Source organism: Desulfitispora alkaliphila, from assembly GCF_050433185.1.
GTDB classification, from domain to species: Bacteria; Bacillota; Desulfitisporia; order Desulfitisporales; family Desulfitisporaceae; genus Desulfitispora; species Desulfitispora alkaliphila.
This window is the reverse complement of sequence record NZ_JBNPXS010000007.1, coordinates 1-57671: the sequence shown is the minus strand read 5'-3', so window position 1 is coordinate 57671 and position 57671 is coordinate 1. Positions and strand designations below refer to the sequence as shown.

63 protein-coding genes and 1 pseudogene (1 of these 64 running past the window's edge) are annotated in these 57671 nt (G+C 37.5%); all 64 read left to right on the top strand.

The features are described from left to right. Positions 1–1080 carry the end of an S-layer homology domain-containing protein gene (locus tag GGQ84_RS04285; RefSeq protein WP_429159627.1) on the top strand. It extends 1572 nt beyond the left edge of the window, so the window shows 1080 of its 2652 coding nt (coding positions 1573–2652); its start codon lies off the left edge, out of view; it ends in the stop codon at positions 1078–1080. A gap of 69 nt (positions 1081–1149) precedes the next feature. Continuing rightward, entirely contained in the window at positions 1150–2829 is a 1680-nt protein-coding gene (locus GGQ84_RS04280; protein ID WP_429159624.1) for an S-layer homology domain-containing protein, read from the top strand. Positions 2830–2950: 121 nt separating this feature from the next. Further along, complete coding sequence (locus tag GGQ84_RS04275) at positions 2951–3577, top strand: hypothetical protein (protein ID WP_429159622.1); 627 nt, start codon at positions 2951–2953, stop codon at positions 3575–3577. Between the two features lie 135 nt (positions 3578–3712). Then, positions 3713–5092, top strand: coding sequence for a GumC family protein (locus GGQ84_RS04270; protein WP_429159620.1), 1380 nt, complete (start codon positions 3713–3715; stop codon positions 5090–5092). Between the two features lie 24 nt (positions 5093–5116). Then, positions 5117–5806 (top strand): CpsD/CapB family tyrosine-protein kinase, encoded by a 690-nt coding sequence (locus tag GGQ84_RS04265; protein ID WP_429159618.1) that lies wholly within the window; start codon positions 5117–5119, stop codon positions 5804–5806. Between the two features lie 8 nt (positions 5807–5814). Further along, positions 5815–6633, top strand: a complete 819-nt coding sequence (locus GGQ84_RS04260) for a tyrosine-protein phosphatase (protein WP_429159615.1) — start codon at positions 5815–5817, stop codon at positions 6631–6633. 146 nt (positions 6634–6779) lie between these two features. Beyond that, positions 6780–8630: a polysaccharide biosynthesis protein gene (locus tag GGQ84_RS04255; protein ID WP_429159612.1), complete on the top strand. Its 1851-nt coding sequence runs from the start codon at positions 6780–6782 to the stop codon at positions 8628–8630. A gap of 34 nt (positions 8631–8664) precedes the next feature. After that, positions 8665–9768 carry a nucleotidyltransferase family protein gene (locus GGQ84_RS04250; protein ID WP_429159609.1) on the top strand — a complete coding sequence of 368 codons (1104 nt, stop codon included), beginning with the start codon at positions 8665–8667 and terminating at the stop codon, positions 9766–9768. 634 nt (positions 9769–10402) lie between these two features. Continuing rightward, complete coding sequence (locus tag GGQ84_RS04245) at positions 10403–11248, top strand: KilA-N domain-containing protein (RefSeq protein WP_429159606.1); 846 nt, start codon at positions 10403–10405, stop codon at positions 11246–11248. A gap of 345 nt (positions 11249–11593) precedes the next feature. Next, positions 11594–11719: a hypothetical protein gene (locus GGQ84_RS04240; protein ID WP_429159604.1), complete on the top strand. Its 126-nt coding sequence runs from the start codon at positions 11594–11596 to the stop codon at positions 11717–11719. Between the two features lie 190 nt (positions 11720–11909). Further along, entirely contained in the window at positions 11910–12245 is a 336-nt protein-coding gene (locus tag GGQ84_RS04235) for a type II secretion system protein (RefSeq protein WP_429159601.1), read from the top strand. 260 nt (positions 12246–12505) lie between these two features. After that, positions 12506–13645, top strand: coding sequence for a DegT/DnrJ/EryC1/StrS family aminotransferase (locus GGQ84_RS04230; RefSeq protein WP_429159598.1), 1140 nt, complete (start codon positions 12506–12508; stop codon positions 13643–13645). A 20-nt stretch (positions 13646–13665) separates the two neighbouring features. After that, on the top strand, positions 13666–14307 hold the full coding sequence (locus tag GGQ84_RS04225) for a sugar transferase (protein WP_429159595.1): 642 nt from the start codon (positions 13666–13668) through the stop codon (positions 14305–14307). Between the two features lie 16 nt (positions 14308–14323). After that, positions 14324–15253 carry a 1-aminocyclopropane-1-carboxylate deaminase/D-cysteine desulfhydrase gene (locus GGQ84_RS04220; RefSeq protein ID WP_429159593.1) on the top strand — a complete coding sequence of 310 codons (930 nt, stop codon included), beginning with the start codon at positions 14324–14326 and terminating at the stop codon, positions 15251–15253. Then, positions 15246–16220 carry an ATP-grasp domain-containing protein gene (locus tag GGQ84_RS04215; RefSeq protein WP_429159590.1) on the top strand — a complete coding sequence of 325 codons (975 nt, stop codon included), beginning with the start codon at positions 15246–15248 and terminating at the stop codon, positions 16218–16220. Before GGQ84_RS04220 ends, GGQ84_RS04215 begins: the two co-directional genes overlap by 8 nt. Positions 16221–16244: 24 nt before the next feature. Beyond that, entirely contained in the window at positions 16245–17540 is a 1296-nt protein-coding gene (locus GGQ84_RS04210) for a phenylacetate--CoA ligase family protein (protein WP_429159587.1), read from the top strand. Between the two features lie 41 nt (positions 17541–17581). Then, positions 17582–18685: a glycosyltransferase family 4 protein gene (locus GGQ84_RS04205; RefSeq protein WP_429159585.1), complete on the top strand. Its 1104-nt coding sequence runs from the start codon at positions 17582–17584 to the stop codon at positions 18683–18685. 15 nt (positions 18686–18700) lie between these two features. Next, entirely contained in the window at positions 18701–19807 is a 1107-nt protein-coding gene (locus GGQ84_RS04200; protein ID WP_429159582.1) for a glycosyltransferase, read from the top strand. 21 nt (positions 19808–19828) lie between these two features. Continuing rightward, a complete protein-coding gene (locus tag GGQ84_RS04195; protein ID WP_429159580.1) occupies positions 19829–21067 on the top strand; it encodes an O-antigen ligase family protein in 1239 nt (412 codons plus the stop codon). Beyond that, positions 21064–22053: a glycosyltransferase family 2 protein gene (locus tag GGQ84_RS04190; RefSeq protein WP_429159577.1), complete on the top strand. Its 990-nt coding sequence runs from the start codon at positions 21064–21066 to the stop codon at positions 22051–22053. Before GGQ84_RS04195 ends, GGQ84_RS04190 begins: the two co-directional genes overlap by 4 nt. Positions 22054–22210: 157 nt before the next feature. Next, positions 22211–23041 carry a LicD family protein gene (locus GGQ84_RS04185; RefSeq protein ID WP_429159574.1) on the top strand — a complete coding sequence of 277 codons (831 nt, stop codon included), beginning with the start codon at positions 22211–22213 and terminating at the stop codon, positions 23039–23041. A gap of 11 nt (positions 23042–23052) precedes the next feature. After that, a complete protein-coding gene (locus GGQ84_RS04180) occupies positions 23053–24600 on the top strand; it encodes a lipopolysaccharide biosynthesis protein (protein WP_429159571.1) in 1548 nt (515 codons plus the stop codon). 14 nt (positions 24601–24614) lie between these two features. Next, positions 24615–25817 carry a Coenzyme F420 hydrogenase/dehydrogenase, beta subunit C-terminal domain gene (locus GGQ84_RS04175; RefSeq protein ID WP_429159569.1) on the top strand — a complete coding sequence of 401 codons (1203 nt, stop codon included), beginning with the start codon at positions 24615–24617 and terminating at the stop codon, positions 25815–25817. Between the two features lies 1 nt (position 25818). Next, positions 25819–26250, top strand: coding sequence for an HIT family protein (locus tag GGQ84_RS04170; RefSeq protein ID WP_429159567.1), 432 nt, complete (start codon positions 25819–25821; stop codon positions 26248–26250). 19 nt (positions 26251–26269) lie between these two features. Continuing rightward, the gene (locus GGQ84_RS04165; RefSeq protein ID WP_429159564.1) at positions 26270–26719 is read left to right on the top strand and encodes an FAD synthase family protein; all 450 of its coding nucleotides are present in this window, start codon (positions 26270–26272) and stop codon (positions 26717–26719) included. 54 nt (positions 26720–26773) lie between these two features. Next, a complete protein-coding gene (gene galE / locus GGQ84_RS04160; protein WP_429159562.1) occupies positions 26774–27766 on the top strand; it encodes a UDP-glucose 4-epimerase GalE in 993 nt (330 codons plus the stop codon). Further along, positions 27735–29228: a DUF4301 family protein gene (locus GGQ84_RS04155; RefSeq protein WP_429159559.1), complete on the top strand. Its 1494-nt coding sequence runs from the start codon at positions 27735–27737 to the stop codon at positions 29226–29228. Before galE ends, GGQ84_RS04155 begins: the two co-directional genes overlap by 32 nt. 95 nt (positions 29229–29323) lie before the next feature. Beyond that, positions 29324–30058 (top strand): YecA family protein, encoded by a 735-nt coding sequence (locus tag GGQ84_RS04150; protein WP_429159556.1) that lies wholly within the window; start codon positions 29324–29326, stop codon positions 30056–30058. A gap of 131 nt (positions 30059–30189) precedes the next feature. Beyond that, positions 30190–30987 carry an ImmA/IrrE family metallo-endopeptidase gene (locus tag GGQ84_RS04145; RefSeq protein ID WP_429159553.1) on the top strand — a complete coding sequence of 266 codons (798 nt, stop codon included), beginning with the start codon at positions 30190–30192 and terminating at the stop codon, positions 30985–30987. 66 nt (positions 30988–31053) lie between these two features. Continuing rightward, positions 31054–31437, top strand: coding sequence for a helix-turn-helix domain-containing protein (locus GGQ84_RS04140; RefSeq protein ID WP_429159551.1), 384 nt, complete (start codon positions 31054–31056; stop codon positions 31435–31437). Between the two features lie 14 nt (positions 31438–31451). Then, positions 31452–31820: a hypothetical protein gene (locus GGQ84_RS04135; protein WP_429159548.1), complete on the top strand. Its 369-nt coding sequence runs from the start codon at positions 31452–31454 to the stop codon at positions 31818–31820. A gap of 14 nt (positions 31821–31834) precedes the next feature. Then, entirely contained in the window at positions 31835–32554 is a 720-nt protein-coding gene (locus tag GGQ84_RS04130) for an ImmA/IrrE family metallo-endopeptidase (RefSeq protein ID WP_429159546.1), read from the top strand. A 138-nt stretch (positions 32555–32692) separates the two neighbouring features. Then, positions 32693–32854: a hypothetical protein gene (locus tag GGQ84_RS04125; RefSeq protein ID WP_429159544.1), complete on the top strand. Its 162-nt coding sequence runs from the start codon at positions 32693–32695 to the stop codon at positions 32852–32854. 188 nt (positions 32855–33042) lie between these two features. Further along, positions 33043–33474: an RNA polymerase sigma factor gene (locus tag GGQ84_RS04120; protein ID WP_429159541.1), complete on the top strand. Its 432-nt coding sequence runs from the start codon at positions 33043–33045 to the stop codon at positions 33472–33474. A gap of 82 nt (positions 33475–33556) precedes the next feature. Then, the gene (locus tag GGQ84_RS04115) at positions 33557–34264 is read left to right on the top strand and encodes an antA/AntB antirepressor family protein (protein ID WP_429159538.1); all 708 of its coding nucleotides are present in this window, start codon (positions 33557–33559) and stop codon (positions 34262–34264) included. An 87-nt stretch (positions 34265–34351) separates the two neighbouring features. Further along, positions 34352–34534, top strand: coding sequence for a hypothetical protein (locus GGQ84_RS04110; protein WP_429159535.1), 183 nt, complete (start codon positions 34352–34354; stop codon positions 34532–34534). Then, the gene (gene metK, locus GGQ84_RS04105) at positions 34531–35745 is read left to right on the top strand and encodes a methionine adenosyltransferase (protein ID WP_429159532.1); all 1215 of its coding nucleotides are present in this window, start codon (positions 34531–34533) and stop codon (positions 35743–35745) included. Before GGQ84_RS04110 ends, metK begins: the two co-directional genes overlap by 4 nt. Next, positions 35738–36121: an rRNA biogenesis protein rrp5 gene (locus tag GGQ84_RS04100; RefSeq protein WP_429159529.1), complete on the top strand. Its 384-nt coding sequence runs from the start codon at positions 35738–35740 to the stop codon at positions 36119–36121. Before metK ends, GGQ84_RS04100 begins: the two co-directional genes overlap by 8 nt. Next, positions 36118–37254, top strand: a complete 1137-nt coding sequence (locus GGQ84_RS04095) for a DUF2800 domain-containing protein (protein WP_429159526.1) — start codon at positions 36118–36120, stop codon at positions 37252–37254. Before GGQ84_RS04100 ends, GGQ84_RS04095 begins: the two co-directional genes overlap by 4 nt. Positions 37255–37328: 74 nt before the next feature. Continuing rightward, positions 37329–37862, top strand: a complete 534-nt coding sequence (locus tag GGQ84_RS04090) for a DUF2815 family protein (RefSeq protein ID WP_429159524.1) — start codon at positions 37329–37331, stop codon at positions 37860–37862. 30 nt (positions 37863–37892) lie between these two features. Further along, positions 37893–39848, top strand: a complete 1956-nt coding sequence (locus tag GGQ84_RS04085; protein WP_429159521.1) for a DNA polymerase — start codon at positions 37893–37895, stop codon at positions 39846–39848. 45 nt (positions 39849–39893) lie between these two features. Then, the gene (locus GGQ84_RS04080) at positions 39894–40073 is read left to right on the top strand and encodes a hypothetical protein (RefSeq protein ID WP_429159519.1); all 180 of its coding nucleotides are present in this window, start codon (positions 39894–39896) and stop codon (positions 40071–40073) included. Then, entirely contained in the window at positions 40063–40236 is a 174-nt protein-coding gene (locus GGQ84_RS04075; RefSeq protein WP_429159516.1) for a hypothetical protein, read from the top strand. Before GGQ84_RS04080 ends, GGQ84_RS04075 begins: the two co-directional genes overlap by 11 nt. 9 nt (positions 40237–40245) lie before the next feature. After that, complete coding sequence (locus tag GGQ84_RS04070) at positions 40246–40581, top strand: helix-turn-helix domain-containing protein (protein ID WP_429159513.1); 336 nt, start codon at positions 40246–40248, stop codon at positions 40579–40581. Continuing rightward, entirely contained in the window at positions 40578–43124 is a 2547-nt protein-coding gene (locus GGQ84_RS04065) for a virulence-associated E family protein (RefSeq protein WP_429159511.1), read from the top strand. Before GGQ84_RS04070 ends, GGQ84_RS04065 begins: the two co-directional genes overlap by 4 nt. 443 nt (positions 43125–43567) lie before the next feature. Then, a complete protein-coding gene (locus GGQ84_RS04060; protein WP_429159509.1) occupies positions 43568–43882 on the top strand; it encodes a VRR-NUC domain-containing protein in 315 nt (104 codons plus the stop codon). Further along, positions 43854–45254, top strand: a complete 1401-nt coding sequence (locus GGQ84_RS04055; RefSeq protein WP_429159506.1) for an SNF2-related protein — start codon at positions 43854–43856, stop codon at positions 45252–45254. The genes GGQ84_RS04060 and GGQ84_RS04055 overlap by 29 nt, the downstream gene beginning before the upstream one ends. A 4-nt stretch (positions 45255–45258) precedes the next feature. Next, on the top strand, positions 45259–45687 hold the full coding sequence (locus GGQ84_RS04050; RefSeq protein WP_429159503.1) for a DUF7768 domain-containing protein: 429 nt from the start codon (positions 45259–45261) through the stop codon (positions 45685–45687). Beyond that, complete coding sequence (locus GGQ84_RS04045; protein WP_429159500.1) at positions 45687–45914, top strand: hypothetical protein; 228 nt, start codon at positions 45687–45689, stop codon at positions 45912–45914. The genes GGQ84_RS04050 and GGQ84_RS04045 overlap by 1 nt, the downstream gene beginning before the upstream one ends. Positions 45915–45916: 2 nt before the next feature. Then, positions 45917–46336 carry a DUF1492 domain-containing protein gene (locus tag GGQ84_RS04040; RefSeq protein ID WP_429159497.1) on the top strand — a complete coding sequence of 140 codons (420 nt, stop codon included), beginning with the start codon at positions 45917–45919 and terminating at the stop codon, positions 46334–46336. Positions 46337–46541: 205 nt separating this feature from the next. After that, on the top strand, positions 46542–46910 hold the full coding sequence (locus GGQ84_RS04035) for an HNH endonuclease (RefSeq protein ID WP_429159494.1): 369 nt from the start codon (positions 46542–46544) through the stop codon (positions 46908–46910). 309 nt (positions 46911–47219) lie between these two features. Next, positions 47220–48470 carry a site-specific DNA-methyltransferase gene (locus GGQ84_RS04030; RefSeq protein ID WP_429159698.1) on the top strand — a complete coding sequence of 417 codons (1251 nt, stop codon included), beginning with the start codon at positions 47220–47222 and terminating at the stop codon, positions 48468–48470. Positions 48471–48576: 106 nt separating this feature from the next. Further along, a complete protein-coding gene (locus GGQ84_RS04025; protein WP_429159491.1) occupies positions 48577–49503 on the top strand; it encodes an amidoligase family protein in 927 nt (308 codons plus the stop codon). A gap of 142 nt (positions 49504–49645) precedes the next feature. Then, complete coding sequence (locus tag GGQ84_RS04020) at positions 49646–50134, top strand: gamma-glutamylcyclotransferase family protein (protein ID WP_429159488.1); 489 nt, start codon at positions 49646–49648, stop codon at positions 50132–50134. Positions 50135–50240: 106 nt separating this feature from the next. After that, a complete protein-coding gene (locus GGQ84_RS04015) occupies positions 50241–50432 on the top strand; it encodes a hypothetical protein (RefSeq protein WP_429159485.1) in 192 nt (63 codons plus the stop codon). Then, the gene (locus tag GGQ84_RS04010; protein ID WP_429159482.1) at positions 50432–50746 is read left to right on the top strand and encodes a hypothetical protein; all 315 of its coding nucleotides are present in this window, start codon (positions 50432–50434) and stop codon (positions 50744–50746) included. Before GGQ84_RS04015 ends, GGQ84_RS04010 begins: the two co-directional genes overlap by 1 nt. Positions 50747–50890: 144 nt before the next feature. Continuing rightward, positions 50891–51712 carry a hypothetical protein gene (locus GGQ84_RS04005; protein ID WP_429159480.1) on the top strand — a complete coding sequence of 274 codons (822 nt, stop codon included), beginning with the start codon at positions 50891–50893 and terminating at the stop codon, positions 51710–51712. Next, positions 51696–51884 (top strand): hypothetical protein, encoded by a 189-nt coding sequence (locus GGQ84_RS04000; RefSeq protein WP_429159478.1) that lies wholly within the window; start codon positions 51696–51698, stop codon positions 51882–51884. The genes GGQ84_RS04005 and GGQ84_RS04000 overlap by 17 nt, the downstream gene beginning before the upstream one ends. 10 nt (positions 51885–51894) lie before the next feature. Further along, the gene (locus GGQ84_RS03995) at positions 51895–52104 is read left to right on the top strand and encodes a gamma-glutamylcyclotransferase (RefSeq protein ID WP_429159475.1); all 210 of its coding nucleotides are present in this window, start codon (positions 51895–51897) and stop codon (positions 52102–52104) included. Between the two features lie 75 nt (positions 52105–52179). Further along, positions 52180–52692 (top strand): phage terminase small subunit P27 family, encoded by a 513-nt coding sequence (locus tag GGQ84_RS03990; protein ID WP_429159473.1) that lies wholly within the window; start codon positions 52180–52182, stop codon positions 52690–52692. 22 nt (positions 52693–52714) lie between these two features. Next, positions 52715–54664 carry a terminase TerL endonuclease subunit gene (locus GGQ84_RS03985; protein ID WP_429159470.1) on the top strand — a complete coding sequence of 650 codons (1950 nt, stop codon included), beginning with the start codon at positions 52715–52717 and terminating at the stop codon, positions 54662–54664. Between the two features lie 31 nt (positions 54665–54695). Next, a complete protein-coding gene (locus tag GGQ84_RS03980; RefSeq protein WP_429159697.1) occupies positions 54696–55925 on the top strand; it encodes a phage portal protein in 1230 nt (409 codons plus the stop codon). After that, positions 55926–56642 (top strand): head maturation protease, ClpP-related, encoded by a 717-nt coding sequence (locus GGQ84_RS03975; protein WP_429159467.1) that lies wholly within the window; start codon positions 55926–55928, stop codon positions 56640–56642. A gap of 12 nt (positions 56643–56654) precedes the next feature. Further along, a pseudogene (locus GGQ84_RS03970) lies at positions 56655–57575 on the top strand (phage major capsid protein); the annotation flags it as partial. Between the last annotated feature and the right edge of the window lie 96 nt (positions 57576–57671).

Sequence of the window (57671 nt, the reverse complement as noted above, 5' to 3'; positions counted from 1 at the left end):
AAACCAGCACCAACAGAGCCTAAAGATGATAGTGGTTCTGGTGGCGGTGGCGGCGGAGCTGCTCCTGGACCAAGTGATCCAGATCCAAGTGATCCTGTAGACCCTGTAGACCCTGGTGACGAGGTAAGCCCGGCAAGAGAAGCTATGGTTGAGTTTCTTGCAGGCATCGCAGGAATTTACTATACTACTGATACTGATGAATTAGTTGGTGTTCTGGAAGATTTTAGAGATGACAATAGGTACACCGTTAGAAAATTATTTGGCGAGGACTTTACTGCTGATGATGTAATTGAATTCTTGATTGCTACTAGAGATAAGTTACCATCTGTGGTCAACAGTGATATAAATGGCTTGGTTACAGTGTTTGCTGGAAATGATGACGAGATTAAAGAACAAATGTATATATGGCTTAAAGAAGCTATGCTAGAAGTAGTAAAAGAGGATGGTGGTGATTTTGAACACTTCAAAACAAAGCTAGCTAATATTGGTTGGAGCACAGACTTACTAGTGGAACAGCAAGAAGAGTTAGCGGACGTTGTGGACCAAGGTGGTAAGGCGGAGCTTGCTTTAGGGAAAGCCTTTGTTCGTTCCCAAACAGAACTGATAGGTAAAGAAACAGATGGAAGTAACACTACATTTAGCATTTCAATTTTAGGCAGGAACCCACTCGGTGAAGCAGCATTATTATTTGATTGGCACAGTTCGAATGAAGATGTGGCTGAAATGGAAGGCGGGGGCCCCACTCTTACTGCTAAAAACAATGGAAAGACAACTATCACAGCTGAGTTGGAGTGGGCTGGTGAAGAGGTATGGATACTTAAGTTTGATGTTCGTGTTGTGGACGATAGTATAGAGATAGTGAATGGTGATGAGAACGGTGAAGTTCCTAGTGACCGCATAGAGCGTCTAGCATATGAATTAAGCAAGATGCATAGCTACTTAGATGAAGATGATAAACAACATATTCGAGCTGCCAGGGAGAAACTGCAAGGATTAACTGAGGATCCTGCAGATTATAGATGGGACGATGTTATTGAGCCATTGCTGACTAACCAAGTAGAGGCATTGTATTCAAAGTAGATAACTAATCAAAGCAGGTGAGTTTTCACACTCACCTGCTTTTTTAAAAAAAACTATGTGGAGGAAATTATGAAGAAAAGAGCGGTTAAAAGTATAATCTATTTTATGGTAGCTATATTCTTACTAGCTATCCCTACCAATGTTGGGGCAGCAGTTACTAATCTAGAGACTCACTTTGATGATACTAATTACAAAAATACATTTATTAAATTTAAAACAGGATCAGACAATTATTCAGATGTAATCGAAATAGAATTTAAAGCAAAAGGTGACATGACAGGAAGTATTCCAACTCAAACTAATGTAATTCGTCCCCAACACTTGAAACTATACGATGAAAATAGCGGTAAAGACATTAAAATTAAAGGGGTTGAAAGTAGCTTTGATTCAGGAAGCAATCCACCGGCAAGAATACTGTTACAAATAGATGCAGGAGAAATAAATCAAAATACTACATATGCAATAAAAAACGAATCGGCTTTAGTGAATTTAGGACTAAGTGTGGTAATGACATCTATTGAAAACGAAGAACTATCAGTGACATTTAATAAAAGAGCATCAGAGGGTGGAGGTAGTGGCAATGCTGGCGGGGCAGAGGATAGAGATAAAGAGGATGATGCAACAGTTGATGAGAGTGTAAATACTGATCTTGAAGTAATAAAATTTACAGGTTTAAATTCTGAAAAGGTAACTGCCCAAATTGACCAAGTGAAGAGAGTAATTACTTTTGTAACAGAAGATAAAGATACACCAGGAGTGAGTATGTCTATACCAGACAGTATATTTAGAAACATTAACAATGTGGATGAACTTGTAGTGAGTGTTCCTGTAGGAGAAATACATATACCTATAAATGCAATTGAAGAAAAGGAAAGAAATATTAGAATTGAAATACAGAAAGCACCGAGTACTGTAATAGAAGAAGTGCAGAAAACTAATAATAATTTGCAAGTAGTTTCTGAACCAGTGAAGATAAAAGTCAAGGGCCTTAAGTCTGATAGTTATCTTACATATAAAATTCCAGTTCAAGGCCAAGAGACCAAGTACTCAACTGGAGTTTTGTATGAGGACACCGGAAACATAAGACACATCCCTACTCGTTTTGTAAAAGATAACGGAAGAACCTACGCATTGCTGAAGCGAAAAGGCAACAGTACATATTTTATAGTTAATGATGAAAAAGAATTTAATGATACTGCCAATCATTGGGCAGAAGAGGAGATAAAACTATTAGCCTCCAAAAGAATAATTAACGGTATGACTGAGGCTACTTTTGCGCCACAAGAGCAAGTGACAAGAGCCCAATTTGCAACAATGCTTGTAAATGCGCTAGCATTAGAATGGGGTGGAACAAAAACTAACTTTGTGGATGTAGAGGAATCTGCATGGTATGCTAATGCAGTAGCTACAGCTGTGGAAGCAGGATTAGTAAGGGGTTATGAAGACAATACATTTCGTCCTAATGCACCAATTGTCAGACAAGAAATGGCTGTTATGATAACAAATGCATTAATGGTAGCAGATAAGAGCATTTCTTTAAAAGATGATGAGTTTAGCCATAAAATCAAACACTTTAATGACCAGGAACAAATTAGCAACTGGGCAAGAAAATCTGTAGCAATAGCTGTGGATGAGGGGATAATCTCAGGTATGCCTAATGGTGAGTTTGCTCCAAGTGCTAAAGCAGACCGCGCTCAAAGCGTAGTAATGATAAGAAGAAGCCTACAAGCCCTAAACTTCATAGACTAGCAAGCAAACCCCTGTAGACGTTTTGAAAAATCTATAGGGGTTCTTAATTTAATCGTTTTTAATTAATCAAGAGCGTGGTATAATTGAAAAAAACCGATACAGGAAATATTAGGAGGATAAAATGAGCAGAAAGGTAACTATAATTTTAGCAGGCCTGTTAGTAATCCTACTTGGAAATGGTATTTGGATTTATACATATCTAAATGACCCAAGCACCAAAGAGATTCCACTAGAAGCTCGATTAGGTGATGACATACTTGATTTTTCAGAAATAGAACGAGAGCTTAGTGAGATGAAAGAAAAAGCAGAGGGATCACCAGGATCAGGAGGCCAAAAGAGTTCGAGTTCAGTAGTAGATAGCGTAAACGAAATGTTTAGTGATGCAGAGGATTATCAGGTGGAAGTTACTGAAGAGGCCATTGTGAGTAAGTATAAGCCTCAATTCAAGAAACTAGAAGATATTGCACTGGAAAGAATAGAAAAATTGATAGCTCATGCCTATCGAGATTATCAAAAACAGCGGGACAGGGGGACTCTGAACCCTGCAAGGCTTGCCCGAGACTACTATGAGGTTGCCGATAAGATGCAAAATCAGGTAGATGGCATCTTCAATAACCTATTAGACCAATTAGAAGAAGAACTTATAGAACACCAACAGCCAACTCATATTGTGTCAGAAATAAAAAAAGAGTATGAACAGAAGATCCAAGAGAAGGAAAGGGAACTTATAAATAAATTTACTCAATAAGAAAATATAGTATTTAAATGAAACTATTGTAAAAAAGAAGGAAATCATTGAAAATTGTAGAATGTATTATAGTCGAATAAGCGCGGCCATTTTTTTTTGCAATAATATTTGAGGGCAAGGAATAGGAGGATTTAGATGACACAAGAGGATAGAGACAGGGAAGAGCTTCAAGAGATAGACCTTAAAGAACTATTAGGAATAATCTTTAAGTGGAAGTGGATGATAGCGGCACTTACATTTGTAGCTGTAATGATTAGCGGGGTAATAAGTTATTTTGTGCTACCTCCAGTTTATGAAACCAAAACAGTACTAATGGTAACCCATGCATCGGACAACCAGAGACATCAGTCAATTAATACCAATGGAATTGAGAATGTAGCGAATACACTGTCCAGACTGCCAGAAATGACCATGAATACCTATGTGGATCAAATAAAAAATGAAAAATTACTAAAAGAAGTAGTGGAGAGTCTTAATTTAGATCGATACGGCTATTCCCATAGAACGTTAAATGGCATGGTTTCTGCTAATGCCATTCAAGATACCAATTTAATTGAAGTAAAAGTAACCAATACTGATCCAGCCTTAGCAGCTCTAATTGCCAACAAATTGAGTGAAGAATTTGTCAGGTTAATCTCTGAGCAGAGCCGGGACAGAATGGGCCAATCTGTGGTAGTCCTAAATGAACAAATTAACTCTATTGAAGCCGACCTACAAGAGGCCAATGATGCAATAAGAGAGTTTAATAGTCAACCTAGAGGAATTACATATATTGAAGAACAACTCAAGGCCAACTTGGCCGATTTAACTAAATATCAATCTATGTTAATCGAAGCAAGAATTGAATTAGATCAGCATATGGCTGGTAAAAATCAAATAGAGCAGACTCTGGCTAATACGCCAGCAGTGTTAATTAAAGAAAGTAGAGAAGAGCGGGAAAGTGCACCTGTACCCGAAGAAACTGAGAATGAGGAAGGGTTAAGTGCAATAGAGCCATTAGTAGTGACCCAGATAACTGAAGAGCCAAACCCTCATTACCATGAATTGCAGCATCAGCTCCAGATTAAAAATAGTGAAGTGGCACAAAAACAGGCTCGGGTAAACAGTATCACTAGTGTTATAAGCTCCCTAGAGCGAAATGTTAAAGGACTACAATCAGAGTTAACTGAGCAACAAAGCGAATACACTAAACTGACTAGAACAGCTGAACGCTTAGAGCAAAATCACGAGATATTCTCTGAGAGACTAGCCCAAACACAGATTTTCCAATCTATTGATATAGGCGAGTCCAGTATCCAAGTTGTAGCTCCTGCTATGGAGCCTACAAGTCCGTTTAAACCTAATAAAAGCTTAAACGTAGCTATTGCCTTTGTGTTAGCTGTTATGGTGGGAGTTTTCCTGGCTTTTGTCCTCGAGTTTTTTGACAACAATATTAAAAATGCCGAAGATGTTAAGCGACACCTAGACCTACCGGTTGTAGGTAGCATCCCCAAAATGGATAAAAAAGGCCAATAGCACAAAGAAAGGGAGGATAAAGGCATGCCTAAGAAAGAACTAGTGCGAGAAGACTTAATTGCCCACTCTGATCCCAAGTCACCTGTGGCAGAAGCTTTTCGAATATTACGTACTAACTTGTACTATTCTAATTTAGATAAAGAATTAAAAAAAGTTATGGTAACCAGTGCTGGCCCTGCAGAAGGGAAGTCCACTATACTGTCTAATTTAGCAGTAACAGTAGCCCAGACAGAGCAAAAAGTACTGTTGATAGATGCGGATTTACGAAAACCTGTTCAACATAAGGTGTTTGGAGTGAGTAACCAGAGGGGGTTGACTAACCTACTGGTAGAAGACCTAGACCTAAGTGAGGTTATCCAGGAAACTCAGGTTAAAAACCTAAGCATTTTAGCAAGTGGTCCAATTCCCCCAAACCCTTCGGAGTTGTTGGGATCAAAGAGGATGGATAAATTCTTAGACAGCATTAGCGGGTTCGATATAGTTTTTATTGACGCCCCACCAGCTGTGGCAGTAACTGACCCAGCAGTGATTGCCCCAAAAGTAGATGGAGTACTGATGGTTATCAATAGCAAGAAAGTAAAGATAGAAATGGCACAACACGCTAAAGCGCAGCTAGAAAATGCGAAAGGTAGGATATTAGGCGTGATCTTAAACAATGTGGAATATAAAGGTGCTGACTATCAGTACTATTATTACTACGGTGAAGATAAATGATAATAGATATGCACAGTCACATATTGCCTGAAATAGATGATGGGGCCCAGAGCTGGGACGAGTTTATGTCCATGGTGAAAATGGCCTCCAGTGAAGGTATAACTCACATGGTTTGTTCTCCCCATTATATTCCCTGGGAATCGGAATTCGACCTAGAAGATTATCACCTACTCTTAGCTGAAGCGAGAAGAAGAGTGGAGGAGCAGGGCATTGGGGTGGAACTAATAGCAGGTTGTGAAGCATTTTTCACTTCTGATTTGCTCAAGTACTTAGAGAAGGGTAGCCTGGTGACAATAAATCAGCAGGGGAAACACCTGTTGGTGGAGTTCTCCCGAGGAGATATCCCAGAGCACGCCAAGGAACTTCTCTTTGAACTAAAGCTCATGGGGATTACCCCTATTATAGCCCATCCAGAGCGGAACTTAATGTTTAGGAAAAAGCCAGAGTTGCTAGTTGAGCTGATTGAGCAAGGAGCGCTCTGCCAAATAAACGCGGGAAGCATAACTGGCATGCACAGTAAGGCGGCAAAAGAATGTGCGGAGAAGTTTTTGAGAGCAGATATGATTCACATGCTAGGAACAGATGCCCACTCGCCTAGGACCAGGTCGCCCAAGGTGAAAGAAGCAATAGCCAGAGTAGAAGGTTTAATAGGATCGGAAAAACTAAAAGAGATTACTGAAATTAACCCACAGAAAGTTCTAAATGGGGAAGAAGTAGATCCCTATCCTGTGAAGTTAAACGAGCAAAAAAGCTATACACTATGGCGCTTTGTGTCGCAATTTGTAGAAAGAAAAAAAGAGGTAATTACCAAATTATGCAGAACTTAGCTAAATAGAAAAGATCAGAGGCTCCTTTATTGTAAAAAATTAGGGGCTTTCAATTTGGCCTCAAGCTAGGACTGCAGGCTTGGTTTGAATGGGATTTAGTCCCGCGAACTAATGTGACCAGTAATGAAGAAGGAGGGGTTGTACAAGTGGGTTTTAAACAAAGAGTGTTCTCACTCATGGTAATTGATTTTGTTCTGCTCTTTGTAGCCCTTTTAGGAGCTTACCTCTTGCGCTTTGAAGGTCAGATACCAGCCCAGTACCTGGAAGGGTTTAAGTTGCTGGTATTACCTATGGCTATTATTAACCTTGCCTTCCTATACGGAGCACACCTATATCGCAAGATCTGGCAGTATGCCAGCATAGGAGAACTGACCTCGATCTTAAAGGCAATGACCTTGGCGTCCTTGGTGGCAGGAGTAGCAAATCAAACACTTCAACTAGCTGCAGTACCCTATAGCATCTATTTAATAGCCTGGGTTCTAAAGATTGGTTTTATCGGAGGCTCTCGGTTAGCCTGGAGAGTTTATCGAGATTCCTGCATTAAGAAGCAACCCCATCACAAAAGGGCCCTAATAGTTGGAGCAGGGGCAGCTGGGGGATTAGTAGCCAAGGAGATTTTAAATAACCAAGAGTCGGACATCTACCCAGTGGGATTTGTGGACGATGATCAGACAAAGCAACATCTTGAGATTTATGGTTTCCCTGTACTGGGAGATAGTTTTGATATTCATAGAATTGTAAAGAAACACCAGGTGGATGAAATAATTATAGCAATCCCCTCTGCTAGCAGAGAAGAACAACGCCGGGTTTTTGACATCTGTAAAGAGGTTGGCGTTAAACTGAGAACTCTACCTCCTGTCTATGACCTAATCGCAGGTAAGGTGAAGGTGAATAAGTTAAGAGATGTAAGTGTAGAAGACCTCTTAGGTCGCGAACCTGTTCAAGTAGACTTAAATGAAATTGCCCAGTACATCAAAGGAGAAACGGTGTTAGTAACTGGTGCAGGGGGTTCGATCGGTTCTGAGCTGAGTCGACAGGCAGCTAGCTTTACTCCTAAGAAACTGATTTTACTTGGACATGGAGAAAACAGCATTTACGATATTGAGCTAGAACTGCGGGATAGATATCCCAAATTACATATCCAAACAGAGATTTGCGACGTGAAGGACAAGACAAAAGTAGATTACATCTTTGCAGAAAACAAGCCTGACGTGGTATTCCACGCTGCCGCCCACAAGCACGTTCCCTTAATGGAACGAAACCCAGAGGAAGCTGTGAAGAACAATGTGCTGGGGACTAAGAACCTGGCAGAGGCAGCTGATAAATACAGCAGTAAGACATTTGTATTTATCTCTACTGATAAGGCGGTAAATCCCACTAATGTAATGGGGGCCACCAAGAGAATAGCGGAAATGATAATCCAATCAATGGATAAGAAAAGTAATACACGGTATGTGGCAGTGCGCTTTGGCAATGTATTAGGAAGTCGGGGCAGTGTGATCCCTATTTTCAAAAGGCAGATTGCCAGGGGTGGGCCAGTAACAGTAACCCATCCTGAAATGGTCAGATTCTTTATGACTATCCCGGAAGCAGTACAGCTAGTTATTCAAGCAGGATCAATGGCTGATGGTGGAGAGATTTTTGTCCTAGATATGGGCGAACCGGTGAAGATTTCACAACTGGCCAAGGACTTAATTCACCTGTCAGGGTTTGAGCCAAATAGGGACATAGAGATAAAGTACACTGGTATTAGACCAGGTGAAAAGCTCTACGAAGAGTTGCTCACAAGTGAAGAGGGGACGAGCTCCACAAAGCACCAACGGATCTTTGTAGCTAGACCCAACGGTATCGACGAAACAACCCTAGAGGAATTCGCCACAGAAGCCAAAAGTAACAATTTAAATAATAACCCTATGGCTATCATCGACTATTTGCAAAGGTTGATACCTACATTTAAACCTCAAAATGAAGCGTTCAAGAAAAGAGAAGTGGGATAAATAGTGGAGAGTGTATAGGCAAAGGAGCTGATGGATGATGAAAGCAATGATCATGGCAGCAGGTGTGGGTTCAAGGCTAATGCCCCTAACTGCAACGGTGTCAAAGCCGATGGTGCCAATTGTAAACAAGCCAGTCATGGAGTATAGCGTAGATTTACTCAAACGACATGGAATAACTGACATCATAGCAAATCTTCACTACCTCCCAGATACTATCAGAGGACACTTTAAAGATGGCAGTGACTTTGGAGTAGAGATGAATTACTCCTATGAAGAAAAACTGATGGGAACTGCCGGTGGCGTAAAAAATAATCAGTGGTTCCTAGAAGAGGAAACTTTTGTTATACTTAGTGGTGACGGTTTAACTGATATAGACTTAACTGAAATGTATAAGTTCCATAAAGAAAACAAGGCCCTTGCCACAATCGCCCTTAAACCAGTGGAGGATGTAACTAAGTTTGGGGTTGTAGTGCTAGATGGAGACAACAGTATAACCGCTTTTCAGGAAAAGCCGAAACAAGAAGAGGCCTTGAGCAACTTAGTCAATACGGGAATTTATATGTTTGAGCCAGAAATTTTTAACTATATCCCAGAAAAGACTTTCTACGACTTTGGGAAGGAGTTATTCCCCCTTTTAGTGGAAAAAGGCCTGCCCTTCTATGGTTGGGAGACAGACGCCTATTGGTCTGATATAGGTTCCTTTGACACATATAAATGGGCTCAATATGACATATTGGCTGGAAAAGTGAACTTTGAAGTAGAGAGTAGCAGTAAACTTATAAGTCCAACAGTTAAGGGTAACGGGAAAATACACATGGGTGAAGGCTCTAAAATCCAAGAGCATACAGACATAACTGGCAGTGTGGTGATAGGCAAGAACAGCACTGTGGGACAAAGGTGTGTCTTACATAACTGCATCATCTTAGACAATGTAGAGATTGGCGATGATGTGTTCATAACCAACTCAATTATCGGAAACAACTGCAGGTTACATAACAAGGTAATTGTCAACAGCAACTGCGTCATTGCAGATGGGAACAACATTGAAACCCAAGTGGAACTGCTTAAAAGTGTAAAAATCTGGCCTGGCAAGACCATTATTGAAGATAATTGTGTTGGGGAGGATATGGTGGGGTGACAATAGTTGGTTAGTAGACAGTTGGACAGTGGACAGGAAGATATTTGATGCAACTATTAGGAATTTCCGAATAGTTCAAACTGATGTTGAATGAAAGTCATATGTTGAAGGAGACCATATTTCGATTTTAATCCCATCGAATTCGAGTACATTAAAAGTCAAGCAGGACTAAATAGCTTTGTTCTTCTTAAAAAGTAGTGGAAAGTTGGACAGTAGAAAGTTAAAAAAGGAAGAGCTTTTGAACTTCCTGACTAACTAATAGCTAACCAACTAACCAACTGATAAAGATTGAATGGTTATATCGAAGTGAGTATACGAATAGGATAAGCGCTATATATGGTGATTTGAATTCAATTTTTTGCCATAAACACACTATATATAGAATTAGCTAAGGTGAGTATGTAAAAAGGATAAAAAGTAGGCATTGGTGGTAGATAGAAAACATCGCCCACCGCTGAAAGCCTTGGTACTAAAGGGTTTGAAGGATAAGTGGTCGAAGTGGTAGATAAAACAGAAAACTATTTTATTGAATGTATATATCGAAGTGACAATGCTGAAAGAACAAATGTTCTGTTAATGAGTGAGACCAACTACTCGAATTTTTCGATGAGTTGCACTATGAAAGGAGACAACTATGAACCCTAAGAATAGGAAAATTGATGTTCAGGGAAGAGAAGTTGTCATCAATGTAGTAAACAATGAAGACTATATTTCGATTACTGACATTGCGAAATATAAAGATGAGAAAAGAACAGACTATATTATTCAAAACTGGCTGCGAAACAGAAACACTATTGAATTTTTGGGTATTTGGGAGAAGCTAAACAATCCTAATTTTAATCCCATCGAATTCGAGGGGTTTAGAAATCAAGCAGGGTTAAATAGCTTTGTCCTCACATCAAAAAAATGGATTGAAGCAACAAATGCTATTGGTCTTGCGGCTAAAGCAGGAAGATATGGTGGAACATACGCACATAAAGATATTGCCTTTGAGTTTGCATCATGGGTATCAGTTGAATTTAAGCTATATCTCATAAAAGAGTTCCAAAGACTTAAAGATCAAGAACAAGGTCAATTAGACTGGAATATTAAGAGGAATTTGACGAAGATTAACTATCGCATTCATACAGATGCCATTAAAGAAAATTTAATACCAAAAGAACTTAGTGGAAAAGAAAAGAGCATAATCTATGCATCTGAAGCTGATGTGCTGAATATGGCTTTATTTGGATTGACAGCAAAGGCGTGGAGAGAGAATAACCCAGACAAAACCGGCAATATCAGAGATTATGCTAATGTATCTCAACTAGTATGTTTATCAAATCTTGAGAGCTTAAATGCTGTTTTGATTAATGATGGGATGGAGCAGAGTCAAAGACTTGAAAAACTCAATAAGATTGCCATCAACCAAATGAAGATTCTCATTGAGGATGGGGAAGAGGGATATTTAGCGATAGAGTCAAAAGACAATAATGAGTGATCATCTGTTGTCGAACCTGTAAGAAACCCTTACAAGTTCAAACTTAATGAAAAAAGGTTAATGGGTTTAGGGAGACAAAAAGTATGTGGAATGGATAAAAAGGTTGAAACGGGTGGCATTGGTGGTAGATAGAAAACATCGCCCACCGCTGAAAGCCTTGGTACTAAAGGGTTTGAAGGAAAAGTGGTCGAAGTGGTAGATGAAACAGAAAACTTTTTGATTGAATGTATATATCGAAGTGAGTATGCTTGTTGGATAACAATGGTTAAACGATGGTTTAACAATCGTTCAGCAATGGTTTAACTATTGTTCTAATTTGGTGGTAGGGTGCTAGCATTCAATATTTTGAAGGAGTTACCGACTAATGAAGTTAAAAAGAAGACAAATGGAGATGTGGCCATTCATATAACTGGAAAGAGATATAACGAAGAATTAAAGCCTTGGCTGAAACTTTATAGGTTGATATTGTGATTAAGAAGATATCTTTTAGTCCTTACGAATTAGGATATAGCTTTGAGTTTGAATGACAATATCTTAAGGAAATTAGGGCTTTAAGATATCTTTTTTTGTTTAGTAATTAAAATAAAACTCATGCTTCGGAGTAGAGGAGTAGATAAAAATAAAAGTCTATAAAGATCAACATGGATTTACTTTAATTGAAGTGATTGTAGTTATTTCTATTTTAGGAATTTTAATTGCTATTGCATTGCCACAATATTCTAAAATTATAACAAATGTAAAGAAAAAAGTTTGTGATGCGAACATATTACAGCTAGGGCGCAGCTTAGAGAGTTCAATGATAATTGATGGGATAGAAGTTGATGATGATAATTGCTCTTACTTTCAATCAATTATACTCCAGTATGAGGGTAATATTTGTCCCGATGGAGGCACACTTTCTTATGATAATGGAAAAGTGAAATGTGGTATTCACTATGATGAGTTAGAGTCTGTAGAAGATAATGGTGAAGATGACGAAGGAGTGCCATATTTGTAGGATGTAACGTAAGTCTATTGGGAAAATTCAACGACGTGAGTATCATGAAAGGACAAACAGGGCTTAGCCCAGTAAAATCAATAGGTTCAACAGAAAACCAAAAATGTACATTTTAAAAGTTAATGGTAATCAATATTGAATACATAAATTTGAAAATAAGATGCTAAATTGCATCTCAAATATACATAAACAAGAGGGTACTTAATTCGAAGTACCTGTTACTTATATAGAAGCTTTAAGCAAGAAAGGATGACAAGGTTATGGCTGAAAACAAAGCAGGTACTACTAATAAAAAAATATGGCTTTCCTCCCCACACATGAGTGACGAGGGTTATGAAATGCAATATGTACAAGAAGCTTTCGATACAAACTGGGTAGCTCCATTAGGACCAAATGTAAATGAGTTTGAAAAAGAACTAGCAGCTAAAGTGGAATCTAAGCATGGTGCAGCTTTAGTATCTGGAACAGCAGCTATTCATTTGGCTCTTAAGGCTGTAGGCGTTGGTGAGGGTGATATCGTTCTTTGTCAAAGTCTTACTTTCTCTGCTACTGCTAATCCGATTATATATCAGAACGCTACTCCGGTTTTTATAGACAGTGATTATGAAACTTGGAATATGTGTCCTAAAGCATTAGAGGCAGCCTTTGAGAAATACGGAGATAAAATCAAGGCTGTTTTAGTTGTGCATTTATATGGCCTATCTGCTGATATGGATAAGATTATGGAGATTTGTAATAAGTACAATGTACCGGTGATTGAAGATGCAGCTGAGTCTTTAGGTGCTTACTATAAAGGAAAGCATACGGGAAGCTTTGGTAAGTTTGGAGTATTCTCGTTTAACGGAAATAAGATCATCACTACATCAGGCGGAGGCATGTTAGTTTCTGATGATGATGAGAAGATTAAGAAGGTTAGATTTTGGTCTACTCAATCTAGAGAGGCAGCAAGGCACTACCAACATGAGGAAGTTGGATTCAATTACCGTATGAGCAATGTTGTTGCTGGGATTGGTAGAGGACAGCTAAAAGTGCTGGATCAAAGAGTGGATAAGAAGAAATATATATTTGAGTTTTACAAGAGAGAGCTTGGTCAGTTAGAGGGTGTTGAGTTTATGCCTATCAATGACTGGAATGAGCCTAATTACTGGTTAAGTGTTATGACTTTGAAGGGTTCAGTAAGACCTTTAGATGTGATGATTAAGTTAGAAGAAGAAAATATAGAGTCAAGACCGGTTTGGAAGCCGATGCACATGCAGCCATTCTTTGCTAAGTATGATTATGTTGGTGGCGATGTAGGCGAGAAGTTGTTTGAGAATGGCGTATGCTTGCCATCTGATACGAAGATGACGGATGAAGATTTAAATAGGATATGTTCAATTTTAAAGGGCCTATGGGCTTAAGAAGAAGCAGGTGGAAATAGATGCAGAGTGGAGTTAAACCGTATTTATATATAAAGAGAATATTAGATTTTATTTTTGCTTTGGCTTTACTTATAATTGCTTCGCCAGTTATGGTACTAGCAGCAGTTGCAATTAAAGTTGAAGATCCAAAGGGCCCTGTATTATTCAGGCAAGAGCGTCCAGGAAAAGATACGAGAATATTTAAAGTGAATAAGTTTAGAACGATGATGGTCGCAACAGAAAAAAAAGGGAAGAAACTTTCTGATAAAGAAAGGCTTACTAAAACGGGTAAGTTTTTAAGAAAATCTAGTGTCGATGAACTTCCTCAACTTATAAATATTTTAAAAGGGGAAATGAGCTTTATTGGACCGAGACCATTGTTAGTTAAGTATTTACCGTATTACACAGATCAAGAGAAAAGAAGACATGAAGTACTTCCAGGTATAAGTGGTTGGGCGCAGGTCAATGGAAGAAATACAATTAGTTGGAATGATAAGTTCAGGTATGATATTGAGTATATCGAAAAAGTTTCATTGATATTTGACATTAAAATTCTTTTTTTAACTATATATAAGATATTCAAAAGCTCAAATATTAGTGTAGATGCATTACCAGATTTAGATGAAGAGAGAAGTAATAAAGTAATCTCACATAATATTTAAAAAGGAAGAGTTCAAGATGATTAATACTACTATCGAAAAAATGTGTTTTAAACACAATAATAACAACTTATATATTATGCGAGATGATCTAATTCCTTTTTCCTTTGGTGGTAATAAAGTGCGTAAAGCAAAGTTATTCTTTGAAGACTTAGAAAGTCAAAAAAGCGATTGTGTTGTAACTTATGGGAGCAGCAGTTCAAATCATTGTAGAATAGTTGCTAATATTGCAGCCTCAAAAGGACTAAAATGTATTATTATTTCACCAGTTGAGACGAGTAAGTCTACATATAACAGCAAGATGATGGAGCTGTTTGGTGCAGAAATAAGAATTTGCAAAGTATCTGAGGTGAAAGACACTATTGATGGAGAACTTAGTAGACTCACTAAGGAAGGTTACAAACCATATTTTATTCAAGGTGGTGGCCACGGAAACCTAGGGACTAAAGCTTATATACAGGCTTACGAGGGAATTAGAAATTTTGAACTAGAAAATAGCATCAAATTTGATTATATTTTTCATACTTCGGGGACAGGAACAACACAAGCTGGACTTGTCTGCGGTAAGTTATTAAATAAAGACGATAAACATATTATAGGAATCAGCAATGCTAGAAAAAATCCCTATGGTGGACAAGTAGTTCTTGATAGTGTGAATAGCTATCTAAAGAGTATAGGGATTGAAAGTGTAGGAGCAGAAGCTATCGACTTCATAGATGATTATGTGCTTGATGGGTACGGTGCTTACAACAATGAAATATTAGAAGTAATTAGAGAAGTTTTAATTAAGGAAGGTATTCCTCTGGACACCACATATACAGGAAAAGGATTCTGGGGAATGAAGAAATACATTAGAGAAAATCAAATTACAGGAAAGAATATCTTGTTTATCCATACTGGGGGAACGCCACTGTTTTTTGATGATTTGGGGGAAATTAGAAATGAATGATTTAACAAATATATTAATATTAAGCTGTGGAACAAGAAATAAAATTGTTCAATATTTCAAAAAAGAATTAACCGGTAGAGGGGAAGTCATAGCTACGGATTGTAGTGAGCTAGCTCCTGCACTTTATGATGCAGATAAGCATTTTATAGTTCCGAGAATGAATGATGAAGGGTATTTAGATGTGATTTTAAATATCTGTAAAGAAAATGATGTTAAAGCAGTATTGTCTTTGATAGATCCTGAACTTAGTTTATTAGCACGGAATAGAGACAGATTTCTTGAAATAGGAACTACTCCAATAGTTTCTGATTATGATTTGGTTGAGATGTGCTTTGATAAATACCAATTTTCTGAGTTTCTAATAGAAAACGCATTTAATACTATAAGAAGTTATATAGATAAAGAGTTGTTTTATAAAGATGTTGAGGCAGGAAAAATTGAGTATCCTGTATTTGTAAAACCCGTTAGAGGTAGTGCTAGTATCAATATTAGTAAAGTAACAACCAAGGAAGAAATAGAATTACTTTTTGATAGATATGATAACTTAATGATTCAGGAATTTATGGATGGCATTGAGTATGGGGCTGATACTTACATCGATATGATATCCGGTGAGCCAGTTGCAATTTTTATAAAAGAAAAAATCAAGATGAGAGCTGGAGAGACTGACAAATCAGTATCAATTAGAGATGAAAAATTATTTGACCTGATAAAGAGATTTGTTAAAATTGCAGGATTTAAAGGAATTATAGATATTGATATTTTTAAAGTAGACGGTGAGTACTACATTTCAGAAGTAAATCCTCGTTTTGGTGGAGGGTATCCTCATGCTTATGAAACTGGAGTAAATATACCGGGGATGATCATTAATAACCTTGAAGGTATAGAGAATCAAGAAAAAATTGGGCAGTATGATGAAGATGTGTATATGATGAAATTTAATGAAGTGAAAATTATTAGGAAATAACAAATGTGTTTTGGAGGGATTAATTTGATAGGGGAAATAGTTAGACGATATGGGTTTTGGTCTTTAGATTTTTTAAAAGGCAGCCCTATTAGAAAGCATTACAATGAAATTAAATACATTAATAATGGTGGTAATAAATCTGAAGAAATAGAAAAAGGGAATTTAAAAAATCTTTTAAATTATGCAGTTAATAATACAGAGTTTTATAAAGAGTATAAAGACTATACATCTATAAAAGATTTCCCGATTATTGATAAAAATACAATTAAAAATAATGAACTCCAAATCCAATCAAAAGAATTTAAAAATGAAGAGCTTCACACCATGAGTACCAGCGGATCTACTGGAACACCCCTTGTAATGAAACAAAATAAAAACAAAAGACTCAGGGTAATGGCAGAATTAATTTATTTTGGTGAGGAAGCAAACTTTTATGTAGGAGAAAAAAATGCTTTCTTTAGAGTGTGGACTAAGGAAAATAGAAATAGTAAATTATCGCTATTAATGAAAAATATGATTGAAGTTGATATCTCAAATTCTAATGATGAAAATATGGAGCGTATAAGCAAGTTAATGAAAATCGATAAAAAGTTAAAATGTATATCGGCCTACGCTTCAAGTCTAGATGGTTTATCTGATTACTTGATGCAACAGGGAGACGATAAATCCATGTTCTCCATTAAGTCAATTATAAGTACTGCAGAGGCTTTGAGTGATAGAACTAGAGAAAATCTGCAAAAGCTGTTTGGGGCAACCATTGTATCAAGATATTCCAATCAAGAAAATGGTATATTGGCACAGGAAATGATAGAGAAAGACGGCTTTAAAATAAATAAAGCTAGTTACTTTATTGAGTTTTTAAAAGTAGACTCAGATGAAGAAGCTAGTTTTGGAGAATTAGCTAGAATAGTAGTCACAGATCTATTTAATTATGCTATGCCGGTTATTAGATATGATACTGGTGATTTGGCGATTACAGAAAAATTACCAGACAATGAAAAAGTAATTAAATCTATTGAAGGTAGAAAAGTTGATGTGCTGTATAATACTTCTGGCGAAACGCTTTCTCCACACGTTGTAACTAATAACATGTGGAATTTTAACAAGGTAAAGCAATTTCAAATAATACAAGAAGATAAAACAAACTACACGTTAAAGCTAAACGGAGCAAAAAATCACTATAAAGATACTGAAATTGAAGCCAGATTTAAATCGTTTTTAGGTGAAAATGCTTTGATAACGATTGAGCATGTTGACGGTATACCTTTATTAAAATCAGGAAAATTTCAAAAGGTTATATGTAAATATAAACCTAGATAGATATAATCCCAGTAATAATTTGAATTTAGTAGAGGTGAAATATGAAGATTTTATATGTTTCAACAATTTCAGGAACAATTAATGCTTTTCTAGTACCGCACATAGAGATGCTATTAAACTCAGGCCATCAAGTAGATATAGCCTGTAATATAAGCAGTCCTATGAGCAAAACATTACTAGATCGTGGATGTAGAGTATTTAAGATGGAATTTCAACGTTCTCCGTTTAAAAAAGATAATATTAAGGCTTATAGCGCACTAAAAAAGCTTGTTATAGATGAAAAATATGACTTAGTACATACTCATACGCCAGTAGCTTCAGCTATTACTAGATTAGTGTGTAAAAATATTAAAGGGACGAAAGTTTTTTATACGGCTCATGGATTTCATTTCTATAAAGGCGCATCACTTAAAAATTGGCTAATCTATTATCCATTAGAGAAGTGGCTATCTAAATATACGGATACATTAATTACCATTAATAAGGAAGATTATAAGAGAGCTAAGAGTAAATTTAAGGCTAAAAGAGTTGAATATATACCTGGTGTGGGACTTGACATAGATAAATTTACCAATGTAGTGGTTGATAAAGCTGACAAACGCCAAGAATTAGGTTTATCAGAAGATGGATTTGTTATCTTATCTGTAGGAGAACTTAATAAGAATAAGAACCATGAGGTTGTTATTCGAGCGATTGCAAAAATAAACAATCCTACTATTCATTATGTGATTTGTGGAAAAGGGCCACTTGAATTGTATCTTAATAGGCTTGCATCTGAATTAGGTGTTGGTAAGAATGTTCATTTATTAGGATTCAGGCCAGATGTCCGAGAAATATGTAAGATTGCAGATGTATTTGCATTTCCTTCTTTGAGAGAGGGATTACCAGTATCTTTAATGGAAGCTATGGCTGCAGGATTACCGATAGTGTGCTCAAATATAAGAGGGAATTCTGATTTAACAGAAGATGGAAAAGGTGGATATTTAGTTAGTTCAAGTGATGTGGATGAGTTTGCTAAAAGTATTAAGGAGTTAAGAATTGATAGTAGCTTAAGAAGACATTTCGGCGGGGTTAATCTTGAAAAGATAGAGAACTACTCTCTTGAGAATGTTTTAAAAGATATAGAAGAAATATATTTTAAATAAAGTAGGTGGACAAGCGTGAAAGTACTACATATAATAAACAATTTAGGATCGGGTGGTGCTGAGAAACTATTAGAAGACTTAATTCCACTTATGAATAAAATGGAAAATATGGAAGTTGATATTTTATTACTAACAGATAAAAACAATGTGTTTTTTGACTCATTAATAAACAAGGGTGTTAAGGTTGATGTAGTTAAATACAAAAATATGTACGACATTAGAAACATATTTGAAGTAAAGAAATATATAGTTAATGGCGGGTATGACATAGTTCATTCGCATATTTTCCCTACACAGTACTGGGTTGCTTTATCAAGGGTATTCCTTAGAAATAAAAAAGTAAAATTTGTAACCACAGAACATAGTACTCACAACAGAAGGCGTGAGAAATTTTATTTTAGATATATAGATAAGCTTATCTACTCTCAATACGATTCAATTATATCAATAACTAAAAAAACGAGAGATAATTTAATAGACTGGATTGACCCTAAACATAAAAAAATAGACAAGCATGTTGTTATTGAAAACGGCGTAGATATAGAAAAGATAAAAGTAGCATTACCTTATAAAAAAAATGAGTTAATAAAAGGTATTATTGAAAATACAAAACTAATATGTATGGTGGGTAGATTCTCAGAGGCAAAAGATCAGCCTACCTTAATAAGAGCTGTAAGCAAGCTATCTGAAGATATTCACTTGGTACTTGTAGGAGAAGGACCTTTAATGGGAGATAATGAAGAATTGGCTGAGCAACTAGGTGTATCTGGTAGGGTTCACTTCTTAGGTTTTCGTCAAGATATTCCAAGGATACTTAAGACGGTTGATATAGTAGTTTTAAGTTCTCATTGGGAAGGGTTTGGATTGGCAGCAGTAGAAGGTATGGCTGCTGGGAAACCGGTTATAGCTAGTGATGTTGAAGGGTTAAGAGATGTGTTAGATAAGGCAGGATTAATATTCACTTCAGGAGATGACAAAGAGTTGTCACATAAAATCGTTAGAGTTTTAAAAGAAGAAAAAATATATATTAAGTATAAGACGAGAAGTCTTATCTCAGCATCAAAATATAGCATACACGAAAAAGTTCAAAGATATGTAGATTTATATAAAAAAGAAAGCTAAGACACGGAAGATGGTGAATATATGAATACAAGATTAATAGGAAATAAAGTTATATTTTTATCTTTAAGTATGTTATTTTTGTCGGGAACGCTTTTCTACACAAATAAATGGGCATTTTTACAACCGATTTTACTAGCATTACCATTGCTAATTATAATTGTTATTTCAATATTTAAAAACATAAAAATACAAGTAGATTATCCAGCGATAGTTGTTTTTTATATTTTTACATTTTTATCTGTTATTTCAGCTTTAGTTAATGCAGATACTGTACTTTTAGTGAGAGCCGGAATTTTATTTCTTACATTTACTGTATGTTCAGTTTTATTACCTAATATATTAAGTAAGTATTACAAACCAACAGAAATAAACAGTTTTATTGCTAAATCAGTTCTATATTCACATTACCCTTTAATAATCATTCCTCTTCTTATAAATGGCTTAGTTTTAAATTGGTATAATGCGTATCAAGGGATGTTTTACAATCCAAATGCGTTAGGATTAGTTTTAGTGACAATATTTGCGGTTGAGATTTCATTAATTATTTCAACATTAGAAAATAAATTGATTAGAAATGAAAAAATTTATACTAAAAATATTTTGGTGAAAACTAGTTTATTGTTATTTTTATTTATTTTATTGATTTTCACAAGAAGTAGGACTGCTGTATTAACAGCTGTATTATTATTTTTTTCACTGTTTATGCTTTTAATTAAAAAATCTTTTAACAAGAGTAGAATTAAAATTAAACCATTTAAAAGAGGGATAGTTGTAGTTGTCTTGTTTGCTGTTTTTACGATATTTATCTTTCAAGCAACTCCAATAGGAGAACTTTTTAGTGCCCAAATTTTATCTAAATTTGAGTTTAGGTCAGATGATTTAACTGACGGAAGAGGAGATGTTTGGATAAGAGCAATTAATGAACAAAAGTTATTTGGGCATGGGCGTGGCTTTTTTGAAGGTTCAGTAACAGCTCATAATACATTTATAAGTATATTAGCTCAATATGGTAGCTTGCCAACTATATTTTTTTTAATATTCATAGTACAAGCTACTTTGAAGGGATATAAATATGCAACTCTTAATATAAACGATAAGTATAAATTTATGCCGCTAAGCATTACAATTACATTTTTATTAACCTCAATGACAGAAGGTATGTTATATAAGTTAAGTATGTTTGTTTTTTTTATTTGTTATGGAGTGAGTTCTTTGAATGTAAAAAGCCATAAAATCAGTAACAGAAGGAGGTCAATATGAAAATAAGTGTAATAATTCCCATTTATAATGTTGAACAATATTTAAGACAATGTATAGAAAGTGTTTTAGCACAATCATATAAAGATATGGAAATTATTTTAGTTAATGATGGATCGCCTGACAACAGTTTAGATATATGTAATGAGTTTGCTGAAAATCATCCATGTATAAAAGTTATTGATAAAGAAAATGGTGGAATATCGGATGCTAGAAATGAAGGAATTAAAAATTCAACTGGTGAGTATTTGATGTTTCTAGATTCTGATGATTATTGGGGATATAATTTTTTAGAAGAATTAGTGAACTTTTTACAAAAAAACAAAAAACCAGAGTATGTAATATTTAGGAATAAGTATTATTATGAGAAAACTGGAAATTATAGCGAAGCAAAGTACAATTTTGATGCTTCAAAGTTAAGCAATGTAAAAGGCATAAATGCTTTAAATTATATATTAGAAAAACATATTGAATATCCCTGGAGAGTATGGTGGTCTATCATAAAAAAAGAGCTGATTATTGAAAACGACCATTTTTTTATTAAAGGAAGAAACTTTGAGGATATCTTATGGGTTCCAAAGCTTTTTTTGATTGCTTCAACTGTATGCTACTTTGATCATGCACCTATTTTTTATAGATTAGAAAGAGAAGGACAAATTACATCTACGTATAACTTAAAAAATTTAAAAGACATGATTTATGTGGCACGATATTGGTGTAAAGATTTAAAAAAATATGATGTAACAGAAAATGAATATAGTCGAATGATGAAAAATCTAGCAAGTCCTTATTTTGTTGCCATAAGATATGGTGGGTTGTTAAAAAAAGAAGAAAAGAAAGATTTGATTATTGAACTAAAGAAGAATAAAGAGTTACTAAATTATGCCGTTAATTCTATGAACAGAAAAACAGCATTGGCTTGCAAAATCTTTGGGTTTAGTTTAAGTATGAGTATATTTAAAATTATTATGAAAAGTAGAAAGAATTAATTATATTTTGATTGAGGTGGGACTTTGAAAGTTAGATTAACTTAAATATAAAAATGTAGTAACTAAAATTTATTAATTAGAGTGAATATAAATACAAAGGTTTTAATTTATTATTTTTGTTTAATGTAACATAAATATTTTGAATTAAGGAGAAATTATGGATAATAATACAATAGAAAAGTTAAAAGACATAGAACTAGAAATATTGATACACATTGATAAATTATGCAAGCAGCATAATTTGAAATACTATTTAGTAGGTGGAACTTTATTAGGAGCTATAAGACATAAAGGATTTATACCTTGGGATGACGATATTGACATAGGCATGATGAGAGATGATTATAATAAATTAATACAAATATTAATAGAAGAAAAAAGTAACAAGTACTTTGTTCAGAACTTCAATACGGATCCAGAGTACCCAAGGTATATAACAAAGGTCAGAGTAAATGGAACGCAATTCATGGAAGGACACTTAGAAAATTACAATATGCATCACGGTATATTTATTGATATATTTCCGTTAGATAAAATCAAAGAAAAAAATGAAAAAAAATTAGATTTTAGAGTTAATTTTACAAATAAAATCTTGACGTTAAGAACTGTAAGAAATAATCATACTGAACATCTTAGTAAGAACAAAAAAATATTAGCTAAAATTATAAGACCTCTAACTTTTTTGTTGCCTTTAAGCTTCTATAATAAACTAATAGACTATATTTATGAATATGAAAATGATAAAGATTGCAAATATGTTACAAATTTCGGAAGCCAATACGGTTGGAGAAAGCAAACTTTTCCTATTGATGTATATGGAGAAGGAACATATCTAGAATTTGAAGGGCATCAGTTTATGGCTCCAGCTAAGTGGGAAGTTATTTTAAAAAGTTTATATGGGGACTATATGAAATTACCTCCAGAAGAAAAACGAAATAGCGGACATGATGTTGTCCATATAGACTTAGGCAAATATGCAGAGAATTAAGGTGAGATCAATTGCAAAACTCAAGAACAGCTAATACAGCTAAAAATGCTTCATTTGGTTTAGTAAGTCAAATAGTAAATATTATATTAAGTTTTATAAGTAGAACAGTTTTTATTTATGTTTTAGGAGTTGAATACCTAGGTATAAATGGACTTTTTACAAACATATTAATGCTACTTTCATTTGCTGAACTTGGTATTGGAAATGCTATAATTTATGGGATGTATAAGCCTTTAGCGATGGACGATAAAGAGAAGATAAAGTCATTAATGGCTTTATATGAAAAAGCTTATAAAGCCATCGGACTATTCGTTTTTATTACAGGTTTAATAGTAATACCTTTTATGGACTTTATTATCAAAGATGCACCTAATATAAGCGAAAGTATTACGTTAATTTATGTGCTATTTTTATTAAACACTTCCCTTTCATATTTCTTTGTGTATAAAAAATCAATCATAACAGCAGATCAAAAAAACTATGTAGTTTTATTTTATCAGCAGTTATTCAAAATAGGACAAACATTAGCTCAAATACTTTTCCTATGGATAACAGGTCAGTATCTAATATTCTTAGTTATACAAATTATTACAACATTACTGAACAATATTTATGTCTCCAGAAAAGCAGATAAGATGTACCCATTTTTAAAAGAAGGAAAGGCAAAAAATCTTGAAAAAGAAGAACAATCTTCAATATTTGCCAATGTTAAGGCGTTATTTTTATATAAATTTGGATCTGTGGTCTTAAATGGAACTGACAATATAATTATTTCAGCAATTATTGGTATTACAGCTGTTGGACTTAACTCAAACTATGTCCTTATTATTTCAGCTCTGACAGCTATTGTTGGACAAATTATGAATGGATTTACTGCAAGTGTAGGGAATTTAAACGCTGTAGGAACTAAGGAAACGAAGGAAAGAGCTTTCAATAAGATATTTTTTGTATCTGCCTGGATGTATGGCTTTTGTGCAGTAGGTTTATATTTATTTCTTAACAAGCTCATTATTTTATGGATAGGAGAAGCCTTTGTTTTTTCAGATTTAGTGGTATTTGCCATTGTCCTTCATTTCTATGTAAACAGTGTTCACTTCACAGCTTATACTTACAGAGTAACCATGGGTCTATTCGTTCAGGGAAGATGGGCGCCATTAGCAGCTGCCATTATAAATATTATACTATCATTTTGGCTAGGCAGTACAATTGGAATAGCCGGTATATTTTTTGCTACATCTATAGCTAGACTACTTACTACCGGAATTGTTGATCCTATCCTGGTCTATCGGAACGGATTTGATAAAAGTCCTTTGCGATACTATTTTAGATACTTCTTCTTTGCCGGGTTATTCATAGCACTATATTTTCTAATGAAGCTTGTTGTTTCATTTATTTCAATATCAGGATTGGGTGGTTTTATAATTGAAGTTGTGGTTGTAAGTTTGTTGTTTAATATCATTATGGCAGCAATCTTTTGGAAATATCAAGATTTTGTTGAAATCAGAAAGGCCATTACAACTATTGTTCAAAGCAAGACTAAAAAAAGCAGCAACTTATAAGTCGAGGTGATAAATTGTTTTATTTAGATTCTAAAAATGAAGAGATGTGTTGTGGATGTCAAGCTTGTGAACAAGTATGTCCTACAGACTGTATTTCGATGATTAAAGATAAAAAAGGATTTACCTATCCTTTTAAGAATCAAGAAAAATGTATAGAATGTGGGTTATGTGAAAAAGTCTGCCCCTTTGTGCAAAAGAAAAAGATAGATATTAACTTTAATGGTCTACCAAAGGCTTACTACGCTGCAAATAAAAACGTAGATACATTAATGGCTAGTGCATCTGGAGGAGTATTTACATCAGTTATTGACACTTATTGTAAAGAAGACTTTGCTATTTTTGGTGTTCAATTTGATGATAGATTTAAAGTTATTCATTCTTATTCCGAATCTATCGAAGAAGCTAAAAAATACAGAAAATCTAAATATGTTCAAAGTGATATAAACAATTCATTTAAACAAGCAGAAACTTTTCTAAAAGAGGGAAAAAAAGTTTTATTCACAGGAACCCCTTGTCAGGTTGCAGGTTTAAGGCTATTTCTTAGAAAAGATTACGAAAATCTATTTTGTTTAGACTTAGTCTGCCATGGAGTACCGAGTCAAAACATCTTTGATAAATACATCAAATATATTGAAGAAAAGTATAAAGGGAAAATAACAGATTTTACTTTCCGACATAAAGTACTAGATAAAAATGGCAAGTGGAATTCTAAGAACATAAAAGTAAAAGTTAACAATAAGGATATTATTCATAAGCCAAACGAGGATTTATACTTAAAAGGATTTCATGGAGAATTATTTTACCGTCCATCTTGTTATAATTGTCAATATGCTAATCCAGAGCGGATCTCAGATATAACAATGGCAGATTTTTGGGGCGTTGAAAAACTATATCCTGAAGATGATGTTCATAGGGGGATATCTGTTATTCTTGTTAATACTCCGAAAGGCCAAGAGATGCTAAAAGGACTTACAGAAACAATGAGTTTAAAAGAAGTAGACTTAGACTTTGTTATCGAAAGTAACGCTCAATTGAATCGTCCAGCTAAAAAACATCTAAAGTATGAAGACTTTTTCAAACACATAAATAATGAGCGATTTGATGAAGCTGTTAACAAGTGTATACCTAAACCACCATTGATAAAAAGGATAGCTTCTAGGATATTACCAAATGAAGTTAAAAAAAATATAAAGAAAATAATTAAATGGAGGGGTTAAAATGTCTATCTTAAATGAATTCAAAGAAAAATTCAAAGTTAATGAGTACAAAATTTATGAGTCAGAGCACTGGGCATGGTCACTAAGACCGCATCAGGGGACACTTGGATCTGGAATTCTTTCTTTAAAAAGAGAATGTCCTGCGTTTTCAGAGTTAAAGCCTGATGAATATGCTGATTTGAATAACATTATCAAAGTAATTGAACCGGCGTTAATGAAAGCTTTTAACTATGATGTTATTAACTATTTAATGTTAATGATGTTTGATAAACATGTTCATTATCACATTTTTCCAAGATATGAGACACCAATTGAAATTCTAGATAAAACTTGGAAAGATGAAAATTGGCCGGCTATACCACCATTGATGGGAGAAACACTAATGGAGGATGAAATGGTAAATATAATGGAACTTATAAAAAGCAAGATCTAAATTGAGAGGAGTTTTGAAAATGACAAAAAAATATAAAGTAGGATATACAACAGGAGTTTTTGATTTGTTTCATATTGGGCACCTAAATATTCTAAAAAAAGCGAAAGAGCAATGTGAATATTTGATTGTAGGAGTAAGTACGGATGAAAATGTTTTAAGCTATAAGAAAAAAACACCAGTTATTCCATTTGAAGAAAGAATTGCAATAGTAGAAGCACTTAAATATGTTGATGAAGTAGTACCACAAACTCATATGGACAAGTTCAAGGCATGGGAAAAAATTAAATTTGAAGCAATTTTCCATGGGGATGATTGGAAAGGTTCAGCAATGTATTCAGAGATAGAACGTAAGTTTAATGAAGTAGGAGTAGACATGGTTTATTTTCCATATACACAAGGAACATCATCAACTATTTTGGCAGATGTTTTAGCTCAAGCATTAAAAGAGAAAAAAGCCTCTAATGAATAGAAGATAAAATTCTAGAGAAAAAAACTATAATAGCGTTAGGAGGTGACCACAACCATGAACATATTAGTAACCGGAGGCCTAGGGTTTATCGGCAGCCATACAACAATAGAACTTATAAAAAATAACCATACTGTAATCATAGCTGACAATCTGATTAACTCAAAGGTTGAAGTACTGGAAAAACTATCCACCATAACAGGCATCAAACCAACTTTCTATCAGATCGATGTGACGGATGAAGTAAAGGTAGAGGAAATCTTCGTTAATCATAAAATTGATGGTGTGATTCACTTTGCTGGTCTTAAAGCAGTAGGTGAGTCTGTTTCTAAGCCACTAGAGTATTACTATAATAACCTGGTTTCTACAATGGTGCTTAGCAAAATGTGTGTGAAATATAGCGTTGGTAAGTTTGTATTCAGCTCATCTGCAACAGTTTATGGGGATCAACCTTCACCACTTAAAGAAAATATGGAGCTTAAAAAGACAACTAATCCATATGGTGAAACGAAGGCTATGAGTGAGAGAATCTTGACAGATACATCAAATGCTAATCCTAGCTTTGCGGTTAGTCTCTTAAGGTACTTCAACCCAGTAGGTGCTCATGAAAGTGGATTGATTGGGGAAGACCCAAATGGTATTCCAAATAATCTAATGCCTTTTGTGACAAAGGTGGCTAAAGAACAGTTAGAGAAATTAAATGTTTTTGGAAACGATTATGATACCATTGATGGGACGGGTGTTCGTGACTATATCCACGTAGTTGATTTAGCTAAAGGTCATGTGAAAGCTATTGAGAACTTGGATAATGGAGTGAATATCTATAACCTAGGAACAGGTAGAGGCACTTCTGTACTAGAACTTGTTAATGCCTTTATGAAAGTTAATGATATAAAAGTTCCTTATGAGATAGTAGGGAGAAGACCGGGAGATATTGCTACTTGCTATGCACATGCTGAAAAAGTAGAAGTAGAACTTGGCTGGAAAGCAGAGTTAACTATAGAAGATATGGTAAGAGATGCTTGGAGATTTGAACAGAACAATAGATAAAATATTTAAAGCCCTAACACTGTTTAGGGCTATTTTTACAAGAGGGGGGATAGTGATGGACCAAAACATAAAGAGGTTTAAAAAGGGAGCAAAATACGTCAACATAGCATCAGCAGTAACAAGAGATCATTTAACTTCTATAGATCATATAAGTGATGACTATTCAAACTTGAAATGCGTAAAGTTTATACCTGCCAGTGGTGCGGCCACTAGAATGTTTGAAGATCTTTATAGATATTTAGAGGATAAAATAGATACTGAATCGATCAATAAATTTTTTGATGAGTTAGAATACATCACTTTTTATGAAGAAATCAAAGACTTTATTAAAAAAGAAAAAATCGACAAAAACAAGACTTCTGGCAGACTTAAAATAATTGACTACATATTAAATACCATGAATTATGGAAATCTGCCAAAGGCTGTCATTAAAATGAATTCCTATAAGGGCTACTCAACAACACCCATAGAAGAGCATATCTTTGAGGGTGAAAGGTATTTATGTCCTAGTAGCTTAAATTTTCATTTCACCATATCAAATAATCACGAAGAACTTTTTAATCAATACATTGAAACCGTTTTAAAAGGACGAGAAGATATAAAGATATCTTACTCCTTCCAAAAACCAAAGACTGATACCTTAGCTGTAGATTTGGATAATAATCCTTTTTTACTAGAAGATGGATCGATATTATATAGACCAGGAGGACATGGTGCTTTAATTGAAAATTTAAATGATATAGATGGGAACATCATATTCATAAAAAATATCGATAATGTATGCCATAGGAACTATATCGAAGATACTGTAAATTCAAAGAAAAAACTTGCATCAATAGGTTATGCTTTTAAAGAAAAAATTGATGGATATATTAAAGCGTTATTATCAGATAACTATGATATAGCTGAAATTAAGGAGTTTATAAGTAAAGACCTTAATTTAAATTTTAAAGGTGAAATGAAAAAGGATAAAGCTTTATTCTTTTTAAATAGACCGCTTAGAGTATGCGGAGTCGTTAAGAATCAAGGAGAGCCTGGTGGAGGTCCGTTCCTTGTTGATAATGGTGAATATACGGACCTGCAGATCTGTGAAAAATCAGAAATAGATCTTAATAATAAGAAACAGTGGAAAATACTCAGCGCTTCAGAATTTTTTAATCCGGTGGATCTTGTCTGTTTTGTGAAAGATCATAAGGGAGAGAAGTTTAACTTGCTTGAATATGTAAATGAGGAAAGGTACTTTATAAGCCAGAAGACTTATAAGGGAAAAGACATAAAAGCACTAGAGCACCCAGGACTTTGGAATGGGGCAATGGACAACTGGAATACCCTATTTGTTGAAGTGCCACTAAACACATTTAATCCGGTGAAAAAGGTGAATGATCTTCTCAGACCATGTCGCAGGAGTGTATCAGAGATGGAAGAAGTATATTGGGCTGAGGTTGCAGCAAGTAATGAGTAGACACCCTAGGACGGGCATAGATAAATAAGCAACTGTGTCCGTTTTGTTTTAGGTGGAGTTGTCGGAATATTACACAAACAAATGGAGTTCATGTAATGGATTTAATAAAGCAGTATATTTTAGCACTTACAAATTTATATGGTCAGGTTCCTGCTGAGCTAGTTGTAGAAATTTATAATAGCCAGAATGAGGACCAGGTTGGCATCGATGATGTTGAGGTGTATTTCTATGAAGATATGAGTAAGCAGTATGTCTACGCTTACAAAGATCATTTTGTTCATGAGACCATTATAGAAGACAAAGAGTTCAAGTCAATGCGGAAGAAGAAAGCAGATAAGCCATATTATATTCCGGACAAGGAAGAACTACTTAAGTACTCAAACATGATTTACTATGAAAAGCCAAAGCAGTATGATGATTTATTGAAATACGCTGAGAAGAATTTCTTCGGCGGAAATTTTGAAAAAGCAGAGATGCTATGCCAAAATATAAGATGGGAATGTATAGAAGGTCCCAATATCCAGCAGATATTTGACCTGTTCAATACCTTTGAGGTAAATTTCAAAGACGAAAATCAAGTCAACAAAGTCATGCAGCTAGTGATGGACCTTTCTAATAATGTAAGACTCTGGGAGAACAATGGTCATACACCGAATGAAATCTTTGAGAAATTTGAAAAGCCTCATTTAAGGCCACTTCCTGATGAGCCATTTGAGTTTGGTGGATCTAATGTAATCGACATGAAGACGGAACAGAAAATTGGAAGAAACGACCCATGTCCTTGTGGCAGCGGTAAAAAATATAAGAAGTGTTGTTTAGGGAAACAATGATAAAATCCAGCTTTCCCTATTACACCAAAAAATTATGGAAAAATCTTCTGTGAAATAATTGACACAGAGGATATTTTCGTGATACAATGTTAGCAAATAAGCATACACGCAATCTTGAAAGGGGTGGTCAGTTGATCTCGTTGGATTTTAGAACCAAGAAAAATGGAGTGCCTATTCTCTCAAGAAGAGAGATTGAAGATATAGCAGAACAAGTTATACACTCTTACAAACCAAAACTTGTAAATAGTCCAGGCGTTTTAGACGTGGAGTTATTTATCGAAAACTATGCTGAATTAGAGATGGACTATCAGGATCTTACTCATGATGGATCTATACTGGGAATGACAGTTTTTAATGATTGTCGAATTCCAGTATATGATGCTGAAAACGAGAAAGCAGTGAGAATGACCGTAAATGAAGGAACAGTGCTTATAGATAATTCTTTATTAGAGAGCGACCAATTAAGGCGTGGGAGATTTACTTTAGCCCATGAAGCAGCTCATTGGTTATTGCATAGGCAGATGTACTTGGAAAATAAAAATCAGATTTCTCTATTTGAAGCATTAGAAATGGAAGAGAAGAAACTCCCTGTCATTAAATGTCGAACTTCTGACATTGAGTCTAAAGGGAAAAAGGAATTGGTAACTGATGATGAGTGGATGGAATGGCAAGCTGATTATATGGCTTCTGTTTTACTCATGCCAAGAAAAGCTTTTAGTAGTTTAGTTAAAGAGAAATTTAAATCGGCAAAGATAGATAAAAACTTCTATCGATTAGGTACGGACTTTGAAACGGACCTATGGGCTGAGGCAATGGCTTATGAAATGGCTGACTTTTTTGAGGTATCTGTTACAGCAGCAAAAATACGTCTTAAAAATCTAGGGTTCATAAAAGACCAACAAGATCGCCAGCAATATTCTTTAATATGAAATAGAAAGGCAGCTAGCAGCTAATAATGATATTAGTTGCAGCAAGATAGAATGGAGGTGAATTTTGTGAGTCCTAATCAATTTGGAGATTTTATCGCAAAAAAAAGAAAAGAGAAAGAAATAAGTCTAAGGGGTATGGCAGAATTGCTAGATCTATCTCCCGCTTATTGGAGCGATATTGAAAAGGGGAGGAGAAATCCACCTAACCTCAATATACTTCATGAGTTAGCAAAAGTACTAGGCTTATCTAATGGTGAGATTGATATGATGGTAGATTTAGCTTCTGAAGACAGAGATGAAATACCGATGGATTTACCTGACTACATCAAGGAAAGTGACCTAGCAAGAACTGCCCTAAGAAAAGCACGTAAAAAGTCTGAAACAAGCGGTACCGATGCAACTAAAAAGGCATGGGAAGACTTTATTAAAGCACTGGATGATGAAGAGTAAGGGGGGAAAATCATATGACAGAGCTCTTTAAAGAGATACTACAAAGGGATTTTTATCAGGAGATATTTGACGCTTTGAATGGAGAAATTACCAATAAATATGATGAATATGATCTTACTATGAGAGCTAATGTGGTTCATGAGGTATTGGAAGCGTCACTAGATGATATTCAAATACTGCGGGTGTTTAACTTTAACCAAGAAGATGATGACTTTGAATTTGATATTCTTGTAAATTGTGATATTGAAATTGGTGATTACTTTGCCAGAGAATCAATTCAGGAGTCTGTTCCTCAGTGGTTTCAGTTAAACTGCAGTGCAGTGTTTGAGGGTCAATCGTTGGAGGATTTTTCAATTAATAGTATTGAAGCTTATAACAAGTAAAGGGGGGATTGCCTATGAGGTTAAATAGCGATTTTGTGCCTGTTATTAGCAAGAGAGAAATGGATGAAGAGGCTACAAAATTTCTAAGAAAGTATTGTCCAGAAGCATTAAAAGATCCAATGCCTGTGCCGGTTGAAGATATTGCAGAGCTAAAGATGGACCTAGAGATTGATTATGTCAATATTGATGAAGCCTGTGAGACGTTGGGGATGATGATTTTCTCTGATGGTGCAGTTAAGTTATATGATCAAGAAAGCGGTCAATATGTTTTAAGGCCATATAAAAGAGGAACATTACTGGTAGAGAGTGACATAAGCGATGTGAGCAATAGAGGCCGTGAACGGTTTACAATTACTCATGAAATCGTGCATTGGCATATCCACAAACTTCGATTCACGATGATGGGGTTAATCGATGAATCGTTAGCAAAGGCTTGTAGATGCCCTAAAGAAAAGACTTATAACCCAAAATCTCCGGAGGAGTGGATGGAGTGGCAAGCAGATAATTTAGCTGCTGCAATCCTTATGCCTGCAGAAATGTTTAAAAGAAAGGCTATGGAATTTAAGTCGAGCTTTAATGTAGGCTCTAAAATTAATGATACAATGTGGTTAGGGTTTAGCCCAAGTATTATTAATGAATTCATTATTGACGGGCTTGCAGACACTTTCCATGTTTCCAAACAAGCGGCAGAAATACGTATTAAGACATTAGGCATAGAGCTATTAAAAACATAACGGCATGATCTATCTTTGTGCTGTTATTTTTTAAAAGGTTATGTTCGCAAGAACGCTAACAAGACGGAGGCGGACAAACTATATTTTTTTACCCTTAGTGTTCGCAAGAACGCTAACAAGACGAAGAAAAGGGAGGTGATGATTATAGCTAAGAAAATTAAGTGTCCAAATTGCAATAATAAACGTTTGCTGGACTTAGTAGTCGCAAAAGATGGAGAACTAATGATTAAATGCCCTAAGTGTAGAAGAATCATAGATGTGACTTTCCAAGACAATCGAATAAAGGTAAGAGCAATGTAACAAGTGCAATTCATACCGAGCAACGGAGTCGAACCTGAACTACCAAATAGCCGGATAATCGCTAATTAATTTTAGCGGTTGTCCGGCTATTTTTTTTGTTTATTTAGCGTTTTTTTAAGCTGCATGTGCAGATAAGCCATTTCAGCCAGTAATAAACTTTCAAACCAAATTCCAAGGAGGAACAAGTAATGAGTAAAGAGATTAAGATTGGAAAAATTGCAGTGCCTGTGAGTGATGAGCTTTATAAGGAGTACTACAAAATGAAACGTCGCCAGAGATACCTAGAAGAAGATGTAAAAGTTGGGCGCATTGAAGTGGACATGGAAAATGAAAAAGTCACTTTTGTACCTAATAAAGAGGATTCCCTTCAGCGCCTAATGGATCTTGGTGCTGATTATAAGGACGAGCTATCAGTAGAAGATTTAGTTGTTGATAAGGCCATGCTCCTTATTTTACAAGAAGCCATGAAAGAGCTAGATCGACAGGAGAAGGAACTGATTCATGACCTTTTCTATGAAGATATGACAGTTCGGGAGGTAGCTAAGAAAAATAGCACTTCCCATGTAACTGTGATGAAGCGTAGAGACAAAATTTTGGACAAGCTCAGAAAGTTTTTCTAAAAAGTTGGTTACCAAAGTGGCCTCCCCATTGGCTAAGAAGTGAGGGGGTCACTCCTTAAATATAAATCGAGGTGATGAAAAGATGAACGAGTTAATGAGAGTAAATTACACCCAAGATGAACCAACGGTATCAGGCCGAGAGCTTCATGAGTTTTTGGAGGTGAAGACCAAATATAAGGACTGGTTTCCGAGGATGACAGAGTATGGATTCACTGAAAATCAGGACTTCACATTGGTGGCTCAAAAAAGAGCAACCAATAATCCTAAGAATCCTTATACGGATATTATGGACCATCAACTTACGATTCCTATGGCAAAAGAAATCTGCATGATTCAAAGGTCGGAAAAAGGCAAACAAGCCAGGCAATATTTTTTAGCCATAGAAAAAGCCTGGAACACGCCTGAGATGATTATGTCTAGGGCACTAAAGATGGCTGAACACAAAATTAATCATCTGGAAGTGGAGAACAGCAGACTCTTAGTTGCCAATATTGCAATGCAGCCAAAGGCAGAGTATTTTGATGAACTGGTGGACCGAAACCTACTGACAAACTTTAGAGATACTGCCAAGGAACTTAAGGTTCAGGAAAAGAGCTTCATTCAATTCCTACAGGAAAAGAAGTATATCTACAGAGACCAAAAAGGGAAGCTGAAACCTTATGCAGATAAAAACACAGGCCTATTTGAAATTAAAGAAGCTAAAAACGATAAAACCGGATGGGTTGGCACTCAAACCCTTATTACACCTAAAGGTAGAGAGACTTTTAGGCTTCTTATAAAAGGAATTTAAAAAAATACTAAATTTCTAGTTACCAGACCCCCCTGATAATCGGCTAGTAAGTGAAGGGGGTTATGCAGTGGAGGAGGTGAGCTAGATATGACCCAAAAGAAAGGAGAAGAGAAAATGAATGCAACGAAAGAACTTCAAGAAGAAATGGTAGGTGTACTAACTGCCATAAGCATTGTATCAAAAAGACTAGCTAATCGGCTGGTAGATCTTGAAAAAGAATCCGAAGACGAGCAAAGAGAAAAACCAAAAACGAAAGGAGCAAATCAATGAAAACAAAACCAATATATATCTTTACCTCTGAATCGGTTACAGAGGGCCATCCTGATAAGATGTGTGACCAAGTCGCGGACGGGATTATGGATCTTTTGCTTAAAGAAGACCCAAACGCTAGAACCGCTATAGAAGTTACAGCTGCTAATGGATTCATTCATGTCTTTGGAGAGGTTAGCACAGATGCCAGGGTGGATTATAGAAAAATCATTAAAGATGTTATTTACGACATCGGATACAGGGCAGATGAACTTGCTACAGATGGTGACTTTTACAGAATGCTTGTAAATCTTAACACCCAGTCACCGGATATCGCTTTAGGAGTAGATAAAAAAGAAATCGGAGCAGGAGACCAGGGAATGATGTTTGGCTATGCCACAGATGAAACAGAGGAGTTAATGCCTCTTACAGCAGTCTTATCACATAGGCTTTGCATGAGACTTTCTGAAGCTAGAAAAACAGGAGAACTTCCTTATCTTAAGCCTGATGGAAAGGCCCAGGTATCCATAGGATACGGGAAAAAGAATAATCCTTTATTCATTAAAGCCATCGTTGTTTCCACTCAACATACTGAGGACATTGACATTGAAAAGCTTAGAGAAGATGTGATGGAAGAGGTTATTTTAAAAGTCATCCCTCATGAGCTTTTAAATAAGGATACGGATATTCTAATCAACCCAACAGGAAGGTTTGTCTTAGGTGGTCCTGCAGCAGACTCAGGTCTTACTGGTAGAAAAATCATTGTTGATACCTATGGCAGTAAAGGACGTCATGGAGGGGGATCTTTTTCAGGGAAAGACCCAACAAAGGTAGACCGCTCAGGAGCATATTTAGCCAGATACATTGCAAAGAACATCGTGGCAGCAGGTTTGGCTAAGGAATGTGAAGTGCAGGTGTCTTACGCAATTGGAGTGGCCAAGCCAGTGTCCTTTAAAGTGGACACCTTTGGAACAGGTAAAATGCCCGATGAAGTTTTGGCAGAAATCATAAAAGCCTTAATCGATATGAGACCTGGCACCATTATAAAATCCTTTGGCCTTAAAAGACCTATTTACAGGCAGTTTGCCGTCTATGGACATTTTGGCAGAGAGAAGATGCTTCAAGATGGCATAGAAAGAAACACACCCTGGGAGATGAAGGACCTCGTTCCCATATTAAAAGAAGTCACAAAGGATTTTATAGAAAAGAAAGGAGATCTGAAGGATGAGTAAAATCAAGCTTGCACTGGAAGTGGTAAGTGACCTTAAGGCACTTGCTGACAGTATTGAGACCTTGGTTCATGCCATGGAATCAAATGGTCCTAACCTAGAGGATGAGGATCCAGTAAAGGAAACAAAGAAAAAATCAAAGCCAAAAGCAAAAGAACCTGAAGCAGAAGCACCTATAGAAGAAGTAGCAGAAGAAAAGGCAGTAGAAGAAAAGGAACCGACCCTAGAAGAAGTTAGAGCGGCTATGGCAGATAAAAGTAGAGATGGTCATAGAGAGGCGGTGAAAGCCATTATCACAAAATACGGAGCAAATAATCTGTCATCTCTCGACCCTAAGCATTATAGAGCTGCCCTTAAGGAAGTAGGTGAAATCAAATGAGTGGATCCTCTAACACCCATTCCGTCTACTCTGCATCAGGAGCACATAGATGGATGAACTGCCCACCTTCAGCTCAGTTAGAACAGCAGTTTCCAAATGAGACCAGCACCTATGCAGAAGAGGGTACAGCAGCCCATGACCTAGCTGAACATAAACTTAAAAAAGCTCTGAAGATGCGGTCTAAAAAGCCTACTAGCCCATATCACTCAGATGAGATGGATGAGATGACTGATCTTTATGTGGAGTACTGTCTAGAACTGATAGAAAAATCTAAAGAGAATTGTAAGGACCTTCAAATCTTAATCGAGCAGAAACTGGACTTCAGCGACTATGTACCAGAAGGCTTCGGTACCGGTGACCTAGTTGTAGTAGGTAATGGAACTCTTCATGTAGTGGATTTGAAATACGGGAGAGGTGTTATCGTATCAGCTGAAAAGAATCCGCAGATGATGCTTTATGCACTGGGAGCTTTATCCTTATTCGACATGCTCTACGACATTGAAAGGGTTTCCATGGCTATTGTACAACCTAGGGTAGATAACTTTTCCACTTGGGAGATACCGGTAGAGGAGCTTCTTAAGTGGGCTGAAGAAGAATTAAAACCTAAAGCATTATTAGCCAGTACCGGCGGCGGGGAATTTTGTGCTGGTGATCACTGTAGATTCTGTCGGGCGAAGAATCAGTGTAGGGCTAGGGCAGTTAAAAATTTAGAACTTCTAAAATATGAATTCCAAGACCCAACACTTTTAACAGATGAAGAGATTGCAGAAATCATAGGTCTTGCAGAGGAATTATCGAAATGGGCCAGTGATATCTACACCTACGCTACAGCCCTAGCCATTAACGAAGGTAAGCAGTGGGATGGATTTAAGCTGGTAGAAGGTAGAACCAGAAGGAAGTACACCGATGAAACTGCAGTAGCTGAAGCTGCTAAAGAGGCTGGATACACAGACATCTTTAAACAGAGTTTGATTACCATAACAGAGATGGAAAAGCTTATGGGGAAAAAGAAGTTTAATGAACTACTTGGAAGCTTAGTGGAAAAGCCTAAAGGGAAACTAACCCTTGTCTCTGAGACCGATAAGCGGGAGGCCATAGATCCAATTCATGCAGAGTTTCAGGTGGAAGAGTAAATGCAAATGTCAGTTTTAAATGTAAACAAGCTCAGTAGAGCAAAAACAAATACAAAATTTAGGAGGATTTTAATATGAGTAAAGAAACGAAGGTAGTCGTACCAGGAAGATTAAGCTATGTGAATGTTTGGGAGCCAAAAAGTATCAATGGAAGTGATCCAAAGTATAGCGTTTCCATCATTATCCATAAGACGGATAAGAAAACCGTAAACTCCATCATGAAGGCTGTAGAAGCTGCAAAGCAAGAAGGAGCGGTAAAGTTTGGAGGGAAGATTCCAGCTAATCTTAAAACTCCTCTTCGAGATGGAGATATCGATAGACCAGATGATCCCAACTATGAAGGGTGCTACTTTATTAACGCCAATTCAAAAGATGCACCACAAGTGGTGGATGGAAAGGTACAGCCCATCCTTGATAGAAGCGAAGTCTACTCAGGGTGTTACGGGAAGGTCAGCCTTAATCTATATGCTTTTAATGTTAATGGCAATAGAGGAATTGCAGCGGGACTTGGCAACGTGCAAAAGCTTAAAGACGGTGAGCCACTGGGTGGAAAGAGCAGAGCAGAAGATGACTTTGAAATCGAAGCAGACGATGATTTCTTGGCCTAACACTGTAAAAAGAGAGGAGGTGGTAAACCCATGAAAACTTTATCCATCGACATCGAGTCATTTTCAGATATAGACCTAGGAAAGTGTGGTGTTTACCGCTACACCGATAGTCCAAATTTCGACATTCTTCTCTTTGCCTACAGCATGGATGAAGGTCCGGTGAATCTTATTGACTTAGCCAGTGGAGAAGAAATGCCAGATGAAATTATAGAAGCTATTTTAAGTAACGACATCATCAAAACAGCTTTTAATGCCAATTTTGAAAGGGTCGCTCTTATGAGATATCTCAGTAGAAAACTCAGTAAGAATGTGTATCTTGATCCATCCTCTTGGAGATGCAGTGAGGTTCAGGCAGCAATGCTTGGACTTCCTCTCCACCTAGAGGGAGTAGCTAGAGTATTAAGACTTGATGTACAGAAAATGGCTGAAGGCAAACCCCTTATAAGATACTTTTGCATTCCCTGTAAACCAACAGCAGCCAATGGTGGAAGAAGTAGAAACCTACCCATTCACGCACCAGATAAGTGGGATCTATTTAAAGAGTACAACATTAGAGACGTTGAGGTGGAACTAGCCATCAGAGAAAAAATAAAAGACTTTCCAATACAAGATTCAGAACAAGCTCTATATGAACTAGATCAGCGCATTAACGATAGAGGATTTAAAGCAGATATGGATTTCGTCATGCAGGCCATATCCTGTGACAGACAGTTTACTGTAGCAGCCACAGAAAAAGCCTATGAACTGACAGGACTTGAAAATCCGAACTCCGTATCCCAGCTTAAGGATTGGTTATCGGAGAGGGGCGTAGAAGTTGAGAGTCTTTCAAAGAAAAATGTAAAAGAGCTGGTAAGTGAAACAGAAGGAGAGGTAGAGGAAGCCTTAAAGCTTAGACTTCTTATGGCAAAGACCAGTGTTAAAAAATATGAAGCCATTGAAAGGGCAGTGTGTTCAGATGGTAGAGTCCATGGATTATTTCAGTTCTATGGGGCCAACCGCACTGGGCGATTTGCAGGAAGGCTAGTCCAGGTTCAAAACCTACCCCAAAACCATCTAAAAGATTTAAAGCTCGCTAGGGATTTAGTAAAAGAAGGTCGCTTTGATGACCTTGAGATGTTATTTGGAAATACCCCAGGTGTCCTATCAGAATTGATAAGAACCGCCTTTATCCCTAAAGAAAACCACAGGTTTATCGTAGCTGACTTTTCAGCTATAGAAGCCAGAGCTCTATCCTGGCTTGCCGGTGAAAAGTGGAGGATTGAAGTTTTTAAATCCCATGGGAAAATCTATGAAGCTTCAGCATCTCAGATGTTTCATGTTCCCATAGATGAAATCACAAAGGGTAGTCCCCTAAGGCAAAAAGGGAAGATCTCGGAACTGGCCTGTGGTTATGGCGGAGGAGTTGGAGCACTTAAATCCATGGGCGCATTAGAAATGGGAGTAGAGGAACATGAACTTCAGGGACTTATTGATAACTGGCGAAGGGCTAACCCCCACATCGTTAACTTCTGGTGGAAAGTAGACAAGATGGCCATTAAAGCTGTTAAGGAAAGAACTAGGACAAGAACCCATGGAATCCTCTTCACCTATAAAAGTGGCATGCTTTTTATTACCCTTCCATCTGGAAGAGACCTGGTTTATGTAAAACCAAAGCTAATTCTAAATAAATTTGGAAGAGAAGGTCTTACCTACGAAGGGATAGGGACCACGAAAAAGTGGGAGAGGATAGAGACTTATGGACCTAAGATTGTTGAGAATATTGTTCAAGCTGCATCAAGGGATTTACTAGCAGAAGCCATGCTAAGGCTTGATAAAGCAGGGTTTAGTATCGTAGCCCATGTTCATGATGAGGTCATTTGTGAGGTGGAAAACGGCAAGTCCAGCGTAGAGGAAATTTGCAAAATTATGAGCATAAATCCTAAGTGGGCAAATGGACTACCTTTAGATGCAGATGGGTTTGAGTGCGATTTTTATCAGAAGGATTAATAGAAAGACAGCCGGTCAAAAGATAAAGAAATGGAGGAGATATAGATGGATAAATTAGAAAAAGTAAAAATCGAAAAAGTAAAAACGGAATTAGGTTATATCATTGAGTCTTTAGAAAACATAAAGGCTGACCATCTACAAAGAAAAACCATGCAAGATGCCATTGATATTATTGAAAAGCTAGAGTCCCTTGTAAGAAATGGAGGAGATATAGATGATATCTAAGGATTACGGAAAATACACATTAGTTTGTGATATATGCGGAGTAGTTACAGATGAGGAATTTGAAACTTTTCAAGATGCTGTAGATGCTAGAGGAGACCTTGGCTGGAAGAGTAAGAAAATAATTGGTGAATGGGCAGATGTTTGTCCTGATTGTATAGAGTAGGGGGTCAAAATGTTTTCTGAAAGAGTGAAAATAATTCGAAAAGAGGTGGGTTTAACCCAAAAGGAATTTGCTCAAATCCTCAAAATTTCTAGCGGTACTGTGGCTATGTGGGAGATGGGTAAAAGGAAGCCCTCGCTCAAGACATTAGAAGGCTTATCTAAGATTTTTAGTGCGCCAACTGACTATTTGCTTGGACTTACAGACGAAATACCCGAGCTGAAAAACGACTTAACTCCTCTACTAGATAAAGTGAAAAATCTTAAAACTGAAGAAGTGATTTATAGCTGTGATGATTTTGAAATCATTTTAGTTAAAAAAAGCAAGAAAACAAGGAGGACGCCATGAAATTTATAATCTCAACAGGCAACAGCCGTAAAGATAAATTTTGGAAAGAACAGACGGTGTCCTGGGAGGAGTTTACAGAGAGACTCTCCCGAACCACCGTCACCAGTGAAACTCAGGAAGAGTACCTGAAGATGAAAAAGTACCAGCAAGACAATGTAAAAGATGTGGGCGGTTTTGTAGCTGGACAGCTTAAAGATGGAAGAAGAACAAAGCACAGCGTTTTAAGCCGCTCTATGCTAAGTCTTGATATGGATTATGCAGATGATGCTGAATCTATAGCTGAAAACATGGAACTGCTTTATGGGTATGCAGCAATCATTTACTCCACCCATAAACATAAACCGGAAAAGCCAAGGCTAAGACTGATCATTCCACTGTCTAGAGTTGTTACAGCGGATGAATACCAAGCAGTTAGCAGAATGATTGCCAAAGAAATCGGCATTGAGCTATTTGATGATACCACCTATGAACCTAATAGACTGATGTACTGGCCCAGCACTTCATCTGATGGAGAGTATTTCTATAGGGAAATCAAAGGAGACTTTTTAAACCCTGATGGTATCTTAAAGTCTTATGAAAACTGGCAGGATTCATCATCATGGCCGGTGTCGTCAAGACAAACCACACTTTTAAAGAAGCTGATGAAAAAGCAGGCAGATCCTATTAGAAAAGAAGGTCTTATTGGAGCCTTTTGCAGGAGATATACCATAGAAGAAGCCATTGAAACCTTCCTCTCAGATATCTATGAGCCTAGTGTGATGCCTGAGCGTTATGACTATACCCCAGCCGATTCCACAGCGGGAGTTGTTATCTATAACGGGAAATATGCCTACTCCCATCACGCAACGGATCCTGCTTGTGGTCAGTTATGTAATGCCTTTGATTTAGTAAGGATCCACCTTTATGGGGACTTGGATGAAGAGGTCGATGAAAAGAAACAGCTGCCATCGTCTAAATCAACACTACCATCTGTCAAAGCCATGCTTGAGTTTTGTCTAGAGGATGAAAAAGTAAAAAGGCAACTGGCCAAAGAACGGGCAGAAGAAATAAATAGAGAGTTTGAAAAGGTAGAAGAGGACGAGTGTGATGGAGATAAATCCAGCACTAAAGTTACACCAAGCACTAAAGATAAATCAAATAATAAAAATACATCAAGTAGCAAAGAAAATTCAAGTAACGAAGAAACCTCACAAAGCGAAGACTCCACTGAAGAAGATGACCTAACTTGGCAGCTAGAGCTTGAACTTAATAAAAATGGAACGGTAAAAGATACACCGACCAATATTCTAACCATCATGAGACACGACTCAAGGCTTCAGGCCATCGCCTATAACCAGATGAACCATCTACTAGATGTTAATGGAGAGCTGCCTTGGGAGCAGGTAAAGGATGGGTGGAATGATGCAGATTTTGCAAATCTCAAGATGTATCTAGATAGGCATTATGGCATTTGGTCGCCTGCAAAGGTAAAAGATGCTCTTACCACAGCAGCATCAGAGAGACTTTTTCATCCTATTAGAGATTATCTCGATGCACTGCCGGTTTGGGACGGAACCGAGAGGGTGGATAGGCTTCTTATCGACTATCTAGGTGCAGAGGATAACCCGTATACAAGAGCGATTATGAGAAAAACCTTAGTAGCAGCAGTGGCTAGAATTTATGAGCCTGGGACAAAGTTTGACTATATTTTGGTCCTAAATGGACCACAGGGAATTGGAAAATCCACCTTCTTTGCAAAGCTTGGAGGTAAGTGGTTTTCAGATAGTTTAACAGTATCTGATATGCGGGACAAGTCAGGAGCAGAAAAGCTTCAAGGTTACTGGATCCTAGAGCTGGGAGAGCTGGCAGGGCTTAGAAAGATAGATGTAGAAACGGTGAAATCATTTATTACTAGAACAGATGACAAGTTTAGGCACAGCTATGGGGTCAATGTGGAAAGCCATCCGAGGCAGTGTATTATCGTGGGAAGCACGAATAGCACCAGTGGTTTCTTAAGAGATGTCACCGGTAATAGAAGGTTCTGGCCAGTAAGGGTGAAGCAAAGTAAAAAGAAGGTCTGGGAGATGACAGATATAGATCAGATTTGGGCAGAAGCCCTTGAAATGTATAGGGCAGGAGAACCTCTTATCTTAATAGGAGAAGAAGAAAAGATGGCCTATGAAGAACAGCGTGATGCTATGGAAGCCGATGACCGTGAAGGTTTGGTGGAGCAGTATCTTGAAAAGCCACTACCTGATAACTGGGCCAAGATGGACATTTATGAAAGACGCAGCTACCTTGCAGGGCAGAGTGAGTTTGGAGAGGAGATCCCAGAAGGAGCGAATCGAAGAGATAGAGTATGCTGTTTAGAAATCTGGTGTGAGTGTTTTGGAAAAGAGAGAAACGCCATTCGAAGAACTGACTCTTATGAAATTGAAGCTATTCTTATGAGAATTGGTGGATGGAAGCGATATGACGGGAACAAGCGTGGAAATATTAAGTTCCCAATTTATGATTCACAAAGAGCCTTTGTAAGAGATGAAGAAGAGATAAAAAGTCAGTAAAAGAAATAGAGATTAGTATGAAACCAAAATAGAGATCCGTATGAAATGCTCTTCGATAAAAAAGTTGATCGGTAGACATTATTAATGGTGGTCGATAGACATTATTTTGGTAGGAGATAAAGATTATTTTGGTGGTCTATTGTATCACTTGGTGGTCTCTTAGAAAAATAAAAAGTGGGATAGGGTAGTCTAAAATGCTTAGTACCACTAACATATACCACCAATGCAAACCCTTATAAATCAATGTTTTCAATACGGTAGTGGTATGAGTGGTAGATAACTATATTGAAGTTTTAATTATATAAGAATAATAAGTAAATCGTCCACCTACGCGCGTAAGAGTTTTAAGGGCTATATACCACCGTTTTAGACCACCGGATTTAAATATGAGATGTAAGTGAGAGATTTTAGATTAAAGAAGTGTTTGTTTAAGGTTATAACTTATGGAAGAAATTGAGGTGATAGAGGTGACAGAAAAAGAATTAGAGCTAATGCTTGTAAAAGAAGTGAAAAGAAGAGGCGGTAGAGCCTATAAGTTTATATCCCCAGGATTAAATGGGGTGCCCGATAGATTGGTGCTAATGCCAGGAGGAAAGATGGGATTTGTTGAGGTGAAAGCACCTGGAAAGAAGATGCGGCCAAATCAGATAAAGAGAAAAGGGGAGCTGGAAGGGCTAGGGTTTTTGGTTTATTGCCTAGATAACCCAGCGGATATAGGAGGTGTGGTAGATGGGATTGCCGGAAGTAGTACTACCTAAATCAAGACTACCGTACTGCCCTCATGAATATCAAACCCACTGCACAGAGTTTATTTTGGAGAACAACTCTGCAGGACTTTTCCTAGACATGGGACTTGGAAAAAGTGTAATAACCCTAACCGCTCTAGTGGATCTTTTACATGACCGGTTTGAAGTGTCAAAGGTCTTGGTGATTGCTCCACTAAGGGTTGCCAACACCACATGGCTGGATGAAGTTTTAAAGTGGAAGCATACAAAGGAACTTAGGGTTTCAAGAGTTCTTGGAAGTGCAAAGGAAAGAACCATGGCCCTATATAAAAAGGCTGATATCTATACCATCAACAGAGAGAATGTTCCTTGGCTGGTGGAGTTTTATAAAAACGAGTGGCCCTTTGATATGGTCATTATCGATGAACTTTCAAGTTTCAAATCTCCATCGGCTAAAAGGTTCAGAGCACTTAAAAAAGTCAGACATAAAATTAAAAGGATTGTAGGTCTTACTGGAACACCTGCACCCAATGGACTCTTAGATATTTGGAGTCAAATCTACCTCTTAGATGGAGGGGAGAGACTAGGAAGAACCTTTAGTGGATACCGTAGCCGATACTTCCACCCACAGAAATATGTGAATGGTGGGATTCCAGCAGATTATGTGCTAAACGATGATGCAGAAGATAAAATCTATGACAAAATATCAGACATTTGCATTAGCATGAAGGCTTTAGAGTATTTGAAGATGCCGGAAATTATTTTTAACAAAGTGGAAGTGGAGCTATCTGAAAATGAAATGAAGCTTTATAAAAAGCTAGAGAGGGACTTGCTTCTTCCCCTAGAGGATAGTGAAGTGGATGCTGTTAATGCAGCGGTGCTGTCAAACAAGCTTCTTCAAATGTCAGGAGGAACGGTCTATGACGAGTACGGAGATGTACACCGGATCCATGACAGGAAGCTGGATGCTTTGGAGGATTTAATCGAAGCTGCCAATGGTAAACCGGTTTTAATCTACTATGGATTTAAACATGAGAGAGAAAGAATAAAAAGTAGATTTGATGCGGGAGAGATTAACACCTCTGATGATATAGCAAGGTGGAATAGGGGAGAGATGAAAATCGCTCTGTGCCATCCTGCATCAGCAGGTCACGGACTCAATCTTCAAGAAGGTGGATCCACAATTATTTGGTACAGTGTGACCTGGAGCCTGGAACTTTACCAGCAGGCCAATGCCAGACTATGGCGGCAAGGTCAAAAGCAGACGGTGGTTATAAATCACTTGCTAGCAAGGGACACGATTGATCACAAAGTGATGATGGCTCTTGATAATAAAGACACAGGGCAAAAGGCACTAATTGAAGCGGTTAAGGCTAGGATTACTAATTTGAGAAACGGAGGATGAAGAAATGAGTGTTAATAAATTTAATTCAGAAGGTTATCATGACCCAACGGTTTATGAAGCCCTTACAAATATAGAAAAAGAAGAAAAGGTTAAGCGAAAGAAAAAGATTGTATTTATCTGCAGTCCCTTTGCAGGGGATATGGAAGGGAACACCCTAAAGGCTAGAAGGTATGGTAGATTTGCAGCTACTCAAAATGCAGTGCCGATTATTCCACATCTCATGTACCCACAGTTTCTAGAGGAAGAAGATCCAAAAGAAAGACAGCTGGGAATTGATATGGGATTGGTGCTACTTGGTAAGTGCCATGAGATATGGGTCTTCGGAGATAGAATTTCATCCGGCATGGCAGCTGAGATAAAGAAAGCTAAAAGATGGAATATTCCTATTAGATATTTTTCAAATGAGTGTGTGGAAAGAGAGGGAGAAAAGTGATGATGGAAAAAGAATGCTTTGCTTATAAAAACGGTAGGTGTAAGGCTTTAAAAGTTCAAAAGTGTGAAGGGACCAGCTGTGGCTTCTTTAAAACAAAAGCACAGATGTTAGAAGACCAAGAGCGTGTATTTAAAAGAATCAAATCCTTAGATGCACCTAGCAGAATAAATATTATGGAGCTTTATTACAAAGGGAAGATGAGTCTTTTAGATGAAGTGGAGGGATAAAGATGGGGGCAAAAGAATATTTATCACAAGCTATCTGGTTAGACCAGATGATTGATAGTAAGCTAGAACAATTGACTACACTTAAGAGCCTAGCTATGAAGGTAACATCAAGTTTTACTAAGGAAAAAATCTGCGGTGGAAATATTGAAAAGAGTAAGATGGAAAGCACCATTGTGAAAGTCATTGACCTAGAAAATGAAATCAATGCTGATATAGACAGATTGATTGATCTCAAAAGGGACATTCAAGATACCATTAATAAGATGGACGATATCAACCAACAGCTCCTATTAGAACTTAGATATCTTAGTGGAAAAGGGTGGGATGAGATAGCGGCCACCATGGGTTATGATCCAAGAACTGTTTATAGGATTCATGGAAAAGCCTTAAAAGAATTTGAAAGGATGAAATTGTGTCAGTAAATGTCAGTGAATGTCAGTAGCTACACGTGTTATAGTATATGGTGTAAAGGTATAGAAAATCCTAGAACACCATATGCTGTAGCATACGCCTACGTTATATCGATTCGAATCTTAGGAAACGCAGCATTCTTGGATTAAGGCTCTGGTTAATGAACTGGAGCTTTTTCTATACCTTTTTTAAGATTGATAATTGGAGGTGAACTTGATGCCCTGGAAACCAAAGAGCATCTGTAACTATCCTGGGTGTCAAACCTTAACCCATGATAGATATTGTGAAGGACATAAAAAAGAAATGACTAGAAAACAAAACGAGAGAAGCTCAAAGCTTTATACCTATCAGTGGAGAAAAGCCAGTAAAGATTTCTTAAGAAGACATCCACTGTGTATCCACTGCGAAAGAGCTGGTAGAATTACTCCTGCAACAGAAGTGGACCACATTAAACCCCATGGAGGAGATCAGAAACTCTTCTGGGACAAAAGAAACTGGCAGCCTCTTTGTAAGAGTTGTCATTCAAAGAAGACTGCCAAGGAAGATGGTGGTTTTGGCAACAGTCCAGGAAACAGATGGGGGTAGGGGGTCTGAATCTCTACAGCCTTGTGTTTCCAACAACGTGCGGGGGGCATCTGTGAGAAATCGCAAAAATCACAAGGGGGGTATATCAGGGATTTCAGCCTGAGTAATGACTTGGGGCAGTTCCCATGAAATAGGCATGGTTACAAGCTTTAAAAGGAATATGAAATAGATAAGGAAGTTTAGAAATTTAAGTAAATATGATACTAAAAATGCCTATTTTGATAGCATTTTCAGCAATTTTTAGCCTGATGACAGTGGTCACGGGCTTTTTTAATGCAAAGAAACGGAGGGATAAAAGTGAATCAAGACATGAATATAAGAAAAGTGGCGGTATCTAAAATCAATCCCGCTAAATACAATCCAAGAAAAGATTTAAAGCCAGGGGATCCAGCCTATGAAAAATTAAAGCGGTCCATGACGGAGTTTGGTTATGTGGAACCGATTATCTGGAATGAGGAAACTGGAAATATTGTAGGTGGTCACCAACGCTATAAGATTCTTTTAGAGGAAGGGCAGGATGAAGTGGAATGTGTGGTGGTGAAGCTATCCTCTGAAAGAGAAAAAGCACTTAATGTGGCCCTAAATAAAGTAACAGGCGACTGGGAGTTTGAGGCTTTAGCAGATCTTATAAAAGATTTAGAAGCACAGGACTTTGATGTCACTTTAACTGGATTCGATGCTGCAGAAATTGAAGACCTCTTTAGCCAGGTTCATGATAAGGATGCAAAAGATGATGATTATGATGTTAATAAGGCACTAGAGGAAGCTGCCTTTGTAAAACCGGGAGATGTTTGGCTTCTTGGAAGACATCGCCTTATGTGTGGAGATGCTACAAAGGCTGAAGATGTTGCTACATTAATGGATGGGAAAAAAGCAAACCTCGTGGTGACAGACCCGCCATACAATGTAGACTTTGAAAGTGCCAGTGGTCTTAAGATTCAAAACGATAAACAGGACAATGATACTTTTTATGCCTTCTTACTATCGGCATTTAAAAATATGGCAGAGCATACAGCACCCGGAGGTTCCATCTATGTATTTCATGCAGATACAGAAGGACTTAACTTTAGAAAAGCTTTTATAGAGGCAGGGTTTCATCTTAGTGGTGTGTGTATATGGAAAAAGAACTCGTTGGTCCTTGGTCGCAGTCCATACAACTGGATCCATGAGCCGATTCTCTTTGGCTGGCTAAGAGGTGCTAAACATAAATGGTTTACCGGCAGGTCAGAAACAACCGTATGGAATTACGATAAGCCAAAGAAAAATGGTGAACATCCAACGATGAAGCCGATTCCATTACTTTGCTACCCTATAAAGAATTCATCTCAGGTTAATGGCATTGTCCTTGATACCTTTGGGGGCAGTGGTTCAACCTTAATTGCTTGTGAACAGGTGGATAGAATTTGTAACACCCTAGAGCTTGATCCTAAATACGCCACTGTTATTGTGAAAAGATACACCCAGCAGGTGGGGACAGATAAGGATGTATATGTCCTTCGTGATGGTGAAAAGGTTCATATTAGTGATGTTGAGAAACCTTCTGAGAATGAAGATGTATAAATAAAATACAGTATTTTCCTTAAATATAACTTGCTATTTAAGTTGGTGTGAGTGATATATGTACATGACCAAAGAAACACACCAAAAAAAGGAAGGGGAAAATACCATGGAAAATAAGGGTTTTTTAAAGAGCAACCTAGGAATTGAAATTGAAATGACAGGAATCACTAGAAGAAAAGCAGCCAAAGTTGTAGCAGAGCATTTAGGGGGAACCATTGAAGAACTTAATGACTACTACAAAACTTTTAGAATAACAGCACCGGATGGACGCAAATGGAAAATCATGTATGACGGAAGCATCAACACACAAAAGAAAGTAGGGGGCGATAAGGTTTCCGCTTCAAAAGAATACAGCGTAGAGCTTGTAAGCCCAATCTTAACCTACGAAAAAGACATAGAAAGCCTTCAAGAGATGATAAGAAAGCTTAGAAAAGCAGGGGCCTTTTCAGGGCAGCAAAACTGCACCGGAATCCACATCCACCTTGACGGCAGAGACCACACCCCAAGATCCATCAGAAACTTTATGAACATCATTTACTCAAGAAACGACCTTTTATACGAAGCCCTTCAGATAGAAAGACGCAGAATGCAGTATTGCAAAAAGATGGACCAAAGCCTAGTGGAGAGAATGAATAAGAAAAAGCCAACCACCATGAAGCAGATTGAGGACATTTGGTACCAAGGCTACAGCGACAGAAGAGAAAGACACTACCACCAAAGCAGATACCATTTTCTAAACCTTCATAGCCTTTTCAACGGAGTGGGAACAGTTGAACTTAGGGGATTTAACAACCCAAACCTTCACGCAGGAAAGATAAGAAGCTACGTGGTCCTTGCCTTAGCCATGAACCACCAGGCCCTTACCCAAAAGAGTGCCAGCAGCAAGAAGCCACAGATTGAAAACCCTAAGTTTTCCATGAGAACCTGGCTAAACCGAATCGGCTTTATCGGGGAAGACTTCAAAAACTGCAGAGAGCACCTTTGCAAACACCTAGATGGAAGCGCAGCCTGGAGATTTCGCACAGCCGCATAGATAAACAAAAAGGCGGCGCCCTTAAAGCCACCGAGCGGGAAACCGCTCTTTAGGTGGTAGAAGGGTTTCCAGCTTAAGTATAAAGCCCACACAGGGGAAGCTAAGGGGAAGAAAAGGCCCTTTAAGAAAGGATGGAGTGTATATGAAAGTGGAAAAGAGATTAAACGCAGCCTATGGGTCAAATCTGAATTTAGAGCAAATGGCCATGAGATGTCCTACTGCTAAAGTTTATGGAAAAGGTTATCTGAAAGGCTACCGGCTACTCTTTAAAGGTAGAGAGGGCAGTGCCTATTGCACCATTGAAAAGAAACGTGGCGGCAAGGTTCCGGTACTTATTTGGGAGCTTCAGCCGGAAGACGAAAAGGCTCTAGACTATTATGAAGGCTACCCAAGATTTTATGAAAAGGAAGATGTGAAAGTAACCTTGGAAGACGGAACAACCGCCCAGGTCATGGTGTACATTATGACGGACAAGATCATTGATAGAATCCATCTTAACATTCCAAGTAGGAGCTATCTTGAAACGGTAAAAGAAGGATATGAAGCTGCAGGGTTTGATTTGAAATTTATTGACAATGCTTTAGCCATTAGTGAAAAAGCCATTATGAAGCACCCACCAAAGTATTTATAGCCCTAAAAAAGAATCATCATTTCTAAAGATTCTACTTGCTATTATGTAGATTCAGAGGCATTAATGGTAGTACCCAAAGCAAAGAAATCTTAAGGAGGTCAGAGAAATGATGATTAAGAAAAAGGACAGATTTGAATCGAGGAGTGGAAAGGTATACGAAATCGCAGGAAGATGGGGAAAAGATTTTATCTTATCACCCATTAAAGACAGCGATGATGAGTGCTTGATTTACACACCCTCAGAGATGGAGGAATTTTTAGAAACAGGGCATTTCAAAAGAGTGGGAGGCGAGAAATAATGAGAGCTTTATTTGGAAGAAAGGTTTGTGACTTAAAGGAACTAAGGGAACTTACCCATAAGGCCATTAAAGATGGACAAAAGGGGCAGCCCTACACCATTACCAGAGAAGTAATTTTGAAGGACAAAGATTTTAGGAGCTTTGCAGAAGACTTTTTTAAGGACCAAGATTGGATTACTGCAGAAGATGGCGGAATCAATCATGAGGGAGAGGTCAGATGCATTAGGGTAGTCAACATTGACACCGGGGAGAAGGTTCTGGTAAATACAGAAGGATATTCCTGGCCACGCTACACCGGGCTTGAGATCACTTAAAGCAGGAATATAGATAATGCACTTAACTACCCGCACTGCAAATCGAAAGCGGATAATTAGGTGCATTATCTTTTCAGAAATGACTTGCTATATCCTGTGTATAGAGCGTTAATGTAAGTACCAAATACTAAGGGAGGTATGAACATGGATCGAAAAGAGATGATCAAAAGACTAGGTGAGCACTTTGGGGTTAAGCCTAAATACTTGAGCGTTCCAACTTTCAATTATGAGATTAGGACAAATACAGAAGTATACACAATCGATAGACATGGAACCATTACAAAAGCAGATGGTGAGATCATTACCATGGATGAAATTTTAAACGGGCCTATAGTGGAAGAATCTACTGAAAATCTAGAAGAAGCTAATGCAAGGGAAGAACCTAATGTATGGGAAGAAGGGGTTAATGAAGCAACAGCTCCAAATCTTCAGGAACTAGAGGGTGTAGAAGTAAAGCTTCCCATAGAAGACCATACAGCTACAAGCCTTAAGAACATTATTAACATGTTTTACAGCAAGCAGCAATTAATAATGATGGCCTTTGAGACTGATGAATCATTTATGGATGAGGATTTTGCAGAGGATTTAAATAAAGAAGAAGCCTTAGATTTAGAGGGACTTAAAAAGGCCACTCAAAGGCTAGGTGCTGAAAGATGCCCAGGGTTTCAGGTTGACTTTGAAGAAGAAACCTTCAGCTGTTACCTTTACGGATCAGAGCTAAGTGATGAGAGAATATCCGCCTTTAAAGACTTAGTGGCCCTTATAGCAGAATATGCTAAAACCCTGAACCGAGCATCCTTTAAGCAGGCCCAAAATGACAATCCAAAGTACGCCCTTAGAACCTGGCTTATTCGAATTGGGATGAACGGGCCGGAGTTTAAGGAAACCAGAAAGACCCTTCTAAAACATTTAGAGGGAAGTGGAGCTTTTAGAAAGGCAGGTGTTTTAGATGAAACCCAAATGTAGACTGATAGGGGAAGATGGTAACATTTTTAATCTCATGGGGATTGCTACAAGAGCCCTTAAAAAAGCAGGGCAATCTGAAAAGGCAAAAGAGATGACTAGGCGGATTAAAACTGAAGCCAAAAGCTACGATGAAGCCCTAGCAATACTGATGGAATATGTGGATGTAGAGTAGGAGGGTGAAAATGGATAAATTTTTTAGTCAGAAACATTGTGATCGGTGCAAGGGAAGTCTTAAAGGTGGACGGATTATGTCCATGTTTAGTGAAGACGTACTTTGTATGAGCTGTAAGGATAAAGAAACCAAGGACCCTGAATACAAAAAAGCTGTAGAAGCAGATCATGAAGAAATAAAGAAAGGGAACTTCAATTATAAAGGTATCCGTGGAAAATAATATAAACAAACGCTAATAGATGAATGAAGACCTCCGGGTCTTTTTTCTTTGGAGAAAATGAAGGGGGTGAAAGTTATGGCAGGTAGAGGTAGGCCACCAAAACCAACAGCAATAAAAGAGCTAGAAGGTAATCCTGGAAAAAGACCGCTGAATAAAAACGAACCAAAGCCTAAACAAGGAGCGCCAAAATGCCCGTCATGGCTGGAGCCAGATGCTAAAAAGGAATGGAGAAGATTATCAAAGGAACTGGAATCCATGGGGCTACTGACTCAAGTAGATATGGCAGCCTTTGCTGGGTATTGTCAGGCCTATGCCAGATGGAAAGAAGCCGAGGAGTTTATATCAAAGCATGGATCCATTTTAAAGACGGCTTCAGGTTATATTCAGCAGATTCCCCAGGTATCCATTGCCCAGCAAAATCTAAAACAGATGCGAAACTTCTGCTCGGAACTTGGGCTAAGTCCATCAGCCAGAAGTAGACTAAATATTAATAATTCTGGAAATGTCATCGAAGGGGATGCCATGGAAGACTTACTTTTCAATGTGCCAAAGGCAGAGGATCTTTTAAACAAAAAGGATGATGACTAAAGCTAAAAAGGAGGGAGCCCAGATGCCATTTAGTGAAGCCCATGCAAATCACGCCATTAATTTTATAGAACAACTTAAGCTGACCAAAGGCAAATGGGCCGGTCAGCCTTTTAAATTATTACCTTGGGAGAAGGATCTGGTAAGGCGTCTATTTGGAACCTTAAGAGAAGATGGAACAAGGCAGTACCGTACCGCTTATGTAGAGATAGGCAAGAAAAATGGAAAAGCATTATCTATTGATACCCCTATACCAACTCCAAGTGGATGGACAACAATGAAAAATTTAAAAGTAGGGGATGAAGTATTTGATGAGAATGGAAAAACCTGCAGAGTCTTGGGAGCTACAGAGATTATGTATGACAGGCCTTGTTATGAAGTAAAATTCTCTGATGGAGAAAGTATTATTGCCGATGGAGAGCATTTGTGGAAATTAAAGGACTTTGAAACACCTTTTACTACAGTAGAGATTGAAGAAAGATTAAAAGCAGGTGCTGAAAACTTTATAGATCATAGAAGGGTGACAGCGGTTAAAAGCACAGCATCTATTCCAGTGAAATGTATTGAGGTAAGCAGTAAATCACGATTATATTTAGCTGGAAAATCTATGGTGCCAACTCATAATAGTGAACTCGGCGCCGCCATTGCCCTTTATATGTTATGTGCCGATGGAGAACCTAATGCAGAAGTGTATGTCGCTGCCTGTGATCGGCAGCAGGCAAGTATTATCTTTAACACCAGTATGAACTTTGTGGAAGGGAATAGGACCCTATCAAAAGTGACCAATCTTGTCAGGTCAACCAAGAGAATCACCTATCCAAAGACGGGTAGCTTTTATCAAGTATTAAGCTCCGATGTTAAATCAAAATCCGGTATCAATGCTTCCTGCGTTATTCTCGATGAGATTTGGACCTATCCTAATCCGGATCTAGCGAAGATGCTAACTACCGGTTCAGGAGATGCTAGAACTCAACCTCTCTTTTTATATCTCACAACTGCTGGAAATAAACTCTCAGGCTATGGCTGGGAGATGCACCAAAAGGCAAAGGATATTCTAGATGGTAAAAGGGTGGATCCTACTTTCTTATCCATCATATATGGACTGGAAGACGATGCAGATATTTCAGATGAAAACAACTGGTATAAGGCCAATCCTAGTCTTGGCCATACCATTCAAATAGAAAGAGTAAGGGAGCACTATAACCAAGTAAAAGACGACCCGGCGGATTTGGCTCTCTTTAAGCAGCTCCGTTTAAACATGTGGCTTAAGCAGGAAATCAAGTGGATGCCTATGGATAAATGGGACCTTTGTAATTATCCAGTGGATCTTGAAGAACTAAAGGGCAGGGTTTGTTATGGAGGACTGGATTTATCTTCTACCACAGATATTACAGCCTTTGTTTTAGTTTTCCCACCGGAGGATGAAGAGGATAAATATCAGATACTTCCGTTCTTTTGGTTACCGGAAGAGACCCTACATCAAAGGGTAAAAAAGGATGCAGTGCCTTATGATATTTGGCATAGGCAGGGACTACTCAATCTCACAGAGGGTAATGTGGTCCACTATGGATTTATTGAAAAGTTCATCGAAAGGCTAGGGGAAAAATATAATATCAGGGAAATCGTCTATGACAGATGGGGAGCAACCCAGATGAGTCAAAACCTAGAAGGTATGGGCTTTACAGTAGTGCCTTTTGGTCAGGGATTTAAGGATATGTCTCCACCGACAAAGGACTTAATGAGACTAACCCTAAGTGGTCAAATTGCCCACGGTGGTCATCCAGTTTTAAGATGGATGGCAGATAATATTGTGGTCAGGACAGACCCAGCTGGAAACATCAAGGTGGATAAGGAGAAATCCTCAGAAAAAATCGACGGTATTGTAGCTCTTATTATGGCCCTAGCTAGAGCACAGTTTAACCCATCAGGAGATGACTCGGTTTATGATGAAAGAGATTTAATTATATTTGGTTAGAAATGATGAAGGGAGTGAATGACATTTGAAAATACCCGTATTATCAAAACTATTTAGGTCGAGGGCAGACCCTAAAAACAGTATGTGGCAAAGTGCCTATCAGTTTTTCTTTGGCCCTACATCAAGTGGAAAAGTGGTCAATGAAAAAAGTGCCATGCAAACCACAGCAGTCTATGCCTGTGTAAGGATTTTATCAGAGACCATTGCATCCCTTCCCCTGCACACCTATCAAAAAACAGATAAGGGGAAGGAAAAAGCTGTAGACCACCCGCTGTATCATTTGCTTCATGATGAGCCTAATCCGGAGATGACTTCATTTGTGTTTAGAGAAACGCTGATGGGTCATCTTTTACTTTGGGGAAATGCCTATGCTCAGGTGATTCGTGATGGTAGGGGAAAAGTTATGGCCCTATATCCTCTAATGCCTGACAAGATGATGGTCCACCGAAGTGAAGGGGGAGAGCTTTACTATAACTACTCCAAAGAAGGTAAGGAACATGTATTAAAACACTGGGAAGTACTACACATTCCAGGACTTGGCTTTGATGGACTTTTAGGTCACTCGCCTATTGCCATGGCAAAGAATGCTATCGGTATGGCCATAGCCACAGAAGAATATGGTGCTAACTTTTTCAATAACGGAGCCAATCCCGGTGGTGTGTTAGAGCATCCAGGAATCCTAAAGGATCCTGAAAGGGTGAGAAAAAGCTGGAATAGTGTTTATGCCGGTAGTGGAAACGCCCATAAGGTAGCAGTTTTAGAAGAAGGAATGAGCTTTAAGCCGATTGGAATACCGCCGGAGCAGGCACAGTTTTTACAGACGAGAAAGTTTCAGCTTAATGAAATCGCCCGTATTTTTAGAGTTCCACCTCATATGATTGGGGATCTTGAAAAATCAAGTTTTTCTAATATAGAGCAGCAGAGTTTAGAGTTTGTAAAATACACATTAACGCCATGGCTTTCTCGCTGGGAGATGGCCATGAAAAAATCCCTGTTATCTCCTTCTGAAAAGAAGGATTACTTTATAAAGCACAATGTAGAAGGACTTCTTCGTGGAGACTACAAGACAAGAATGGAAGGTTACAGCATTGGTATTCAAAATGGCTTCTTAAGCCCTAACGATGTCAGGGAGCTAGAAGATTTAAATACCATTGAGCACGGTGATGTCTATGCTGTGAACGGTAATATGCTAAAACTTGAAGACATCGGCGCTTATGCGAAGAAGGATGTAAACAATGATGAGGAAGGAGGAAAAGCCTAGATGAAATTTTGGAACTGGGTGAAAAACGAAGAGGGGAGAACACTGTATCTCGATGGCTATATCGCCCAAGAAAGCTGGTGGGATGATGAAGTGTCTCCTAGGGAATTTAAAGCAGAGCTAGAAGAAGCAGATGATGATATCACCCTTTGGATTAACTCGCCAGGTGGCGATGTATTTGCGGCATCACAGATTTATACCATGCTTAAGGAATACAAGGGGAAGGTCACTGTAAAAATCGATGGCATTGCAGCCAGCGCCGCATCAGTTATTGCTATGGCCGGGGATAAGGTGTACATGTCTCCCACTGCCATGCTAATGATCCACAATCCATCCACAATTGTGTGGGGAGAAGAGTCAGATATGAAGCGTGGTATCGAGGTACTTTCAGAAGTAAAAGAAGGGATTATCAATGCCTATGAAACCAAAACGGGGCTACCTAGAAACAAGATATCCCAAATGATGGATAGGGAAACCTGGATGAGTGCAGGAAAAGCCTTAGAGCTTAAGTTTTGTGATGAAGTTTTATACCAAGAGGCGGTAGCTTCTGAAAATGTTACAGCAAGCTTTATCTTTGACAAGGTGACAGTAACCAATAACTTCTTAGGAAAGTTTCAAAGGGTAAAGCCACTGAAGAATAAAGAAGAAAAAGAAATTGAACCAACAGAAAAGGGAACTGAGTACAAACATTTAGCCAAAAGGCTAGAACTTTTAAAATAGGAGGAATGGATCATGAATAGAATTTTAGAATTACGTGAAAAAAGAGCTAAGGTGTGGGAAGATGCGAAGGCATTTCTCGATGAAAAACGTGGAAAAGATGGTCTGATTGCACCAGAGGATGAAGCAGTCTATGAAAAGATGGAAGCAGAGGTTGTGGCCCTTGGAAAAGAAGTAGAAAGACTTGAAAGGCAAGCTGCACTTGATTTAGAACTTTCAAGAGCAACAAGTAACCCTATCGCATCTAACCCTATGAATCCAGATGAGCCGGAAAGAAAAGGCAAAGGATCAAAGGAGTACAAAAATGCCTTCTGGAATGCCATGAGAAGTAAAGGGAGCTTTGGGGCAGAAAATGCCCTTCGTATTGGTCAGGATTCAGAAGGGGGCTACCTTGTTCCCGATGAGTTTGAAGCCACCTTAATTCAGGCTTTAAACGATGCCAATATTATGAGAACCCTTGCTAAGGTTATCACTACATCCTATGGAGACAGACAAATCCCAGTAGTTTCTTCTAAGGGAACAGCTTCATGGATTGAAGAGGGTGGAGCCTTTACTGAAAGTGACGATACCTTTAGCCAGGTGATTTTAGGTGCCCATAAGCTTGGAACCATTATCAAGGTTTCAGAGGAACTTTTAAATGACAGTGTATTTAATCTTGAAAACTATATTGCCACAGAGTTTGCCAGACGTATTGGTGCAGCTGAAGAGGAAGCTTTTATTAAAGGGAATGGAACCAATAAGCCAACGGGAGTTCTGGGTTCCGCCCAAGTTGGTGTGACAAGTGTTGTGGCAGATGCCATTACCTTTGATGAGGTGATTGACCTTTGGCATTCACTTAGAGAGCCTTATAGAAAAAATGCCACATGGTTACTAAATGACAGCACTGCCAAGGCCATCAGAAAGCTTAAGGATGATAACGGACAATATATCTGGCAGCGTGTGACACGTTCGTAATTGAAAAGATTACGCACTACAACCGTTCGGTTGTGGGAGAACTGATAATTCAATAGGTAAAATGAAGGAGTAACGCCC

Excerpts from the sequence above, each read along its gene's own strand:
- GGQ84_RS04265 (WP_429159618.1), top strand. The coding sequence starts at position 5,117 with ATGCCTAAGAAAGAACTAGTGCGAGAAGACTTAATTGCCCACTCTGAT.
- GGQ84_RS03995 (WP_429159475.1), top strand. The coding sequence starts at position 51,895 with ATGGATAAATTTTTTAGTCAGAAACATTGTGATCGGTGCAAGGGAAGT.
- GGQ84_RS03975 (WP_429159467.1), top strand. The coding sequence starts at position 55,926 with ATGAAATTTTGGAACTGGGTGAAAAACGAAGAGGGGAGAACACTGTAT.
- GGQ84_RS04020 (WP_429159488.1), top strand. The coding sequence starts at position 49,646 with ATGAAAGTGGAAAAGAGATTAAACGCAGCCTATGGGTCAAATCTGAAT.
- GGQ84_RS04095 (WP_429159526.1), top strand. The coding sequence starts at position 36,118 with ATGAGTGGATCCTCTAACACCCATTCCGTCTACTCTGCATCAGGAGCA.
- GGQ84_RS04155 (WP_429159559.1), top strand. The coding sequence starts at position 27,735 with ATGCTTGGAGATTTGAACAGAACAATAGATAAAATATTTAAAGCCCTA.
- GGQ84_RS04050 (WP_429159503.1), top strand. The coding sequence starts at position 45,259 with ATGAGTGTTAATAAATTTAATTCAGAAGGTTATCATGACCCAACGGTT.
- GGQ84_RS04245 (WP_429159606.1), top strand. The coding sequence starts at position 10,403 with ATGAACCCTAAGAATAGGAAAATTGATGTTCAGGGAAGAGAAGTTGTC.
- GGQ84_RS04055 (WP_429159506.1), top strand. The coding sequence starts at position 43,854 with ATGGGATTGCCGGAAGTAGTACTACCTAAATCAAGACTACCGTACTGC.
- GGQ84_RS04100 (WP_429159529.1), top strand. The coding sequence starts at position 35,738 with ATGAGTAAAATCAAGCTTGCACTGGAAGTGGTAAGTGACCTTAAGGCA.
- GGQ84_RS04225 (WP_429159595.1), top strand. The coding sequence starts at position 13,666 with ATGCAGAGTGGAGTTAAACCGTATTTATATATAAAGAGAATATTAGAT.
- GGQ84_RS03990 (WP_429159473.1), top strand. The coding sequence starts at position 52,180 with ATGGCAGGTAGAGGTAGGCCACCAAAACCAACAGCAATAAAAGAGCTA.
- GGQ84_RS04035 (WP_429159494.1), top strand. The coding sequence starts at position 46,542 with ATGCCCTGGAAACCAAAGAGCATCTGTAACTATCCTGGGTGTCAAACC.
- GGQ84_RS04150 (WP_429159556.1), top strand. The coding sequence starts at position 29,324 with ATGGATTTAATAAAGCAGTATATTTTAGCACTTACAAATTTATATGGT.
- GGQ84_RS04190 (WP_429159577.1), top strand. The coding sequence starts at position 21,064 with ATGAAAATAAGTGTAATAATTCCCATTTATAATGTTGAACAATATTTA.
- GGQ84_RS04215 (WP_429159590.1), top strand. The coding sequence starts at position 15,246 with ATGAATGATTTAACAAATATATTAATATTAAGCTGTGGAACAAGAAAT.
- GGQ84_RS04120 (WP_429159541.1), top strand. The coding sequence starts at position 33,043 with ATGAGTAAAGAGATTAAGATTGGAAAAATTGCAGTGCCTGTGAGTGAT.
- GGQ84_RS04000 (WP_429159478.1), top strand. The coding sequence starts at position 51,696 with ATGAAACCCAAATGTAGACTGATAGGGGAAGATGGTAACATTTTTAAT.
- GGQ84_RS04070 (WP_429159513.1), top strand. The coding sequence starts at position 40,246 with ATGTTTTCTGAAAGAGTGAAAATAATTCGAAAAGAGGTGGGTTTAACC.
- GGQ84_RS04280 (WP_429159624.1), top strand. The coding sequence starts at position 1,150 with ATGAAGAAAAGAGCGGTTAAAAGTATAATCTATTTTATGGTAGCTATA.
- GGQ84_RS04170 (WP_429159567.1), top strand. The coding sequence starts at position 25,819 with ATGTCTATCTTAAATGAATTCAAAGAAAAATTCAAAGTTAATGAGTAC.
- GGQ84_RS04060 (WP_429159509.1), top strand. The coding sequence starts at position 43,568 with ATGGAAGAAATTGAGGTGATAGAGGTGACAGAAAAAGAATTAGAGCTA.
- GGQ84_RS04230 (WP_429159598.1), top strand. The coding sequence starts at position 12,506 with ATGGCTGAAAACAAAGCAGGTACTACTAATAAAAAAATATGGCTTTCC.
- GGQ84_RS04115 (WP_429159538.1), top strand. The coding sequence starts at position 33,557 with ATGAACGAGTTAATGAGAGTAAATTACACCCAAGATGAACCAACGGTA.
- galE (WP_429159562.1), top strand. The coding sequence starts at position 26,774 with ATGAACATATTAGTAACCGGAGGCCTAGGGTTTATCGGCAGCCATACA.
- GGQ84_RS04125 (WP_429159544.1), top strand. The coding sequence starts at position 32,693 with ATGATTATAGCTAAGAAAATTAAGTGTCCAAATTGCAATAATAAACGT.
- GGQ84_RS04010 (WP_429159482.1), top strand. The coding sequence starts at position 50,432 with ATGAGAGCTTTATTTGGAAGAAAGGTTTGTGACTTAAAGGAACTAAGG.
- GGQ84_RS04135 (WP_429159548.1), top strand. The coding sequence starts at position 31,452 with ATGACAGAGCTCTTTAAAGAGATACTACAAAGGGATTTTTATCAGGAG.
- GGQ84_RS04085 (WP_429159521.1), top strand. The coding sequence starts at position 37,893 with ATGAAAACTTTATCCATCGACATCGAGTCATTTTCAGATATAGACCTA.
- GGQ84_RS04040 (WP_429159497.1), top strand. The coding sequence starts at position 45,917 with ATGGGGGCAAAAGAATATTTATCACAAGCTATCTGGTTAGACCAGATG.
- GGQ84_RS04045 (WP_429159500.1), top strand. The coding sequence starts at position 45,687 with ATGATGGAAAAAGAATGCTTTGCTTATAAAAACGGTAGGTGTAAGGCT.
- GGQ84_RS04260 (WP_429159615.1), top strand. The coding sequence starts at position 5,815 with ATGCACAGTCACATATTGCCTGAAATAGATGATGGGGCCCAGAGCTGG.
- GGQ84_RS04090 (WP_429159524.1), top strand. The coding sequence starts at position 37,329 with ATGAGTAAAGAAACGAAGGTAGTCGTACCAGGAAGATTAAGCTATGTG.
- GGQ84_RS04015 (WP_429159485.1), top strand. The coding sequence starts at position 50,241 with ATGATGATTAAGAAAAAGGACAGATTTGAATCGAGGAGTGGAAAGGTA.
- GGQ84_RS04025 (WP_429159491.1), top strand. The coding sequence starts at position 48,577 with ATGGAAAATAAGGGTTTTTTAAAGAGCAACCTAGGAATTGAAATTGAA.
- GGQ84_RS04075 (WP_429159516.1), top strand. The coding sequence starts at position 40,063 with ATGATATCTAAGGATTACGGAAAATACACATTAGTTTGTGATATATGC.
- GGQ84_RS04080 (WP_429159519.1), top strand. The coding sequence starts at position 39,894 with ATGGATAAATTAGAAAAAGTAAAAATCGAAAAAGTAAAAACGGAATTA.
- GGQ84_RS04270 (WP_429159620.1), top strand. The coding sequence starts at position 3,713 with ATGACACAAGAGGATAGAGACAGGGAAGAGCTTCAAGAGATAGACCTT.
- GGQ84_RS04220 (WP_429159593.1), top strand. The coding sequence starts at position 14,324 with ATGATTAATACTACTATCGAAAAAATGTGTTTTAAACACAATAATAAC.
- GGQ84_RS04110 (WP_429159535.1), top strand. The coding sequence starts at position 34,352 with ATGACCCAAAAGAAAGGAGAAGAGAAAATGAATGCAACGAAAGAACTT.
- GGQ84_RS04195 (WP_429159580.1), top strand. The coding sequence starts at position 19,829 with ATGAATACAAGATTAATAGGAAATAAAGTTATATTTTTATCTTTAAGT.
- GGQ84_RS04165 (WP_429159564.1), top strand. The coding sequence starts at position 26,270 with ATGACAAAAAAATATAAAGTAGGATATACAACAGGAGTTTTTGATTTG.
- GGQ84_RS04205 (WP_429159585.1), top strand. The coding sequence starts at position 17,582 with ATGAAGATTTTATATGTTTCAACAATTTCAGGAACAATTAATGCTTTT.
- metK (WP_429159532.1), top strand. The coding sequence starts at position 34,531 with ATGAAAACAAAACCAATATATATCTTTACCTCTGAATCGGTTACAGAG.
- GGQ84_RS04065 (WP_429159511.1), top strand. The coding sequence starts at position 40,578 with ATGAAATTTATAATCTCAACAGGCAACAGCCGTAAAGATAAATTTTGG.
- GGQ84_RS04250 (WP_429159609.1), top strand. The coding sequence starts at position 8,665 with ATGATGAAAGCAATGATCATGGCAGCAGGTGTGGGTTCAAGGCTAATG.
- GGQ84_RS04005 (WP_429159480.1), top strand. The coding sequence starts at position 50,891 with ATGGATCGAAAAGAGATGATCAAAAGACTAGGTGAGCACTTTGGGGTT.
- GGQ84_RS04030 (WP_429159698.1), top strand. The coding sequence starts at position 47,220 with ATGAATATAAGAAAAGTGGCGGTATCTAAAATCAATCCCGCTAAATAC.
- GGQ84_RS04275 (WP_429159622.1), top strand. The coding sequence starts at position 2,951 with ATGAGCAGAAAGGTAACTATAATTTTAGCAGGCCTGTTAGTAATCCTA.
- GGQ84_RS04130 (WP_429159546.1), top strand. The coding sequence starts at position 31,835 with ATGAGGTTAAATAGCGATTTTGTGCCTGTTATTAGCAAGAGAGAAATG.
- GGQ84_RS03985 (WP_429159470.1), top strand. The coding sequence starts at position 52,715 with ATGCCATTTAGTGAAGCCCATGCAAATCACGCCATTAATTTTATAGAA.
- GGQ84_RS04185 (WP_429159574.1), top strand. The coding sequence starts at position 22,211 with ATGGATAATAATACAATAGAAAAGTTAAAAGACATAGAACTAGAAATA.